General features: G+C 74.6%; 56 protein-coding genes and 1 pseudogene (2 of these 57 cut by a window edge). 36 read left to right on the forward strand and 21 right to left on the reverse strand.

The features are described 5' to 3' along the window. The 4 genes in view from ACTWM8_RS13235 to ACTWM8_RS13250 are tightly spaced (each overlapping or abutting the next) and all read left to right on the forward strand, a layout consistent with a single transcriptional unit that may run on beyond the window. Positions 1-28 carry the final stretch of a TauD/TfdA family dioxygenase gene (locus ACTWM8_RS13235; protein WP_446214075.1) on the forward strand. It extends 926 nt beyond the left edge of the window, so 28 of the gene's 954 nt are visible here — the last part of the coding sequence; its start codon lies off the left edge, out of view; its stop codon occupies positions 26-28. Continuing rightward, positions 28-216: an MbtH family protein gene (locus ACTWM8_RS13240; protein WP_357617261.1), complete on the forward strand. Its 189-nt coding sequence runs from the start codon at positions 28-30 to the stop codon at positions 214-216. The genes ACTWM8_RS13235 and ACTWM8_RS13240 overlap by 1 nt, the downstream gene beginning before the upstream one ends. Then, positions 213-3,332, forward strand: a complete 3,120-nt coding sequence (locus ACTWM8_RS13245; protein WP_446214076.1) for a non-ribosomal peptide synthetase — start codon at positions 213-215, stop codon at positions 3,330-3,332. Before ACTWM8_RS13240 ends, ACTWM8_RS13245 begins: the two co-directional genes overlap by 4 nt. Next, positions 3,329-8,881, forward strand: coding sequence for an amino acid adenylation domain-containing protein (locus ACTWM8_RS13250; protein ID WP_446214077.1), 5,553 nt, complete (start codon positions 3,329-3,331; stop codon positions 8,879-8,881). Before ACTWM8_RS13245 ends, ACTWM8_RS13250 begins: the two co-directional genes overlap by 4 nt. Positions 8,882-8,941: 60 nt before the next feature. Here the strand turns inward: ACTWM8_RS13250 and ACTWM8_RS13255 are convergent, their stop codons facing one another. The 3 genes and pseudogenes from ACTWM8_RS13255 to ACTWM8_RS13265 form a co-directional block, all read right to left on the reverse strand. Continuing rightward, a complete protein-coding gene (locus tag ACTWM8_RS13255; RefSeq protein ID WP_446214078.1) occupies positions 8,942-10,177 on the reverse strand; it encodes a hypothetical protein in 1,236 nt (411 codons plus the stop codon). A gap of 40 nt (positions 10,178-10,217) precedes the next feature. Then, positions 10,218-10,733, reverse strand: coding sequence for an NUDIX hydrolase (locus ACTWM8_RS13260; protein ID WP_446214079.1), 516 nt, complete (start codon positions 10,731-10,733; stop codon positions 10,218-10,220). A gap of 190 nt (positions 10,734-10,923) precedes the next feature. After that, a pseudogene (locus ACTWM8_RS13265) lies at positions 10,924-11,254 on the reverse strand (DUF4291 family protein); the annotation flags it as partial. Positions 11,255-11,349: 95 nt separating this feature from the next. Between ACTWM8_RS13265 and ACTWM8_RS13270 the strand changes: the two are divergent. The 3 genes from ACTWM8_RS13270 to ACTWM8_RS13280 all read left to right on the forward strand — a co-directional run bounded on the left by ACTWM8_RS13270 (position 11,350) and on the right by ACTWM8_RS13280 (position 12,751). Then, positions 11,350-11,844, forward strand: coding sequence for a type II toxin-antitoxin system PemK/MazF family toxin (locus tag ACTWM8_RS13270; RefSeq protein WP_446214080.1), 495 nt, complete (start codon positions 11,350-11,352; stop codon positions 11,842-11,844). A gap of 102 nt (positions 11,845-11,946) precedes the next feature. Then, positions 11,947-12,294 carry an ArsR/SmtB family transcription factor gene (locus ACTWM8_RS13275; protein WP_179804495.1) on the forward strand — a complete coding sequence of 116 codons (348 nt, stop codon included), beginning with the start codon at positions 11,947-11,949 and terminating at the stop codon, positions 12,292-12,294. After that, positions 12,278-12,751, forward strand: coding sequence for an SRPBCC family protein (locus tag ACTWM8_RS13280; protein WP_446214081.1), 474 nt, complete (start codon positions 12,278-12,280; stop codon positions 12,749-12,751). Before ACTWM8_RS13275 ends, ACTWM8_RS13280 begins: the two co-directional genes overlap by 17 nt. Before the next feature lie 30 nt (positions 12,752-12,781). Here the strand turns inward: ACTWM8_RS13280 and ACTWM8_RS13285 are convergent, their stop codons facing one another. After that, a complete protein-coding gene (locus ACTWM8_RS13285) occupies positions 12,782-13,432 on the reverse strand; it encodes a GGDEF domain-containing protein (protein WP_446214082.1) in 651 nt (216 codons plus the stop codon). A gap of 271 nt (positions 13,433-13,703) precedes the next feature. Between ACTWM8_RS13285 and ACTWM8_RS13290 the strand changes: the two genes are divergently transcribed. The 6 genes from ACTWM8_RS13290 (at position 13,704) to ACTWM8_RS13315 (ending at position 18,861) form a co-directional block, all read left to right on the forward strand. Continuing rightward, positions 13,704-13,946 carry a DUF397 domain-containing protein gene (locus ACTWM8_RS13290; protein WP_088962472.1) on the forward strand — a complete coding sequence of 81 codons (243 nt, stop codon included), beginning with the start codon at positions 13,704-13,706 and terminating at the stop codon, positions 13,944-13,946. Between the two features lie 128 nt (positions 13,947-14,074). After that, positions 14,075-14,962, forward strand: a complete 888-nt coding sequence (locus ACTWM8_RS13295; protein WP_446214543.1) for a helix-turn-helix domain-containing protein — start codon at positions 14,075-14,077, stop codon at positions 14,960-14,962. Between the two features lie 97 nt (positions 14,963-15,059). Then, on the forward strand, positions 15,060-15,920 hold the full coding sequence (locus tag ACTWM8_RS13300; RefSeq protein ID WP_446214083.1) for an SAM-dependent methyltransferase: 861 nt from the start codon (positions 15,060-15,062) through the stop codon (positions 15,918-15,920). A gap of 137 nt (positions 15,921-16,057) precedes the next feature. Beyond that, positions 16,058-17,095 (forward strand): LacI family DNA-binding transcriptional regulator, encoded by a 1,038-nt coding sequence (locus ACTWM8_RS13305; RefSeq protein WP_446214084.1) that lies wholly within the window; start codon positions 16,058-16,060, stop codon positions 17,093-17,095. A 2-nt stretch (positions 17,096-17,097) separates the two neighbouring features. Next, on the forward strand, positions 17,098-17,301 hold the full coding sequence (locus ACTWM8_RS13310) for a hypothetical protein (protein WP_446214085.1): 204 nt from the start codon (positions 17,098-17,100) through the stop codon (positions 17,299-17,301). A gap of 120 nt (positions 17,302-17,421) precedes the next feature. Beyond that, on the forward strand, positions 17,422-18,861 hold the full coding sequence (locus tag ACTWM8_RS13315; RefSeq protein ID WP_446214086.1) for a protein kinase domain-containing protein: 1,440 nt from the start codon (positions 17,422-17,424) through the stop codon (positions 18,859-18,861). A gap of 6 nt (positions 18,862-18,867) precedes the next feature. On the opposite strand, the gene ACTWM8_RS13320 is transcribed toward ACTWM8_RS13315, so the two are convergent. From ACTWM8_RS13320 to ACTWM8_RS13330, 3 genes are all read right to left on the reverse strand, one after another. Beyond that, entirely contained in the window at positions 18,868-19,677 is an 810-nt protein-coding gene (locus ACTWM8_RS13320) for an MOSC domain-containing protein (RefSeq protein ID WP_446214087.1), read from the reverse strand. Then, a complete protein-coding gene (locus tag ACTWM8_RS13325) occupies positions 19,674-20,318 on the reverse strand; it encodes a phosphotransferase (RefSeq protein WP_446214088.1) in 645 nt (214 codons plus the stop codon). Before ACTWM8_RS13325 ends, ACTWM8_RS13320 begins: the two co-directional genes overlap by 4 nt. A 103-nt stretch (positions 20,319-20,421) precedes the next feature. Then, positions 20,422-21,126, reverse strand: a complete 705-nt coding sequence (locus ACTWM8_RS13330) for a carbon-nitrogen hydrolase family protein (RefSeq protein ID WP_446214089.1) — start codon at positions 21,124-21,126, stop codon at positions 20,422-20,424. 97 nt (positions 21,127-21,223) lie between these two features. Between ACTWM8_RS13330 and ACTWM8_RS13335 the strand changes: the two genes are divergently transcribed. The 5 genes from ACTWM8_RS13335 (at position 21,224) to ACTWM8_RS13355 (ending at position 26,558) form a co-directional block, all read left to right on the forward strand. Then, positions 21,224-22,018, forward strand: a complete 795-nt coding sequence (locus tag ACTWM8_RS13335) for a DedA family protein (protein WP_446214090.1) — start codon at positions 21,224-21,226, stop codon at positions 22,016-22,018. Positions 22,019-22,653: 635 nt separating this feature from the next. Further along, positions 22,654-23,250 carry a hypothetical protein gene (locus tag ACTWM8_RS13340; protein ID WP_446214091.1) on the forward strand — a complete coding sequence of 199 codons (597 nt, stop codon included), beginning with the start codon at positions 22,654-22,656 and terminating at the stop codon, positions 23,248-23,250. Positions 23,251-23,791: 541 nt separating this feature from the next. Next, a complete protein-coding gene (locus tag ACTWM8_RS13345; protein WP_446214092.1) occupies positions 23,792-24,709 on the forward strand; it encodes a hypothetical protein in 918 nt (305 codons plus the stop codon). Positions 24,710-24,885: 176 nt separating this feature from the next. Next, the gene (locus ACTWM8_RS13350; protein ID WP_446214093.1) at positions 24,886-25,857 is read left to right on the forward strand and encodes a pirin family protein; all 972 of its coding nucleotides are present in this window, start codon (positions 24,886-24,888) and stop codon (positions 25,855-25,857) included. Positions 25,858-25,913: 56 nt separating this feature from the next. Next, complete coding sequence (locus tag ACTWM8_RS13355) at positions 25,914-26,558, forward strand: hypothetical protein (RefSeq protein ID WP_446214094.1); 645 nt, start codon at positions 25,914-25,916, stop codon at positions 26,556-26,558. Between the two features lie 230 nt (positions 26,559-26,788). On the opposite strand, the gene ACTWM8_RS13360 is transcribed toward ACTWM8_RS13355, so the two are convergent. Both ACTWM8_RS13360 and ACTWM8_RS13365 read right to left on the reverse strand, forming a co-directional pair. Next, positions 26,789-27,442: a DUF1345 domain-containing protein gene (locus tag ACTWM8_RS13360; RefSeq protein WP_446214095.1), complete on the reverse strand. Its 654-nt coding sequence runs from the start codon at positions 27,440-27,442 to the stop codon at positions 26,789-26,791. 49 nt (positions 27,443-27,491) lie between these two features. Further along, on the reverse strand, positions 27,492-27,761 hold the full coding sequence (locus ACTWM8_RS13365; RefSeq protein WP_446214096.1) for a DUF2795 domain-containing protein: 270 nt from the start codon (positions 27,759-27,761) through the stop codon (positions 27,492-27,494). 150 nt (positions 27,762-27,911) lie between these two features. On the opposite strand from ACTWM8_RS13365, the gene ACTWM8_RS13370 reads away from it, so the two are divergent. Continuing rightward, positions 27,912-28,325 carry a DUF2267 domain-containing protein gene (locus tag ACTWM8_RS13370; protein ID WP_446214097.1) on the forward strand — a complete coding sequence of 138 codons (414 nt, stop codon included), beginning with the start codon at positions 27,912-27,914 and terminating at the stop codon, positions 28,323-28,325. A gap of 19 nt (positions 28,326-28,344) precedes the next feature. Here the strand turns inward: ACTWM8_RS13370 and ACTWM8_RS13375 are convergent, their stop codons facing one another. Next, positions 28,345-29,511: a CaiB/BaiF CoA transferase family protein gene (locus tag ACTWM8_RS13375; RefSeq protein WP_446214098.1), complete on the reverse strand. Its 1,167-nt coding sequence runs from the start codon at positions 29,509-29,511 to the stop codon at positions 28,345-28,347. 261 nt (positions 29,512-29,772) lie between these two features. Between ACTWM8_RS13375 and ACTWM8_RS13380 the strand changes: the two genes are divergently transcribed. From ACTWM8_RS13380 to ACTWM8_RS13395, 4 genes are all read left to right on the forward strand, one after another. Further along, positions 29,773-30,792 (forward strand): TerC family protein, encoded by a 1,020-nt coding sequence (locus ACTWM8_RS13380; protein WP_446214099.1) that lies wholly within the window; start codon positions 29,773-29,775, stop codon positions 30,790-30,792. Positions 30,793-30,873: 81 nt separating this feature from the next. Further along, the gene (locus ACTWM8_RS13385; protein ID WP_446214544.1) at positions 30,874-31,464 is read left to right on the forward strand and encodes a molybdopterin-dependent oxidoreductase; all 591 of its coding nucleotides are present in this window, start codon (positions 30,874-30,876) and stop codon (positions 31,462-31,464) included. Then, on the forward strand, positions 31,461-32,195 hold the full coding sequence (locus ACTWM8_RS13390) for a ferredoxin reductase (protein ID WP_446214100.1): 735 nt from the start codon (positions 31,461-31,463) through the stop codon (positions 32,193-32,195). Before ACTWM8_RS13385 ends, ACTWM8_RS13390 begins: the two co-directional genes overlap by 4 nt. 17 nt (positions 32,196-32,212) lie before the next feature. Beyond that, positions 32,213-32,506, forward strand: a complete 294-nt coding sequence (locus ACTWM8_RS13395; RefSeq protein WP_446214101.1) for a DUF6510 family protein — start codon at positions 32,213-32,215, stop codon at positions 32,504-32,506. 70 nt (positions 32,507-32,576) lie between these two features. Here ACTWM8_RS13395 and ACTWM8_RS13400 read toward each other — a convergent pair whose 3' ends face one another. Then, positions 32,577-33,797, reverse strand: coding sequence for an MFS transporter (locus ACTWM8_RS13400; RefSeq protein WP_446214102.1), 1,221 nt, complete (start codon positions 33,795-33,797; stop codon positions 32,577-32,579). 373 nt (positions 33,798-34,170) lie between these two features. On the opposite strand from ACTWM8_RS13400, the gene ACTWM8_RS13405 reads away from it, so the two are divergent. Then, positions 34,171-34,692, forward strand: a complete 522-nt coding sequence (locus ACTWM8_RS13405) for a GNAT family N-acetyltransferase (RefSeq protein WP_446214103.1) — start codon at positions 34,171-34,173, stop codon at positions 34,690-34,692. Between the two features lie 40 nt (positions 34,693-34,732). Here the strand turns inward: ACTWM8_RS13405 and ACTWM8_RS13410 are convergent, their stop codons facing one another. Both ACTWM8_RS13410 and ACTWM8_RS13415 read right to left on the reverse strand, forming a co-directional pair. Continuing rightward, a complete protein-coding gene (locus ACTWM8_RS13410; protein ID WP_446214104.1) occupies positions 34,733-35,335 on the reverse strand; it encodes a hypothetical protein in 603 nt (200 codons plus the stop codon). A gap of 67 nt (positions 35,336-35,402) precedes the next feature. Continuing rightward, positions 35,403-36,848 (reverse strand): M20/M25/M40 family metallo-hydrolase, encoded by a 1,446-nt coding sequence (locus ACTWM8_RS13415; RefSeq protein ID WP_446214105.1) that lies wholly within the window; start codon positions 36,846-36,848, stop codon positions 35,403-35,405. 114 nt (positions 36,849-36,962) lie between these two features. On the opposite strand from ACTWM8_RS13415, the gene ACTWM8_RS13420 reads away from it, so the two are divergent. Further along, on the forward strand, positions 36,963-39,113 hold the full coding sequence (locus ACTWM8_RS13420; protein WP_446214106.1) for an amylo-alpha-1,6-glucosidase: 2,151 nt from the start codon (positions 36,963-36,965) through the stop codon (positions 39,111-39,113). A gap of 44 nt (positions 39,114-39,157) precedes the next feature. Further along, positions 39,158-40,456 (forward strand): NAD(P)/FAD-dependent oxidoreductase, encoded by a 1,299-nt coding sequence (locus ACTWM8_RS13425; RefSeq protein WP_446214107.1) that lies wholly within the window; start codon positions 39,158-39,160, stop codon positions 40,454-40,456. 40 nt (positions 40,457-40,496) lie between these two features. Here ACTWM8_RS13425 and ACTWM8_RS13430 read toward each other — a convergent pair whose 3' ends face one another. Together ACTWM8_RS13430 and ACTWM8_RS13435 are read right to left on the reverse strand one after the other, a co-directional pair. Then, a complete protein-coding gene (locus tag ACTWM8_RS13430) occupies positions 40,497-41,288 on the reverse strand; it encodes a spermidine synthase (protein WP_446214108.1) in 792 nt (263 codons plus the stop codon). Positions 41,289-41,452: 164 nt separating this feature from the next. After that, a complete protein-coding gene (locus ACTWM8_RS13435; protein WP_446214109.1) occupies positions 41,453-42,427 on the reverse strand; it encodes a DUF2267 domain-containing protein in 975 nt (324 codons plus the stop codon). Positions 42,428-42,613: 186 nt separating this feature from the next. Between ACTWM8_RS13435 and ACTWM8_RS13440 the strand changes: the two genes are divergently transcribed. Next, the gene (locus ACTWM8_RS13440) at positions 42,614-42,928 is read left to right on the forward strand and encodes a hypothetical protein (protein ID WP_446214110.1); all 315 of its coding nucleotides are present in this window, start codon (positions 42,614-42,616) and stop codon (positions 42,926-42,928) included. A 67-nt stretch (positions 42,929-42,995) separates the two neighbouring features. Here ACTWM8_RS13440 and ACTWM8_RS13445 read toward each other — a convergent pair whose 3' ends face one another. After that, positions 42,996-43,346: an STAS domain-containing protein gene (locus ACTWM8_RS13445; RefSeq protein WP_446214111.1), complete on the reverse strand. Its 351-nt coding sequence runs from the start codon at positions 43,344-43,346 to the stop codon at positions 42,996-42,998. A 44-nt stretch (positions 43,347-43,390) separates the two neighbouring features. Next, complete coding sequence (locus tag ACTWM8_RS13450) at positions 43,391-43,789, reverse strand: STAS domain-containing protein (protein ID WP_446214112.1); 399 nt, start codon at positions 43,787-43,789, stop codon at positions 43,391-43,393. 221 nt (positions 43,790-44,010) lie between these two features. Between ACTWM8_RS13450 and ACTWM8_RS13455 the strand changes: the two genes are divergently transcribed. The 5 genes from ACTWM8_RS13455 (at position 44,011) to ACTWM8_RS13475 (ending at position 48,446) form a co-directional block, all read left to right on the forward strand. Beyond that, the gene (locus ACTWM8_RS13455; RefSeq protein WP_446214113.1) at positions 44,011-45,777 is read left to right on the forward strand and encodes a SpoIIE family protein phosphatase; all 1,767 of its coding nucleotides are present in this window, start codon (positions 44,011-44,013) and stop codon (positions 45,775-45,777) included. After that, positions 45,774-46,823, forward strand: a complete 1,050-nt coding sequence (locus ACTWM8_RS13460) for a cobalamin B12-binding domain-containing protein (RefSeq protein ID WP_446214114.1) — start codon at positions 45,774-45,776, stop codon at positions 46,821-46,823. The genes ACTWM8_RS13455 and ACTWM8_RS13460 overlap by 4 nt, the downstream gene beginning before the upstream one ends. A gap of 150 nt (positions 46,824-46,973) precedes the next feature. Beyond that, on the forward strand, positions 46,974-47,249 hold the full coding sequence (locus ACTWM8_RS13465; RefSeq protein WP_446214115.1) for an STAS domain-containing protein: 276 nt from the start codon (positions 46,974-46,976) through the stop codon (positions 47,247-47,249). A 68-nt stretch (positions 47,250-47,317) separates the two neighbouring features. Further along, on the forward strand, positions 47,318-47,764 hold the full coding sequence (locus ACTWM8_RS13470) for a response regulator (RefSeq protein ID WP_446214116.1): 447 nt from the start codon (positions 47,318-47,320) through the stop codon (positions 47,762-47,764). Positions 47,765-47,897: 133 nt separating this feature from the next. After that, complete coding sequence (locus ACTWM8_RS13475; protein ID WP_446214117.1) at positions 47,898-48,446, forward strand: ATPase; 549 nt, start codon at positions 47,898-47,900, stop codon at positions 48,444-48,446. A gap of 15 nt (positions 48,447-48,461) precedes the next feature. Here the strand turns inward: ACTWM8_RS13475 and ACTWM8_RS13480 are convergent, their stop codons facing one another. After that, entirely contained in the window at positions 48,462-49,313 is an 852-nt protein-coding gene (locus ACTWM8_RS13480) for a hypothetical protein (protein WP_446214118.1), read from the reverse strand. Between the two features lie 329 nt (positions 49,314-49,642). On the opposite strand from ACTWM8_RS13480, the gene ACTWM8_RS13485 reads away from it, so the two are divergent. Next, a complete protein-coding gene (locus ACTWM8_RS13485) occupies positions 49,643-50,593 on the forward strand; it encodes an endonuclease/exonuclease/phosphatase family protein (RefSeq protein ID WP_446214119.1) in 951 nt (316 codons plus the stop codon). A gap of 1 nt (position 50,594) precedes the next feature. Here the strand turns inward: ACTWM8_RS13485 and ACTWM8_RS13490 are convergent, their stop codons facing one another. Beyond that, positions 50,595-51,017 (reverse strand): OsmC family protein, encoded by a 423-nt coding sequence (locus tag ACTWM8_RS13490; RefSeq protein WP_088962435.1) that lies wholly within the window; start codon positions 51,015-51,017, stop codon positions 50,595-50,597. 59 nt (positions 51,018-51,076) lie between these two features. Continuing rightward, a complete protein-coding gene (locus tag ACTWM8_RS13495; RefSeq protein WP_446214120.1) occupies positions 51,077-52,027 on the reverse strand; it encodes a serine/threonine-protein kinase in 951 nt (316 codons plus the stop codon). A gap of 184 nt (positions 52,028-52,211) precedes the next feature. Between ACTWM8_RS13495 and ACTWM8_RS13500 the strand changes: the two genes are divergently transcribed. Then, a complete protein-coding gene (locus tag ACTWM8_RS13500) occupies positions 52,212-52,490 on the forward strand; it encodes a hypothetical protein (protein WP_446214121.1) in 279 nt (92 codons plus the stop codon). 4 nt (positions 52,491-52,494) lie between these two features. On the opposite strand, the gene ACTWM8_RS13505 is transcribed toward ACTWM8_RS13500, so the two are convergent. Beyond that, positions 52,495-53,325: an FAD:protein FMN transferase gene (locus ACTWM8_RS13505; protein WP_446214122.1), complete on the reverse strand. Its 831-nt coding sequence runs from the start codon at positions 53,323-53,325 to the stop codon at positions 52,495-52,497. A 203-nt stretch (positions 53,326-53,528) separates the two neighbouring features. Here ACTWM8_RS13505 and ACTWM8_RS13510 point away from each other — a divergent pair, with 203 nt between their 5' ends. Both ACTWM8_RS13510 and ACTWM8_RS13515 read left to right on the forward strand, forming a co-directional pair. Then, the gene (locus ACTWM8_RS13510) at positions 53,529-54,269 is read left to right on the forward strand and encodes a response regulator transcription factor (protein ID WP_088964681.1); all 741 of its coding nucleotides are present in this window, start codon (positions 53,529-53,531) and stop codon (positions 54,267-54,269) included. Beyond that, positions 54,247-54,956, forward strand: the 5' end (the start) of a protein-coding gene (locus tag ACTWM8_RS13515) for a HAMP domain-containing sensor histidine kinase (protein WP_446214123.1). The gene runs 790 nt beyond the window's last position; only the first 710 of its 1,500 coding nucleotides appear in the window; its start codon is at positions 54,247-54,249; the stop codon falls past the right edge of the window. The genes ACTWM8_RS13510 and ACTWM8_RS13515 overlap by 23 nt, the downstream gene beginning before the upstream one ends.

The following is a 54,956-nucleotide window of genomic DNA, read 5'->3' on the forward strand; positions in this document are numbered from 1 at the left end:
CACCCCCGAGAGCGCTGGAGAGCACTGATGGCCGAATCCCGATTCCTGGTCGTCCGCAACGACGAGGAGCAGTACTCGATCTGGCCGGCCGACCGGGAGCTGCCCGCCGGGTGGCACGACGCCGGCTTCGCCGGCACCCGCGAGGAGTGCCTGTCCCACGTCGACACCGTGTGGACCGACATGCGTCCCCGCTCCGTACGGGAGGTGCCGTCATGACGCGGGAGTGGACCTTCCCGGCCTCCTTCGCCCAGGAGCGGGTGTGGATGGCCAACCAGTTGGACACCGCCTCGCCGGTCTACAACGTCTCCACCCCGTGGCGCTTCCCGGCCGGCATCGACGCCGACACCGCCGGCGAGGTCGTCGGCCGGGTCGTCGCCCGGCACGAGGCGCTCCGCACCCACCTGCGGATGGACGACGGCGCCCTGGTGCAGGTGGTGCGCGAGCACGAGCCGGTCCGGCTGCCCGCCGACGACCTGCGCGACCTGCCCGAGGCCGAGCGGGCCGCCCGGTACGCCGCCCTGCGTACCGAGCTGGCCCGCACCCCGATCCCGCTGGACGCCCCGCCGCTGTGGCGGGCCCGGCTGGTCCGCCTCGACGACGCCTGGACGCTGCTGTTCGTGGTGCACCACGCCGTCTTCGACAGCCACTCGGCGGTGCTGCTGGTGGCCGAACTGGCCGCGTTCAGCGAGGCCGCGCTGACCGGCGCGCCCGCCGCCGTGCCCGAGCTGCCCATCCAGTACGCCGACTTCGCGGTCTGGCAGCGCGACCAGCTCACCGGCGCGGAGCTGGACCGCCAGCTCGCCTTCTGGACCGGCCAGCTGGCCGGGGCGCCGGCGGTCACCGGCCTGCCGCTGGACCGCCCCCGCCCGGCTCAGCTCGGCTTCGCCGGCGACGAGGTGCGCTTCGCCCTGCCCGACGGGCTGCTCGACCGGGTCGGCCGGCTCGCCGCCGGGTCGGCGGCCACCCCGTACATGGTGCTGCTGGCCGGGTTCGCCGCCCTGCTGTCGCGGATCTCCGGCGACACCGACGTGGTGGTCGGCGTCTCCACCGCCGGCCGGGACACCGCCGAGCTGACCCCGCTGATCGGCATGTTCGTTAACCCGGTGGCGCTGCGCTGCGACGTCGGCGGCGACCCCAGCTTCACCGAGCTGCTCGGCCGGGTCCGCGCCGGCCTGGTGGACGCGATGGAGCACGGCCAGACCCCGTTCCAGCGCATCGTCGAGGCGGTCGCCCCGCAGCGCGACCCGTCCGTGCAGCCGATCTTCCAGACCGCGCTGAACTTCATCCCCGACTCCGGGCTGGACCCGGTGGAGCTGGGCACCACCAAGGACGACCTCGCCTTCGACGTCACCACCGGCGAGAGCCGCCTGGTCTACCGCACCGACCTGTTCGACCGGGGCACCGCCGAGGCGGTGGTCGCGCGGTACGTGCGGCTGCTCACCGCCGCCGTCGACGACCTGGGGCAGCCGGTCTCCGCCCTGCCGCTGCTCGACGACGCCGAGCGGGACCTCGTCCTGCGAACCTGGAACGGCGACGACGCCACCCCGGCGTTCCGCTCGGTCATCGAGCGGGTGCAGCGGCAGGCCGCCGCCACCCCGGACGCCGTCGCCCTGGTCTGCGAGGGCGTCTCGCTCACCTACGGCGAGCTGAACGCCGCCGCCAACCGGCTCGCCCGGGTGCTGGTGGCCCGGGGCGCCGCCCCGGAGGGCCGGGTGGCGCTCGCCCTGCCCCGCTCGCCCGAGTTGCTGGTCGCCGTCCTCGCCGTGCTCAAGTCCGGCGCCGCGTACGTCCCGGTGGACACCGGCTACCCGGCCGGCCGGATCGCGTACCTGCTCGCCGACGCGGAGCCGGCGCTGGTGCTGGCCCTGCCGGAGACCGCCGCGCTGGTGCCCGCCGGTGCGGTGGTGCTCGACGGGGAGGTCGGCGCCGACCAGGCCGACGGCGACCTGACCGACGCCGACCGGGCCGCCCCGCTGCGCCCCGAGCACCCGGCGTACGTGCTCTACACCTCCGGCTCCACCGGCCGGCCGAAGGGCGTGGTGGTGGAGCACCGGGCCGTGGCCGCGTACCTGGCCTGGGCCCGGGACGCCTACCCGGGGCTGGCCGGCACCGCGCTGCTGCCCTCGCCGGTCTCGTTCGACCTCACTGTGACCGGCCTGCTCGGCCCGCTCACCGCTGGCGGCACCGTCCGGCTGGCCGGGATCGACTCGCCGCACGCCCGGGCCGGTGGCCGGCCGAGCTTCCTCAAGGTCACCCCGAGCCACCTGCCGCTGCTCGACGCCGCGCTGTCGCCGACCACCGACCTGGTGATCGGCGGCGAGGCGCTCACCGGCGAGCAGCTGGCGGGCTGGCGGGCCGCCCACCCGGACGTGGCGGTCGTCAACGAGTACGGACCGACCGAGGCGACCGTCGGCTGCGTCGCCGCCCGCGTCGCGCCCGGCCGGCCGCTGGATGCCGGACCGGTGCCGATCGGTCGGCCCACCGCCGGCGCCCGGGTCTACCTGCTCGACGCCGCGCTCCAGCCGGTGCCGCCGGGCGTGGTCGGCGAGCTGTACGTCGCCGGGGACCAGGTGGCCCGGGGCTACCTGCGCCGGCCCGGCCTCACCGCCGAGCGTTTCCTGCCCTGCCCGTACGGCCCGCCCGGCCGGCGGATGTACCGCACCGGCGACCTGGCCCGCTGGCGCACCGACGGCACGCTGGACTACCTGGGCCGCCGCGACGACCAGGTCAAGGTGCGCGGCATGCGGATCGAGCTGGGCGAGATCGAGTCGGCGATGCTGGCCCACCCGCAGGTCCGCGAGGCCGCGGTGGCGGTGCGCACCGACTCGGGGGAGCCGGCCCTGGTCGGCTACCTGGTCGGCGCCGCCGACGAGGCCGCCCTCGCCGCCGAGCTGGGCCGCGAGCTGCCGGCCCACCTGGTGCCCTCCGCGTTCGTCCGGCTCGACGCGCTGCCGCTGACCCCGAACGGCAAGCTGGACCGGGCCGCGCTGCCCGCGCCGCCGGCCGCCGTGGCGCCCGACGGCTACGTCCCGCCGCGCACCGACGCCGAGACCCTGGTGGCCGAGGTGTATGCCGAGATCCTCCAGGTGGAGAAGGTCGGCGCGCTGGACGACTTCTTCGTCCTCGGCGGCAACTCGCTGCGCGGCATGCGGGCGATGGCCCGGATCCGCGCCGAGGTGGACGTCGACCTGCCGATGCGGGCGCTGTTCAGCAGCCCCGTGGTCGCCGAACTGGCCGCCCAGATCGAGCAGCGGATCGCCGCCGAGCTGGACGAGCTCTCCGAGACCGAGGTCGCCGCGCTGCTGGCGGCGGAGAAGGACACCCCCGCATGACGGACCTGAAGGATCCCGCCCGGGAGGCCGCCCGCGCGGCGCTGATCGCCCAGCGGCTGCGCCGGCGGCAGGCCTCGCCCACCGCCCGGATCACGCCGCGCCCGGAGGGCGCCGAGGTGCCGCTGTCGTACGCCCAGGAGCGGGTCTGGTTCATGGACCAGCTCGCTCCGGGCGAGGCGGCGTACCACATCGCGGTGCCGCTGCGGGTGCGCGGCCCGCTGGACGTCACGGCGCTGCGCGCCGCCCTGGCCGGGCTGACCGCCCGGCACGAGTCGCTGCGCACCCGCTTCCCGGCCGACGCCGACGGTCGCCCCACGGTCGTCGTCGCTGACTGTGTCGACGTGCCGCTGACCATCGTGGACGCCCCCGACGAGCAAGCCGCGCAGGCGCTGGTGGACGCCGCCGCGGCCGAGCCGTTCGACCTGGCGGCCGGGCCGCTGCTGCGCGCGCTGCTGATCCGGCTCGCTGACGACGATAATCCGGCCTCCGCGCCGCGAGACGGCACTCCGGACCGGATGAACGTCGCCGACGACCACGTGCTCTTCCTCGGCAAGCACCACATCGTCGGCGACGGCTGGTCGGTGGACGTGCTGCTGCGGGACCTGATCACCCTCTACCGGGGCGGCGAGCCGCCCGCCCTGCCGGTGCAGTACGGCGACTTCGCCCACTGGGAGGCCCGGGAGCTGGACGGGCCGCAGGCCCGCGGGCACCTCGACTGGTGGCAGCGGCGGCTGGCTGGCATCACCCCGCTGGAACTGCCGCTGGACCGGCCCCGCCCGGCCACCCAGACCTACCGGGGCGACTTCGTCGAGTTCCAGGTCGACCGGGCGGTCACCGACGGGCTCGCCGCGCTCACCCGCGCGTCGGGCGGCACCCTGTTCATGACCCTGCTCGCGGCGTACCAGGTGCTGCTGTCCCGGCACGCCGGGCAGGACGACTTCGCCGTCGGCGCCTCGGTCGCCGGCCGGTCCGCCCCGGAGCTGGAGGACGTCGTCGGCATGTTCATCAACATGCTGCCGATGCGCGCCGAGCTGACCGGCGACCCGACCTTCACCGAGCTGCTGGAGCGCACCCGGCGGGCCGTGCTGGACGGCTTCGAGCACGCCGAGGTGCCGTTCGCGAAGGTGGTGCACGAGCTGGGGCTGCCCCGCGACGTCAGCCGGTCGCCGGTGTTCCAGGCCATGTTCGTCCTGCAGAACTACGAGATGGGCCGCTTCTCCGGCGTCTCCGACGCCGACGAGGTGAGCTTCCGCTGGACCCCGATGGAGCTGCGGGCCACCCGGTTCGACTTCGAGCTGCACGCCGTCGAGGTGCCCGACGGCATCTGGGGCAAGCTGGTCTTCAACACCGACCTGTTCACCCGCGACACCGTCGAGCGGATGGCGCGGCGGTGGACGACCCTGCTGGCCGCGATCGTCGCCGCCCCGGACACCCCGGTCGCCGCCCTGGACCTGCTCCCGCCCGCCGAGCGGGCGCTGGTGGCGAGCTGGAACGACACCGCCGCCGACTTCCCGGCCAGCCAGACGCTGCACGGGCCGATCGAGGAACGCGCCGCCCGCACCCCCGACGCCGTCGCGGTCACCATCGAGGGCAGGTCGACCACGTACGCCGAGCTGAACGCCGCGGCCAACCGGGTCGCGCACCGGCTGCGCACCGCGGGCGTCGGCCCGGAGACCCTGGTCGGCGTCTGCGCCCAGCGGTCGGTGGAGCTGGTGACCGGCCTGCTCGGGGTGCTCAAGGCCGGCGGCGCGTACCTGCCGCTGGACCCGGAGTACCCGGCGGACCGGCTGGCCTTCATGGTCGACGACGCCGCCGCGCCGGTGGTGCTCGTGCAGGAGCACCTGCGCGACGTGCTGCCGACCACCGGCGCCACCGTGCTGGCCCTGGACGACGCCGGGAGCTGGGCCGACCAGCCCGCCGACGACCCGACGCCGGCGGCGGGCCCGGAGCACCTGGCGTACGTCATCTACACCTCCGGCTCGACCGGCCGGCCCAAGGGCGTGCCGAACACCCACCGGGGCATCGTCAACCGGCTGGACTGGATGCAGCAGACCTACCGGCTCGGCCACGACGACGCGGTGCTGCAGAAGACCCCGGCCAGCTTCGACGTCTCGGTCTGGGAGTTCTTCTGGCCGCTGCGCGAGGGCGCCCGGCTGGTGCTGGCGAAGCCCGGCGGGCACAAGGACGCCGGCTACCTGCGCGACCTGCTGGTCGCCGAGCGGGTCACCACCGCCCACTTCGTGCCGTCGATGCTCACCGTCTTCCTCGCCGAGGAGGGCGTCGAGGCGGCGACGGCGCTGCGCCGGGTGATCTGCTCCGGCGAGGAGCTGCCGCCGGCCACGGCGGTCGACTTCACCGTCCGACTGCCCGGGTGCGAGCTGCACAACCTGTACGGCCCGACCGAGGCGGCGATCGACGTCAGCGCCTGGCACTGCGACCCGGCGCTGCTGCCGGGCCTGAGCACCGTCCCGATCGGCGCACCGATCACCAACCTGCGGCTGCACGTGCTGGACCCACGCGGCAACCCCTGCCCGGTCGGGGTTGCCGGCGAGTTGCACATCGGCGGGGTGGGGCTGGCCCGCGGCTACCACCGCCGGCCCGCGCTCACCGCCGAGCGGTTCGTGCCGGACCCGTTCTCCGGTGAGCCCGGCGCCCGGCTCTACCGCACCGGCGACCTGGCCCGCTGGGTGACCGCCCCGGCGGGCGGGGTGATCGAGTTCCTGGGCCGGATCGACCACCAGGTGAAGCTGCGCGGCCTGCGGATCGAGCTGGGTGAGATCGAGAGCGCGCTGCGCGAGCAGCCGGCGGTGACCGAGGCGGTGGTGATCGTCCGCGAGGACACCCCCGGCGACAAGCGGCTCACCGCCTACCTGGTCGGCGCGGCCGAGCACGCCGCGCTGAAGGCGGCGCTGAAGGAGACCCTGCCCGAGTACATGGTGCCGGCCGCGTTCGTCACCCTGGACGGCCTGCCGCTGACCCCCAACGGCAAGCTGGACCGTCGGGCGCTGCCCGCGCCGGTGCTCACCCGCGAGGCGTCGGTCGCCCTGGTGGAGCCGCGCGACGACACCGAGCGGCTGCTCGCCGGCATCTGGTCGGAGGTGCTGGGCGTGGCCACGCTCGGCATCGACGACGACTTCTTCGACCTGGGCGGGCACTCCATGCTCGCCACCCAGGTGGTGGCGAAGATCCGCAAGGCGGAGCACGGCGGGCGCGCCGTCGGGGTGATGGACCTGTTCCAGCAGCGGACGATCCGCGAGCTGGCCGCGTTCATGTCCGGCGGCGGGGACGGCGCGGACGGGCCGCGCCGGCTGCTCTACGAGCTGACCAGGCCGATCCCGGCGGCGCAGCGGGTGCTCAGCTACGTCTGCGTCCCGTACGGCGGCGGCAGCGCCATCGTCTACCAGCCCCTCGCGGACGCGCTGCCCGCCGGCCATGCCCTGTGGTCGCTGGCCATCCCCGGCCACGACGTCGGGCTCAGCGAGGACGGCCTGCCGTTCGAGGAGCTGACCAGCCGGGTCGCCGAGGAGATCCTGGAACGCGTCGAGGGCCCGATCGCCCTCTACGGTCACTGCGGGGTGGGCAGCGCGATCGTCGCCGAGGTGGCCCGCAAGGTGGAGGCCGCCGGCCGGGACCTGGAAGCGGTCTACATCGGCGCGATGTTCCCGTTCGCCCGCCCCCGGGGCGCCTTCGCCGCCCTGCGCAACCGGCTCGAACAGCTGCGCAGCAACCGGCACTACGCCAGCTGGCTCAAGTCGATGGGGGTGGACACCGACGAGCTGGACCCGGAGCAGGCTGACCGGATCATCAGCAACATGCGGGCCGACTCACGGGCCTCCGAGGAGTACTTCACCGGCCTGCTCGACCGGGGCGCGACGAAGCTGCGCGCGCCGATCATCTCGGTGGTCGGCTCGGAGGATCCGGTGACCGACTACCACGCCGAGCGGTACGCCGAGTGGCAGTTCCTCAGCGACACACTCGGCCTGGTGGTGCTCGACCAGGCCGGGCACTTCTTCCTCAAGTACCGCGCCGAGGAGCTGGCGGAGATCGTCACCCGGGTCCACCCGGCGGTGGCCGCCGGGGACGTCGCCGCCCTCACCCCGCAGGCGCGGGGCGCCGACGCCGGCTGGGCGGTCGCCGCCCACCAGCGCGCGGGCCGGTCCGGCCGGCCCGAGCAGAGCGTGGTGAAGCCCAGCATGGCCCGGTTCGTCGCGGTCACCGCCGGGCAGCTGGTCTCCACCACCGGCTCCGCGCTGACCGCGTTCGCGCTGCCGATCTGGCTGTTCACCCGGACCGGGTCGGTGGCCGACCTGGGTCTGCTCTGGGCGCTGGCGCTGATCTGCGGCGTGCTGATGCTGCCGGTGGCCGGCGCGGTCACCGACCGGGTCAGCCGCCGCCGGATCATGATGGTCGCCAGCTGCACCGCCGGGTCGATCCAGTTGGCGCTCGCCGCGCTGCTCTGGACCGACAACCTGGTCCTCTGGCACATCTACGCCCTGGTCGCGTTGAGCCAGGTCGCGGGCTCGTTCCAGCGGATCGCGTTCCAGTCGGCGGTGCCGCAGCTGGTGCCGAAGCGCTACCTCGGGCACGCGATGGGCATCACCCAGCTCTCCAGCGGCTTCGCGATGCTTTTGATGCCCGTCTTCGCCGCCGGCCTGCTCGCCGCCATCGAACTCAAGGGCATCCTGCTCATCGACGTGGCGAGCTACCTGGTGGCGGTGCTGACCCTGGCCGTGGTGCGCTTCCCCGACCTGCTCGGCTGGCGGCCCCGGGAGCGGCTGCTGGTGGCGATCGCCAACGGGCTGCGCTACTCCTGGCAGCACCGCGGCTTCCGGCTGATGCTGGGCTACTTCGCCCTGGGCAACATCTTCCTGGCCCCGGCGCTGGTGCTCACCACGCCGCTGGTGCTCTCGTTCGGCACCGCCACCCAGGTGGCGCAGGTGGCCCTGGCCGAGGCCTGCGGCGCGGTGGCCGGCGGCGTGCTGATGTCGCTGTGGGGCGGGCCCCGGCGGCGGCGGATGGTCGGCGTGCTGATCGGCAACCTCGGCACCGCCGTCGGCTGCGTGCTGGTCGGCCTGGACGCCTCGGTGACGATGGTCTGTGTCGGCATCTTCTGGCTGGCCATGGCGATGACCACCGCGCAGTCGATCTACGCGACCATCGTGCAGGTCAAGGTGCCGCAGCGCTTCCACGGCCGGGTGTTCAGCCTCAACCAGACCATCTCCTGGTCCACACTGCCGATCGGCTTCGCGCTGCTCGCCCCGGCGGCGACCAGCCTCTTCGAGCCGATGCTCGCCCCGGGCGGGTCACTGGCCGGGTCGGTGGGCGCGGTGATCGGCACCGGGCCGGGCCGGGGCATCGGTTTCGCGTACGTCTGCTTCGGGCTGGCCCTGGTCCTGATCACCCTGGGCGGGTTCGCGATCCGGATGCTGCGCCGCTTCGACGTCGAGGTGCCCGACTCGCTGCCCGACGACCTGATCGGCGCGCAGGAGCGGCAGCGGCGGCTCGCGGAGCGGGCGGCGACGCAGGAACGGGAGCCCGTCGCGGCGTGACCCGGCGTGGGGCCCTCCCCGAGGAGGGCTCCACGCCCGGGCGTGCCCGTCCCGGCCGGATCAGAACTCCTCGGGCGGGTCCGCCAGGTCCGTCGCCGCCGGCTCCTCCGGCTCGGCCACCCAGGCGGAGAAGACCGGCACCCCGTGCCACGGCCCGCCATTGCGGTCGGTGGCCACCGCGACGACCGCGTACGGGTGGCCGAAGCGCAGCTCCGCGGTGCGGGCGACGCCCTCCGGGGCGAGGCTGGCCAGCGCGAAGGCGGCGGTCACGGCGGCCGCCTCGAAGCCGTACCGGCCGTAGCGGGCCATCGCCGCCTGCCGCGCCTCCAGCCGCGGGGCGGGTTCGCCGAGCAGCCCGCCCAGCGTGCGGACCACCGCGGGGAAGCCCAGCGCCGGGGCGGTCAGGTCGTGCTCGTCCCGCGCCGACCAGCAGGGCAGCACCGCTGTGTGCCGCTCCTCCCGGCCGTCCGGGGCGCGGGTGTGCACTCGCTTCTCCCGCACCGTCCACGCTGGACCGTCGCCGAGCGGCAGCGCGAACAGCGAGCGGCGGCCGGCCGGCTCCGCCTCGTCGACCGCCGTGGCGGCCACCTCGTACGCCGCGGCGAGCACGTCGGCCGCGGGGACCGAGGGGTCGGCGGCGACCGACACCACCACCAGGCCCGCCCCGTCGCGCTCGACGGCGGGCGCGGCGTGCACGGCGACGTCGCCGGCCGGTCCGGTCGCGGCGATCCAGGCCCGGTGGCCGCGCGTGGGGGTGCGGAGCACCCGGTCGAGCCGTCCCGCCCAGGCGCTGGCCCGGCCGAGCTGCCCGGCCGGGGCGAGGTCGAACGGGTCGGCCCAGGAGATCCGGGTGGCCAGCGCGCTGGCCAGCGCCAGCAGCACGTCCGGCGACCGGGTCAGCGGGAACCGGTCGATCAGCCCCAGGGTGTGCTCGCGGGCCCAGGCGTCCAGCCCCGGCTGGTCGGGCAGTGGCCCGGTCGCGGTGGTACGCGGCAGCGTGGCCCGCCACTCGGCCAGCCGCGCGGTGTCGTGGCCGGCCTGCTGCCAGACGGCGGTGGCGGACGGCACCAGCGGGTGGGGCCGGTCCACCAGGGCCCCGGCCAGCTCCGCCGCGGCGGACGCGCTCACGCCCAGGACGTCCTCCAGCTCGTCCCGGTCGGCGCCGGTCGCGGCCGGCGCGGCCAGCGCCAGCAGCAGCCAGGCGCCGAGCGGTGAGGCGACGTGGTGCCGGTCGCCGGCGCCGGCGTGCAGCCGGGCGGCGTAGCGGGCCAGCGGGGTGTGCAGGGTCGTCGTCATGCCCCTACTGTGCCCATCCCGGGCCCGGTCGGCACCCCGCTCAGGACCACAGCTCGAACGGCTCGTCGATCTCCTCGCCGGTGAGGAACCGGGGGAGCAGCGCGGGCAGCCGGCCCGGGTAGAAGCGTTCCGCGCTGGCGACCACCTCGTCGACCGTCCACCAGCGGAACCCGAAGTAGTCCTCCACCTCGTAGTCCAGCCGCTCCGCGCCGTCGACGTCCGGCCCGGCGGCGTCGAGCCGTACCGTCATCACCACCTCGTCCTGCAGGTGCCGGCGCTGCCGGTGGATGAAGCTGGCCCGCCGCCGCCAGGTCGGCGGGCCGAGCCGGGCGGCGGTGACCACGAAGCCGGTCTCCTCCCGCAGCTCCCGCACCGCGGTCTCGGCGTACGTCTCGCCGGGATCCGTTCCGCCGCCCGGCAGTTCCCACCAGGTGCCGAGGCGGGGATGGTCCGGGTCGCGGGTGTGGAAGAGCAGGATCCGGTCCTGCGCGTCGCGCACCACCAGCCGGACGGCGGTGCGTTCGACGACCGGCAGGTCTCCCGGCAGTTCGATCATGTCTCTCCTTCGGGCGGGTCGACCGGTGACAGGATGGCGGTCGTGGCGGAGTTCTTCGGCGAGGTGGCGGGCGACCACGACGACGCGCGGCCCGGTTACCCGCCCGCGCTCGCCGAGGCCATCCTCGCCCACCACGGCCGGGTGCCGCCCCGGCTGGTCGAGGTCGGCGCGGGCACCGGCCTGGCCACCGGGCTGCTTTCAGCTCGCGGGCCCAGGCGGCCCAGTCGGCGTGCCGGGCCGGGTCGGGGGAGCTGGGGCAGGCCCGGTCGAGCGCCCACTCGAAGCCGGCGCGGGTCAGCTCGACCGCCAGCACCCGTTCCTGGCCCGGCTTGGGCCCAGCCACAGCGGTACATCATCCACCGGAACGACGGCTTGATCCAGGTCATCCGGCCGCGCCGGAACGGCGGGCAGAACCGGCCGGCGGCCAGCGCCGCCGCCGCGATCTCCGGCGGGTACGCCTGGTAGACGGTCAGCGCCGTGTCGGTGAAGCGGGCCCGGATCTGCCGCTGGGGAACCTGCACGCTCCGATCCTCGCCACCCGGCCCGCCAGCGGTCGAGCGGAATACCCCGCCGGCGGGCCGGGCGCCGGGGCGGCGGTGGGGTTAGGCTGCCGCCCGTGGCAGGTCTGTTGAGGAACGTCGTCGCCCGGCTCAATCGGGCGACCGGGGGTGCGGCCGCGCCGGCCGGTACCGCCGGCCGGATTCCGGCCCAGGTGGCCCGTCGTCGCCAGGTCGGCGCGTTGCAGCGCCGGGAGCTGACGTACGCCCCGGAGCTGGACGGCCAGGCCGACCCGGGTGAGATCGTCTGGACCTGGGTGCCGTACGAGGACGACCCCCGGCAGGGCAAGGACCGCCCGGTGCTGGTGGTCGGCCGGCACAGCCGCACGTTGTTCGGGTTGATGCTCTCCAGCCAGAGCGAGCGCGACGGTCAGCGGCACTGGCTGGCGCTCGGCCCGGGGGAGTGGGACCGTGACCAGCGCCCGAGCTGGGTCCGCCTCGACCGGGTGCTGACCATGCGCGAGGACAGCATCCGGCGCGAGGGCGCGGTGCTGGACCGGGGTCGCTTCGACCGGATCGGCCAGGCCCTGCGCGCCGGCTACGGCTGGCGCTGACGAAGCCGGTCGGCCGAGCCGAATTTGCGCGTTCGTCCTTGACAGGGCACCCCCGACGAGTACATTCAACTTATCGGTTTATAACCCAGGTGGTTGATTACAGTGACCTCACCAGATCAGGTCGGCGCCGTCTTCGCCGCCCTCGCGGATCCGACCCGCCGGGCCATCCTGGCCCGCCTGGCCGCCGGCGAGGCGACGGTCAACGAGGTGGCCGCGCCGTTCCCGATCTCGATGCAGGCGATCTCCAAGCACCTGAACGTGCTGGAGGCGGCGGGGCTGATCGTGCGCACCCGCGAGGCGCAGTGGCGGCGGTGCCGGATCGAGCCGGCGGCGTTGCGGGTCCTCGCCGAGTGGGTCGACCAGTACCGCCGGCTCTGGGACGACCGGTACGACACGTTGGACGGTTACCTGCGAGAGCTGAAGGAGAACAACCATGAACCCGACCGGTGACCTGACCGTCGCGCTGCCCACCGACCGCGAGGTGGTGCTCACCCGGGTCCTCGACGCGCCCCTCGACATGGTCTGGGCGGCGCACACCGACCCCGCGCACCTGGCGCGGTGGTGGGGTCGGGGCAACCCGCTCGACGTCGAGATCGACTTCCAGGTGGGCGGCCGGTACCGGTTCGTCGAGCACGCGCCGGACGGCAACTCCTACGCCTTCCGCGGCGAGTTCCTCGAGATCGCGGCGCCCGAGCGGATCGTGCAGACCTTCGAGTTCGAGGGCGCGCCCGGTCACGTGGCCGTGGAGACGCTCGTCTTCACCGAGCAGGACGGCCGCACGATGGTCACCGGCACCACCCGCTTCGACACCGCCGCCGAGCGGGACGCGATGGTGGGCTCGGGCATGGAGGACGGGGCACGGCAGTCGTACCGGGCGCTGGAGGAGTACCTCGCCACCCTGGTCTGAGCGGCCCCGACGACGCCGGGCCCCGGGTGCTCAGCACTCGGCCCGGCGCGGGGTGTCCAGGAGTTGTCGGGGGGACCGGCGGGCGGTCACGCCCTTCGCCCGGTACATCGCGGCGTCGGCGGCGCAAAGCGCCTCGGCGAGCTGGGTCGGGCCGCTGACCGGCGCCAGGCCGACCGACGCGGTGACCCGTACGCTGCGCCCGCCCACCGGGATCGGCGCGGCCATCGCCTCACAGAGCCGGCGGGTGGCGTGGTCGATCCAGCGCCGGTCGACCGACGGGCTGCTCAGCAGGCCGGCGAACTCGTCACCGCCGAGCCGGGCGACCAGGTTGTCCCCGGCGAAGGCGGTGAGCCGCTGCGCGACGCTGATCAGCACCTGGTCCCCGGCGGCGTGCCCGTAGCGGTCGTTGACCTGCTTGAAGTCGTTGAGGTCGAGCACCACGGCGATCAGCGGCCGTCCACCGGCGTCGGTGAGCAGCGCGGCGGCGATCCGGTGGAAGGCGCGCCGGTTGGGCAGGCCGGTCAGCGGGTCGTGGCTGGCGGCGTGCCGCTCGGCGGCCAGCTCGGCCTGCAGGTACTCGATCTCCGCCTCCGCCCGCAGCGCCCGGCGGCGCAGCTGCCACACCGAGACGAGCGCACCCGCCGCGGAGATGCCGGACGCGACGCTCACCGGATCCGGCACGAGACCTCCCTCGCGGCGTCGGCGGACGGCCCGGGACGCCGGCCGGCGTGCGGTGCCCAGCCGTCGTTCTCCCAGGAGGCTGCCCGGGTTGGGGGTAACTGTAAGTGAACGGTCGGGTACCGCACACGTGGGTTATCATGCTCGCTGTCCAATGCAGATGCAATAGCAGATGCACGTGCAGCACGGCATGATCCGGCGTCGCCGTCCTCCCCGCCGCGACACCCTCCACCTGCGACACCGGACGGCTCATCACCGCACAGAAAGACCCCTCATGCAGCAGCCCGAGAACGGTGTACCCGTCACCCAGCTCCCCGAGCTGCGGTGGCAGAAGAGTCGGCGGAGCAACCCCAGCGGCAACTGCGTCGAGCTGGCCGAACTCCCCGGCAGGACGGGCATCGCGGTCCGCAACTCCCGCCATCCCGAGGGTCCCGCGCTGATCTACACGGTGGACGAGATCGCCGCGTTCGTCCTCGGCGCCCGCGACGGGGACTTCGACAACCTGATCGATCGATAGTCGGTCCCGCCGGCGGGACCATCTCGGCCGCGCGGAGGAGTTCGGATCACCCACCGTCCATGGCATGCTTACACGTCGGTCGATGGTGGGGCGCCCGGCCGGCGCACGGCGAGCAGGTGGAGGGCGACGTGGCGATGGTGACCGCGGAGGGGGGTCCGGCGACCGGGCCCACCGTGCTGCGCATGCTGCTCGGCGCCCAGCTGCGCCGCCTGCGCGAGGCCAGCGGCGTCACCCGCGAGGGCGCCGGCTGGGAGATCCGGGCCTCCGAATCCAAGATCAGCCGGATGGAGCTGGGCCGGGTCGGCTTCAAGGAACGCGACGTCGCCGACCTGCTCACCCTCTACGGGGTCAGCGCCGCCGACGAGCGGGAGGCGCTGCTCAAGCTCGCCCGCGACGCCAACAGCCCGGGCTGGTGGCACCGGTACGGCGACGTGCTGCCCAGCTGGTTCCAGGCGTACCTCGGCCTGGAGGCCGCCGCCTCGCTGATCCGCACCTACGAGGTGCAGTTCGTCCCCGGCCTGTTGCAGACCGCCGCGTACGCCCGCGCCGTCGTCCTGCTCGGCCACCGGCACGCCCCGGCCGAGGAGGTCGACCGGCGGGTGGAGCTGCGGCTGCGTCGACAGGAGCTGCTGCGCCGCGCCGCCCCGCCACAGGTGTGGGCGGTGGTCGACGAGGCCGCCCTGCGCCGCCCGATCGGCGGGCCGGCGGTGATGCGCGGCCAACTGGACGCCCTGATCGAGGCCACCCGGTCGCCGCACGTGCGGCTGCAGGTCATCCCGTTCGCCGCGGGCGGGCACGCCGCCGCCGGCGGGGCGTTCACCATCCTGCGGTTCGGCGACGACGACCTGCCCGACATCGTCTACATCGAGCAGCTCACCAGCGCCATCTACCTCGACAAGCGCGACGACCTCGACTACTACGCGGTGGCCATGGAGCGGCTCTGCGTCGAGGCGGCGCCGCCCGAGCGGACCCCGGAGATCCTGGCCCGGCTCCGCGACGAGCTCTACCCGGCGTGACCGTCGCCCGGGCCGACGCGGCGCCCGGGGCTGCCTCTACCATGGTCCGCGACCGGCGACAGTGGACGGAGGCCATCGCGCGCGATGGCGCAGAGTCATGGAGGCGACTGTGACCACCGAAGCCCTGGGCACCACCACGGGCTCCGCCCACCCGAGCGACCGGATCGACACCTCGGTGGCGCACCCCGCCCGGCGCTACAACTACTGGCTCGGCGGCAAGGACAACTTCCAGGCCGACCGGGAATCCGGTGACGCCATCTCGGCCCGCTTCCCGACCATCCGTACCAGCGCCCTGGAGAACCGGCGCTTCCTCCAGCGGGCGGTGCGCCACCTCACCCGCGAGGCCGGGATCCGGCAGTTCCTCGACATCGGCACCGGCATCCCGACCGCCGACAACACCCACGAGGTCGCCCAGCGGCTCGCGCCGGAGTCCCGGGTGGTCTACGTCGACAACGACCCGATCGTGCTGGCCCACGCCCGGGCGCTGCTGACCAGCTCGCCCGAGGGCGCCACCGCCTACATCGACGCCGACCTGCGCGACCCGGAGAAGATCCTGCGCCACCCGGACCTGCTGCGCACCATCGACCTGTCCCAGCCGGTGGGGCTGATGCTGGTGGCGATCCTGCACTTCGTCCCGGACGCCGACGACCCGTACGCGGTGGTGCGCCGCCTGCTGGAGGCGCTGCCGCCCGGCAGCTACCTCGCCGCGTCGCACGCCACCCACGAATACCTCCCCCCGGACGTCGCCGAGGAGGCCAGGGCGGCGGCCCGGGGCGGCGGCCCGCACGGCCTGATCAACCTGCGCACCCTCGACGAGTTCACCGGCTTCTTCGAGGGGCTGAAGCTGGTCGAGCCCGGCCTCTGCTCGGTGGCGCAGTGGCGGGCCGAGGCCGAGCCGCAGCCGCGCCCCTCGGTGGCGGAGGTCAGCATGTACGGCGGGGTCGCCCGCAAGCCCTGAGCCCGGTTTCCTGAGGAGCGGCGTCGGCTGTGGCCGGCGCCGTTCGTCGTGTGGTGTCCATTTCCCTTGACCGTTCCGAGCGGGTCCGGCTAGTCTCTGAATCGATCCAGACTGAATCGATCCAGAAGGAGGCCCGGGTGCGACCGACACTCCAGGACGTGGCCACCGCGGTCGGTGTGTCACGCAGCACCGTCTCCAACGCGTACTGCCGCCCCGACCAGCTCTCGGCGGCGCTGCGCACCCGGATCCTCGACACCGCCCGGCAGCTCGGCTACCCCGGCCCGAACCCGACGGCCCGCTCGCTGCGGCGGGGCTTCGCCGGCGCGATCGGCGTCCTGTTCACCTCGCAGCTGTCGTACGCCTTCACCGACCCGTTCGCCGTCCGGTTCCTGGCCGGTGTCGCCGAGGCGGCCGAACGGCACGGCACCAGCCTGCTGCTCGTGCCGCTGCCCACCGGGGCGACGCAGGCCAGGGCGGCCGTGGAGAACGCGGCGGTCGACGGGTTCTGCGTCTACTGCGCCGCCGACGAGGACTGGGCCCTGGACGTGATCCGCGGTCGCGGGCTGCCCTTCGTCACCACCGCGCCCCCCGCCGACCGGTACGTCGGCATCGACGAGCGGGCCGCCGCCCGGTCCGTCGCCGACCACCTCGTCGGCCTGGGGCACCGCCGGGTGGCGCTGCTCGCCGACACCGTGCTCCCCGAGGCGCCGCCGGGGCCGCTGCAGCTCGCCGGTGTCGACGCCGCACGGCACCCGACCACCCGGGGTCGCCTGGCCGGTTTCGCCGACGCCCTGGCCGCGGTCGGTGTCGACTGGCCCGACATCACGCTGCTCAACGCCACCGGCAACAGCCGCGCCGCCGGGGCCGAGGCGGTGGCCGGCTTCTTCGCCGGTGACGATCCGCCGACGGCCGTGCTGGCCGCCTCCGACGTGCTCGCGCTCGGCGCCCTGGACGCACTCGGCGAGCGGGCCGCCACGGTCTCGGTCACCGGCTTCGACGACGTCGCCGAAGCGGCCGCGGCCGGCCTCACCACCGTCCGGCAACCGGCCGAGGAGAAGGGCCGGATCGCCGCCGAACTGCTGCTCGACCCGCCGGCGGACGACGCCGCCGGGCAGCTCCTGCTCCCCACCGAGCTGGTCGTCCGCACCTCCACCCGTCCCGTACCGAGGAGTTGACCATGGAACAGCCCACCGGCTTCACCCTCGCCATCGACGCGGTCACCCGCCACGTCAACTCGGCCCGCCCGAACGCGCCGGTACGCCCCGAGCGGGCCCGCCGCCACCGCCTCGCGCCCGTCCGGCTCGCCGCCGCGCACGCACTGCGCCGGCTCGCCGACCTCACGGAGCCGGCGCCCGCGCCCGTCCCGACCTGCCGCCCCTGACCGTCGGGGTGGCCGAGGCCACCCCGTAAGCACCCGGTAGGGTGCTTTTCCGCCCAGACGAAGCGCAACCGGGCACGACGGTTGGTGTCCGACCGGGCGGGCCGGGCAGACTGGAGCATCATGTCGTCGCTCACGCCCGCCACGCGCCTGCACGATCGGTACGTCCTGCGCGCGCCCATCGGCCTCGGCGGAATGTCCGAGGTATGGCGCGCCGACGACGAGGTGCTGCACCGCCCCGTCGCGGTCAAGGCCCTCGTCGCCCAGCTCGCCGCCGACCCGCAGCTGCGGGCCACCATCCAGCGCGAGGCGCGGGCCGCCGCCCGGCTCACCCACCCGCACGTCACCCAGGTCTACGACTACGGCGAGGCGACCCTGTCCGGCGGCGTGGTCGTGCCGTACCTGGTGATGGAGCTGGTCGAGGGGCGCAGCCTCGCCGACCGGCTGACCGCCGGCCCGCTGGCCTGGCCGGACGCGGTCCGCGTCGCCGGCCAGGTGGCGGCCGCGCTCGCCGCCGCGCACCGGATCGGCGTGGTGCACCGCGACGTCAAGCCGGCCAACGTCATGCTCACCGAGACCGGCGCCAAGGTCCTCGACTTCGGCATCGCCGCCCTCGCCGGGCCCCGGCACCCGCTCGCCGGCCAGACCGGCGAGCTGATGATGGGCACCCCCGCCTACTTCGCGCCGGAACGGCTCACGCCCGGCCCGCCGGACCCGGCCAGCGACGTGTACGCCCTCGGCGCGCTGCTCTACCGCACCCTCACCGGCCGGGCTCCGCTGCCGGTGCAGACCTGGGAGGACGCCCTGGAGGTGCACGCGCGGCGCACCCCGGTGCCGCCGCTGCGGGTCCCGGGGCTGCCCGCCGACATCGCCGAGCTCACCATGGCCTGCCTGGCCGTCGACCCGGCCCGCCGGCCCACCGCCGCGCAGCTGGCCGCCCGGCTGAGCGCGGGCCGGCCGGCCGAGCCGCCCACCGCGCTGCTCCCGACGGTGCCGGCGCCCCCGCAACCCACTCTCATCGACCGGGCCGTCGCGTCGCCCCGGCCGCCCGCCACCCGTCCCGCGCCCCGGGTCGCCGCTCCGCCACGCCGCCCGAACCGGGCGCTGGGCGTCCTGGTCGCGGCCGGCGTCGCGCTGCTGCTCGGCCTGGTCGGCGTGCTCGTTCTCGATGACGGGCCGGACCACCGCACCCCGGCCGCGCCGATCACCGCCATGGAGGACGAGCCCAGCGTCGAGCCGACCCCGTCGGCGGAGCCGTCCACCGCCCCGCCGTCGCGGGACGAACGACCCACGCCACGCACGGCGGGGCAGCTCGCCGAGGAGTTCGCGGCCCTGCTCGACCGGGCGGAGGCGGCCGGCGACATCGACCCGAAGACCGCCGACGAGCTGCGCGACAAGCTCACGGAGCTGGAGGAGGGCAAGCCCAAGGACCGGCTCAAGCGGCTGCGGGAGCTGGCCGGCCGGCTCGCCGAGGCGGTCGAGAGGGACCGCATCGACGACGGCACCGCGTCCGAGCTGCGCGACCTGCTGGCCGCCTGGCCGCGCTCGCGGAGCAACGGCTGACCCGGCTCAGACCACCTCGACCGGATCGCCGACCTCGACTCGACCCGCCCGCGCCACCACCGCGTACGCCCCGACGCACGGCTGCGGCCCGAGCGCCGGCAGCGGCACCACCCGGTTGAGTCGGGCGGCCGCGCGCAACGCGTCCGGGTCGGGCGGCAGCGGTCCGTGCGCCAGGGTGGGTACCGCGCAGCGCGGGGTGGGCGCCACCACCCGCAGCACCAGCGCGGCGCCGACGCGCAGCTCCCGACCCACCCAGCCGTTCTCCGCGAAGGCCGGGCCGACATCGACGACCAGGTTCGGCCGGTACCGCACCGGGTCGACCGACCCGAGCGCGGCCAGGGTGGCCGTGGCGACCAGGTGCACCGGCGCGAAGTCGACCAGGCTGCCCGGTGGGGCCGCCCCACCCAACCGGCTCTGCGTGGTCGGCGTCACCGCCGTCACCCCGGCCGACAGCACCGCGTCCGGGTCGGCCCGTTCCAGCACGGCGTCGTCCGGCACCGCCGCGGTCAGCCGTACCGCCCGGCCGAGCAGCCCGGAGAGGACGTCGTCCGCCCGCTCGTCCGCCGTGCTCAGCACCGTGCCGTCGGGGAGGGTGAGGCGTACCGGATCGGGGGCGCCGCCGGCCGCGCGGACGGTGAGCAGGCCCCGCCACAGCCGCGGCTGCTTGGCGCTGGCCACCCGCCCGGTGGCCCGGTCCACGAGGGCGAGCCGGCGGTCCCCGGCCACGCCCCGCTCGTCGACCGTCGCGGCGGTCAGCGGCTCACCGAGCATCGACTTCACCGGGTAGCGCCAGAGCTGCCCGAGGCCGCCGGTCACCCGTGGGCCATCCGCACCCGGGCGGCGGCCTGCGCGACCCGGCGCGGGTCGAGCGGCCCCGTCCGCGCGCGCAGGCTGACCGCCGGGTCCAGCAGCCCGACCGGCCCGGTCTCCGCCAGGAACGCCGTCAGCAGGTCGCCGGCCGGCGCGACGAACGGCGAGGTCGGGTCGGTGACCACCTCTGCGACGATCAGCGCGGTCATCGCCAGATCCAGCTCCGGCGGGCCCTCGCGGGCGCTGCCCCAGTCGATGACCACCGGCCCGTCGGCGGTGACCATGACGTTCTGCGGATGCAGGTCCAGGTGCAGGATCCGGGCGGCCGGGTCGGGAGAGAGTCGCGCGCGCAGGGCGTGCAGCCGGTGGTGCAGGGTGGCCAGGATCCGGGCGCCGGACCGGATGTCGGCGACGCCGGTGATGAGCGCCTCGGCCAGCGTCGGCCCGGCCAGCCGGGTCATTTCCAGGTCGGGTCCGTCGGCCCGGAACACCTCCGGCACCGGGTAGCCCTGCGCGCGCAGGTATGCCATCAGCTCCGCCTCGGCGCGGACGTCGCCACCGTCGCGATTGCGGCGGACCACCCGGTCCGCGCCGAGGGCGTACACGTCGGCGTCCCGGCCCGAGGCGAGCGGTGTGGCGGCGAGCACCGGCCCACGGTAACCCGCGGCCCTCGCCTGCGTATGCCCCCGCCCGCGTGGCCCCGCCGGTCCGGCCGCCCGCCGCCGGCGCGAGGTCGACGGCCGACCGTGGTCAGTGGAGGGTGGCGCGGGCGACCTCGCCGGGCGCGGCGCCCGCGCGGACCACCGGCGTGCCGTCGGGCCGCCACACCCCGGAGCCGCCGGCGCTCCGCGGGTAGTGGCTGCCGGACGGCCCGGCGAAGCTGGCCATCGCCACCCACACGCCGTGCTCGGCGGCGACCCGCCGGGCCCGGGCGTCCGGCACCGCCGCGTCCGCCGGCGCCTCCAGCACCCCGGCCAGGTACGCGTCGACGCCGAGCGCCACGGTCCGCGCCGCGTGCTCCACCACCCCGGTGTCCTTGCAGACGGCCAGGCCCAGCCGCCAGCCGTCCACCTCGACCACCGCCGGCTCCCGGCCCGCGACGAACCGCGTGGCCTCCGCCCCACCCAGGAACATCTTCCGGTACGCCACCCGCGCGCCGCCCCCGTCCACGGCCAGCACGCCGATGTACGCCGCACCGGCGTCGTCGGCGACCGGCGCCCCGGCCAGCGCCAGCGTGCCCGTCGCCAGGCACGCCGCGACCAGCGGCGCCAGCCGGGGATCGGCCGGGTCGAGCGGGGGAGCGTCCAACTCGTACCCGGTCAGGGAGAGCTCGGGGAAGAGCACCACACGGGCGTCGGCGGCGCGGACCAGCGCGGCGTGCGCCGCCACGTTGGCGGCGACGTCGTACGGCACGCAGTGCGGCTGGGCCACCGCGAGGGTGAGCGGCGTACGCACGGGTCGGCTCCCTTACTGGATCGGCTCGGCTTGCTGGATCGGCTCGGCGCGGGCACCGGACGTGGTCGATGCGCGCGCCGGCTCGTAACTTTGGTCCATGATCCCTGGCTCCCTGGCGCTCCACCCGCGCGCGGTCGTGTCCACCGCCGAACCGTCCACCGAAGGGCCGGTCGGCTACGTCACCGGACTGGTGGAGCGGCTCGGCGGCCCGGGCGCCGGGCTGGCCGTGGCGCTGGAGAACCTCTTCCCGCCGATCCCGAGCGAGGTCATCCTTCCGCTGGCCGGCTTCGCCGCCGCGCAGGGAAAGATGAGCCTCGTCGGGGCGATCCTGTGGACCACGCTCGGCTCGGTGGTCGGCGCGTGGGTGCTGTACCTGATCGGCGCCGCCCTGGGGCGCGACCGGATGCGCGCCATCGCGGCCCGGCTGCCGCTGGTCAAGCTCAGCGACGTCGACCGGACCGAGGCGTGGTTCCTCAAGCACGGCGTCAAGGCCGTGTTCTTCGGGCGGATGATCCCCATCTTCCGCAGCCTCATCTCCGTGCCGGCCGGGGTGGAACGGATGCCGGTCCGCACCTTCCTGCTGTACACGACGCTGGGCAGTCTGATCTGGAACACCACCTTCGTGATGGCCGGCTACCTGCTGGGCGAGAACTGGCACGTGGTCGAGTCGTACGTCGGTTCGTTCCAGAAGCTGGTCATCGCCGCCTGCGTGGCCGCCGCGGCCTGGTTCGTCGTCACCCGCGTACGCCGTGCCCGCCAGGCCCGCGCCTCCGCCGTTTCGTCCCCCGACCCGTTCGACCCGGCGCCGCCGGCCGGGCCGGTGCAGGTCGGCGAGGTGAGCGGTCACCGGGGCACCGTCTACCGCGCCTCCTCCTGGCGCCCCGACGCCTGACCCCGGTTGTTCCTGCCTCTGTCCCCAAGGTCCGCCCCAGGTCGGTCCGTGAGGTGGCGCGCGGTTTGCGGCGTGTCGCGGGTTCCCGCGCCCAGGTCACCGCGACGCCGCAAACCGTGCAGCGGATAACAGCGGCCCTCATTGCGGAGCCCGGCGAAGGCCGGGAGGGACGACGGGCCGCCTGCACCACTCCAGCGGTCCGTGCGCGGATTGTCCGATTCAGTACGGCCGCGCCTGCCTGGCTGGCGGCTAGGTGCCCATGCACGGACTGTCCGATTCCGGGGCCGCTGGGGTGCCGTCTGATGTCCGGGTTTGGACCAGCGAGTGGCGGGTCGTCCCGTGACCGGGGGCACCCTGGCGGTGGAATGGTGGCCGGGCCGGTGTCGTTACATCACCTGGACGATCGCAGCAGCACCCCGCTGGCCTGGCCCGAACGCGTGGGTCGCCCGGGATGCGGGCCCCGGAATGATGGTGGGCCGCCGGTCGTTACACATGGACCCGGCGCCGTGAGCCCCCCCGCTCGCGAAGCCTGCCGGGCGAAGACTTTTCCCTTGATCTTTGAGCGCCGTCGTGGTGCTTGTGCCCGCTCGACCCCCATCGAGCTTGGGTGCCAACCCCCGAATGGAGCCACTCTGATGAACACCACCATTCTGCGGAAGAGCGTGCTGGGTATTGCTGGTCTGGCCTTCGCCGGTGGCGTCTTCGCCGGCCCGGTCACCGAGGCCCACGCCGCCCCCGCGGTGGACGCCAAGTCGGTTGCGGTGGTGCAGGCCGACAAGGCGGGTGTGGACGAGGGCAAGCTGATCCCGCACGGTGTGCAGGGCAAGCAGTCGCGCATCGACGTGGGCGGCGAGCAGACGAAGAACGTGAAGGCGATCATCGCGGCGACGAAGAAGTCGGGCATGGACGAGCGGGCCGCCGTCGTGGCCATCGCGACCAGCCTGCAGGAGTCGAAGCTGGAGAACCTGGGTCACCTGGGTGAGCGCAACGACTTCGACTCGCAGGGTCTGTTCCAGCAGCGTCCGTCCTCGGGTTGGGGCACGGTCGAGCAGATCACCGACCCCGAGTACTCCACGATGGCGTTTCTGAAGGGTCTGAAGCAGGTCGACGGGTGGAAGGACATGCCGCTGACCGAGGCCGCGCAGACCGTGCAGGTGTCGGCCTACCCGGACCACTACGCCCAGTGGGAGCAGCAGGCCGCCGACCTGGTCGCCAAGCACTGGAACAGCTGACCCGTGAACGACACGCTGGCCGGCACCCCCGAACGGGGTGCCGGCCAGCGGCGTTTCCGCCCGGGAACCAACCCCCGTCCGACCGGATCTTGGACACTTGCCGTTCCGTCGGAACGACAACTGTCCAAGATCGCCCCGGGCCAGACCTGACCGGACGCGTTGGTCATGAGGTTGGCAGTGGTGGAGGAGATCAACCCCGCCGCTAACCTCACGATCAACGAGGAGGGGGTGGGGGATCGGGGCCGGGAGGGCCGGGCGGAGGCTGCCCACGGCGGGGGTGTGGCCCGCCGTGCCCGGCGCAGGGATCAAGCCTGACCGCCCGGAGCCGGGCACGGCGGGCCACACCCCACCCACCCACCAGCGCAACCCCCGCCCGCCACCGGCAGCGAGAGAAACCGGCATCCACAAGCGACCTGACGAGCCCCGAGGAACGAACGCCAAGCACCCGGCCAGCAGAAAGAGCAAGCTCCCACCCCCGCAGCAGTGATCCGTTCCGACCCGGGTTACGTACTGCCAGGCGGGGACCGTGAAAGGGGAGCACATGGCGGAGCCGGATCGGGACGACCATCCGACGACAGAGGTCACGGGGGAGGGCCGGGAGCCGGTCGTCGTGGTGACCGGTGAGCCGCCGCCGGACGATCCGTCCTGGCCGCGCGGCGCCCGCCTGCTGACCGCCGCGGCGATCGTGGTACTGGCGCTCGGCGCGCTCGCGGTGACCGTCACCCTGGCCAACCCGGACCGGCTCGGCGTGGCCTTCTCAGGTGGACGGGCTGCGCCGTCCGTCACCGTCGCCGCCGAGCCGGGCGGCGCGGGGGCGGCCGAGGCCGCACAGGCGGCGCAGGCGGCCGCCGAGGAGAGCCTGACCGCGCCGGTGGCCGGCCGCCGCCGGGCGACGTTCGAGCTGGTCGACGGGGTGAGCGCGTTCCGGCTGCGTACCGCGGAACTGGGCGACGAGCTCTACCGGATCAGCAGCCCCGGTGACTCCGGGGTAGTGCCGCGGCCCGAGGTGCTCGGGGACCGGGTGCGGTTGCGCCTGGCCGCCAGCGGTCGGTCCGGGGCGGGCTCGGTCGACGTGGTGCTCAACTCGCGGCTGGTGTGGCGGCTCCGCCTGGTGGGCGGGGTCAGCGCACACCAGCTCGACCTGGGGGAGGCCCGGCTGGCCGGGGTGGACCTGGTCGGCGGGGCGTCGCGCATCGACCTGAGCCTGCCGCCCACCGTCGGCACCCTGACGGTGCGGATGACCGGCGGCGTCAGCCAGTTCACGATCCGGGCGCCGGGCACCCCGCCGGTACGGGTCCGCGCCGCCTCCGGCGCCGGCGGCGTCACCGTGTACGACGATCGGCACGACGACCTCGCCGTCGGAGAGACGGTCAACTCACCGAACTGGGACCACTCGGTCGACCGGATCTACGTCGACCTGGTGGGTGGCGCCAACCGGGTCACGATCGGCGCCGAGTAGGGACGCGGCAGTGCAACCTAGTCGGGAGCGTCGCAGCCGGCGATGATGCGCGCGGACCGGGCCACCGCACGGCCGGGCGAGCCGGGACCACGGCCACACGGCAGCGACAGCGGTGGTGGACCACTGGAACCGGCCACCCTCGGTGCGCGAGCCCACCGTCGGCATAGAGTCGGGCGGTGGACCGTACCGAATCGTTGCCGGCACAGACCCGACCGCCCGGCGTGGCCCCGGTCGATCCGGGCAGCGTGCTGCTGCCCGGCCACGACGTGCCGCTGGGGCGTTACACGACCGTGCGGCGGCTGCTGCCGCAGCGCCAGCGCCGGATGGTCGGCGCGTGGTGCTTCGTCGACCACTTCGGCCCGGACGACGTCGCCGAGCGGCCCGGAATGGAGGTGCCGCCGCACCCGCACACCGGCCTGCAGACGGTTACCTGGCTGCTGGAGGGCGAGATCGTGCACCGGGACAGCCTCGGCAGCGTCCAGCCGATCCGGCCCGGCCAGCTCAACGTGATGACCTCGGGCCACGGCATCGCCCATTCCGAGCGGTCGCCCGCCACGCACCCGCCGGTGATGCACGGCGTGCAGCTGTGGGTGGCGCTGCCGGACCCGGCGCGGGCCGGCGCCGCCGACTTCGCCCACCACGCCGAGCTGCCCCGCTGGCGCGACGGCGAGCTCGACCTCACCCTGCTTGTCGGCGAGCTGTGCGGCGAACGTTCGCCGGCCGTGGTGCACACCCCGCTGCTCGGCGTCGAGGTCGAGGCCCGCGACGCGGCGACGGCGACGCTGGCGCTGCGACCCGATTTCGAGTACGGCCTGTTGGCGATGTCCGGCGCGGCGCAGGTCGACGGCCTGGACCTCGCCCCCGGCGCGCTGCTCTACCTGGGTGCCGGCCGGGACCGGCTGGACCTGCGGGCCGCCGCCGGCAGCCGGCTGATGCTGCTCGGCGGTGCGCCGTTCGACGAGCCCCTGGTCATGTGGTGGAACTTCGTCGGCCGGTCGCACGAGGAGGTGGCTGCCGCCCGGGAGGACTGGATGGCCGGCCGGCGGTTCGGGGTCGTCGCCGACGACGCCGCCCCGCCGCTGCCCGCCCCGGAGATGCCGACCACCCGGCTCAAGGCGCGCGACCGGCGCGGCGACGTACGGGGCTGACCGAGAGGCGTGTCCGCCGTCGGGGCGGGTAGTCGCGGGGCATGACCCGCAGTGTGATGACCGAGGACAGGAAGCGGCTGGTACGTCGGCTCGCCGGCGAGGGCCGTGGCTTCGCCGAGCAGTACGGCTTCCGGGTGACCAACAACCCGTCGAGCCTGTTCCAGCTGCTCTGCCTGGCCGTGCTGCTGGCCCGCCGGGGTGACTTCCGGCGTGCCGTGGACAGCGCCCACGCCCTGCCCGCCAACGGCTGGGACAGCGCCGCCCGGCTGGCCCGCTCGCTGCACGCCGACCGGACCCGCGTGCTGCGCGAGGCCGGTCAGCGCGGCGACGTCGACGAGCTGGCCAACCTCCTGGGCGACCTGGCCCGTACCGTCGTCGAGCGGTACCGGGGCGACCTGCGCCGGTTGCGCGCGTCGGCCGGGCACGACCCGGGCCGGGAGCGGGCGCTGCTCATGGAACTGCCCGGAGTGGACGACACGGTCGTCGACCTGTTCCTGCGCGAGACGCAGGCGCTGTGGCGGGAGGTCGCGCCGGTGGCGGACAAGCGGGCGTTGACCGCTGCTCGCCGGCTGGGGCTCGGGCGCTCCGCCGACGACCTGGCCGAGCTGGCCGGCAGCGGCGAGTCGGAGCGGTTGGCGTGGCTGGTCGGCGCGCTGGCCCGGGTCGACCTGGAGCATCGGTATGCCGAGGTGACCCGCTGAGCCACGGGTGCCGTGGCCCACAGTCTTGGCAAAATCAGCCGTACGGGTGATGTCGTATCGTATGATGATCGTGGCAGCGATGCCCGCCCGGTTCGGGCGAACATCCACCGCTTGGCGGTACGCGACCCGGTTCGGGCGTGGACCCGCCGGGGACAGGTGCGCGTGGCGCCCCAGGTCGCGGTTCGTGACCCGGGGCGCCCGCCTGTTTCCCTCGCCGGGCCCTGCTGAGTTCACCGGGCCAACGCGGCCAGCAGGTTCACCGTCGCCGCGATGATGATCGCCCCGAACAGGTACGACAGCATCGCGTGCCCCAGCACCGTCCGGCGCATCTCGTGGCTGGTCAGGTTGGTGTCGGAGACCTGGAACGTGGCCCCGATGGTGAATGCCACGTACGCGAAGTCGAGATAGCAGGGCTTGCCGGGCTGGTTGAAGTTCACCCCGCCGTCCGGGCCGGTGTAGTAGATCCGCGCGTACCGGGCGGTGTAGACGGTGTGCACCACGCACCAGGACAGCAGCACGCTGACCATGGCCAGCGCGCCGGAGGCGTCCCGGTGCATGCCCGGCGGCGCGCTACGCGCGCTGGTCAGCACCAGCGCGACCGCCAGCAGACTGGCCAGGCAGGCGGTCAGCAGCAGGACGTCCCGGACGGCCCGGTTGGGATCCTCGTACACGGCCAGCTCGGCGGTGCGCCCGGCGTCCAGCGGCCAGAGCGTCCGCCAGACCAGCAGCAGCCAACACAACGCCGCGGCGTCCCAGCCGACCAGCGGAGCCAGGCCGGGGGAGACCAGCGCGGCGAACAGCCCGCCGGCGCACAACCCGACCACGCCCATCACGGTGAGTTGGAGGGCGGCCGGGGTGTGCCCGTGCGGCATCCGACGGATCACGGGTGGTACCTCGGCGGCCCGGTGGCTGCCCGCACCGCGTGCCGGCGGTTCAGATGCGGCGCAGGTGCTGCGAGACCCGCGTGTGCCGCTCCCGGGCCTGCGCGGCCCGCTGCGACGGGCTCAGCTCCGGGGCGGCGTCGATGGCGGCGGAACGGGCCACCTCGTTGCCGTTGGCGTAGTCCACCGGCGGCAGCGCCCGCAACGCCTTGAGCACCTCCGGCGGGGCGCCCTCCCGTTCCGCCTCGCGCACCACGTCGGCCTTCTCCGCCGGGTAGTCCAGGCTGGACAGGTACTGCAGGACGTCGGTGTAACTCGCCATGGCGTGAGCTCCCTCGCCGCCTCGATCCGGTCACGACCGGCGGCGGTTACCCGTCCCGCCCCGGGTCACGCACCGACCGGCCAGGAAATCGGCGCCGTTTCCGACGCCCCGGGCCGGGTACGCGACCCCTCCGACCCCGAAGGGAGCCCGATGAACTACGACACCTTCGTCGACCAGGTCGCCCGGCGGACCCACTGCGGCTCCGAGCGGGCCGTGCAGCTGACCCACGCGACGCTGGAGACCCTCGCCGAGCGGCTGACCGGCGGGGAGGTGCTCGACCTCGCCAGCCAGTTGCCCGCGCCGTTGCAGCTGGTCCTCAAGCCCGGTCCGAGCATCGAGGCGGCCCAGCGGTTCGGCGCCGGTGAGTTCGTCGCCCGGGTCGCGCAGCGGGCCGGGATCGACGAGACCGCCGCCCGGGAGGCCGTCCGGGCGGTCTTCATCACGCTGCGGGAGGCGCTCAGCGGCGGCGAGTTCGACGACGTGGTGACCCAGCTGCCGCGCGACTACCGGCAGATGGTGGAGCCGGCGCTCACCCCCGGCGCGAGCGTGCTGCGCCGCGCCTGAACCGGGGGGACGGGCCGGCTCAGGCCACCGCGCCGGCGGCCCGCAGGGCGGCGATCCGCTCGGCGTCGAAGCCGGCCTCGGCCAGCAGCTCGTCGGTGTGCTCACCGGGTCGGGGCGGGGGCCGGCGGACGGACGTCGGGGTCGCGGAGAACCGGGGCGCCGGTGCCGGCTGGGTGACCCCGGCGTGTTCCACGAACGTGCCCCGCGCCCGCAGGTGCGGGTGCTCGGGCGCCTCGCGCCAGTCCAGCACCGGCGCCGCGCAGGCGTCCGAGGCGGCCAGCAGCTCGGCCCACTCGTCGCGGGTACGGGTGCGGAACAGCCGCGCCCACGCCTCGCGCAGCGCCGGCCAGTTGGCCGGGTCGTGCCGGTCGAGGGCCTCGTCGCCGGGGAGCGGGAAGCCGGTGAGCCGGACCAGCTCGTCGTAGAAGCGCGGCTCCAGGGCCCCGACGGCGAGGTGGCGCCCGTCGGCGCACTCGTACGTGTCGTAGAACGGCGCGCCGCCGTCGAGCAGGTTGACCCCGCGCGGGTCCTGCCACATGCCGAGCTGGCGCAGCGCGTGGACCTGGGTGCTGAGCACCGACACGCCGTCCACGATGGCGGCGTCGACCACCTGGCCGGGGGCGCCGGCCCGGACGGCGTAGAGGGCGGCGACGATGCCGAGGGCCAGCATCATCCCGCCGCCGCCGAAGTCGCCGAGCAGGTTCATCGGCGGCACCGGGCGCTCCCCGGCCCGGCCGATGCCGTGCAGCGCCCCGGTCAGCGCCAGGTAGTCGATGTCGTGGCCGGCGGTGTGCGCGTACGGGCCGTCCTGGCCCCAGCCGGTCATCCGCCCGTACACCAGGCGGGGGTTGACCGCCAGGCACTCCCGCGGGCCCAGGCCCAGGCGTTCGGTCACCCCGGGCCGGTACCCCTCGATCAGGGCGTCCGCGCCGCGCACCAGGGCCAGCACCACCTCGCGCCCGGCGTCGGACTTGAGGTCCACCGCCACCGAGCGGCGGTTGCGGTTGAGCAGGTCCTCCGGGGGGCTGAGGAGGTCGGGCGGGGTGGTGCGGTCGACCCGGACCACGTCGGCGCCGAGGTCGGCGAGCATCATCGCGGTGAACGGGCCGGGGCCGATGCCGGCCAGCTCGACCACGCGTACGCCGGTGAGGGGGCCGACCGGAGCGGTGGGGGCGTCGTCGGTCATCGCGTCACCATAGGCCCACCGGGCTCCCCACGTCCCACCCCGACCCCGCCGACCGGCCGGCATCCAGCGGTTGACCAGGGCAACCAGGGCCCGCCGGACTTGGCGTACGCAGTGAGCCGGGCCTAACCTTGACGCACGAGGGGAGTACTTCCCACGAACCATTCCGGTCAGTACGGCGGCCCCGGGCTCGCCTCGGGTGGTTGCCCGTGAAAGCGCGGGTGAAGGAGACCTCGAACATGGCACCGTGTTCGAGGAGGCCCCATGACCGGATCGTCGTACCTGTCCGCCGCCGAGTTGTCGTCGGTGGGCTCGCCCACCCTCTGGGCGGTCACCATCGTCGGCGTGGTCGCCCTGCTGGTGCTGGACTTCCTGGTCACCCGGCGCCCGCACGAGGTGTCCATGCGGGAGGCGCTGGGCTGGTCGGCGTTCTACATCGCGCTGCCGCTGGCCTTCGGCGCCTGGCTCTGGTCGCGGTTCGGCTCCCAGCAGGGCGTGGAGTACCTGACCGGTTACCTGGTCGAGAAGTCCCTCTCGGTCGACAACCTGTTCGTCTTCATGCTGCTGCTGGCCGCGTTCGCGGTGCCCGCGGTGCTCGCCCAGCGGGTGCTGCTCTACGGCATCGCCGGCGCGCTGGTGCTGCGCGCGGTCTTCATCGCCCTCGGCGCCGCCGCCCTGCAGACCCTGGACTTCGCCTTCCTGCTCTTCGCCGTCATCCTGATCGTCACCGCGATCAAGCTGCTGCGCGACGCCCTCTCCGGGCACGAGCAGGAGGTCGACATCAACAAGATGCGGTCGGTCCGGCTGCTGCGCAAGGTGATGCCGGTGGTCGACGACTACCACGGCACCCGGATGACCATCCGGCAGCAGGGCCGCCGGGCGCTCACCCCGTTCGCCCTGGTCGTGGTCGCGGTGCTGGCCACCGACATCGTCTTCGCCGTCGACTCGGTGCCGGCCGTCTACGGCATCACCGAGGACCCGTACCTGGTCTTCGCCACCAACGCCTTCGCCCTGCTCGGCCTGCGCGCGCTCTACTTCGTCCTGCACGCCGCGTTGAGCCGGCTGGTGCACCTCAGCTACGGCCTGGCGATCATCCTCGCCTTCATCGGCGTGAAGCTCGGTCTGCACTGGGCGCACGGCATCTGGTCCGGCGTACCGGAGATCCCGACGCTGGCCTCCCTCGGCGTGATCATCGGCGTGCTGATCGTCGTGACCATCACCAGCCTGCGCGCCACCCGCGACCAGGTCTCCGGCGAGCCCGAGGTCGTCTCCGAGCGGCACTGACGCCGCCCGGGCCGGGACGGGGGTACGGCCGAACGCCCCCGTCGGGGGCGCCGCCAGTGGTACGACTGACGGGTGGGAATCGTGTCACCGGGCTTCCAGGGCCGGCGCCGCTCGAGCGGGCCGGCCCTGCCGCCCGGGCAGTACCTGACGGAGGACTTCCCGGTGCTGTCGGCGGGTCCGACGCCGCGGGTGCCGTTGGACACCTGGGAGTTCGTGCTCACCACCGAGGCCGGCACCGAGTTCCGCTGGACCTGGGACGAGATGGCCGGCCTGCCGCAGGAGAGCCCGACCGTCGACATCCACTGCGTCACCCATTGGACCAAGCTCGGCACCAGCTGGCAGGGCGTCTCGCTGGACACCCTGCTCGAGGGCGTCGACACCACCGCCCGGTACGCGCTGGCGCACTCCTACGGCGGCTACACCACCAACCTGCCCCTGGACGACCTGCGCGGCGGGCGGGCCTGGGTGGTGCACACGTACGAGGGCGGGCCGCTGCCGGCCGAGCACGGCGGCCCGGCCCGGCTGCTCGTGCCGCACCTGTATCTCTGGAAGTCGGCGAAGTGGGTGCGCGGCATCCGGCTGCTGGTCGACGACCACCCCGGCTTCTGGGAGACCGCCGGGTACCACGACTACGGCGACCCGTGGCGCGAACAGCGCTACGCCGGCGATTGAGCGCGCCGCTGGCCTGGCGGGTGGCTCGGCTGGTGGAGCGCCGGGTCGAGACGCCGTCCGCGCACACCCTGGTCCTGGAGTCGCCGGGCTGGCCGGCGCACGTGGCCGGGCAGCACGTCGACATCCGGCTGACCGCCGAGGACGGCTACCAGGCGGCCCGGTCGTACTCGCTGGCGGCGCCGGCCGACGGCGACCGGATCGCGCTGACGGTGCAGCGGGTGGACGACGGCGAGGTGTCGCCGTACCTGCTCGACACCTACGCCGAGGGCGACCCGATCGAGGTGCGCGGCCCGCTGGGCGGGTACTTCGTGTGGCGGCCCGACGAGACCGCGCCGGTGCTGCTGGTCGGCGGGGGCTCCGGGGTGGTGCCGCTGATGGCCATGGTCCGGGCCCGGCGCGCCGCCGGCAGCCGGACGCCGTTCCGGTTGATCTACTCCGTCCGTACCCCGGCCGACGTCATCTACGCCGACGAGCTGCGCACCCGGGCCCGCGACGACCAGGGCCTGGACGTGGCGTACGTCTACACCCGGGAGGCGCCCGACGGGTGGCGGGGTGCGCCGCACCGGATCGGCCTGGTCGACGTGAACACCCACGGCTGGCCGCCCGACCTCGAACCGCTCTGCTACGTCTGCGGGCCCACCGGCTTCGTGGAGACCGTGGCGGACCTGCTGGTGGGGCTGGGTCACCAGAGCCGGCGGGTACGCACCGAACGGTTCGGCCCCACCGCGTGAACGCCCGAGGAGACCCGATGACCGACATGTCCTACGTGGACGGCAACATGCTCGACGGTCCGCTGCGCGAGTTGTTCGCCGTCGACCTGAGCACCGCGACCTCACGCTGCCAGTCGTGCGGGTCGCTCGGCCCGCTGGCCGGGCTGCACGTCTTCTCCCACGCGCCCGGGCTGGTCGCCCGCTGCCCGGTCTGCTCCGAGGTGATCCTGCGGCTGGTCCGGGCGCCCGACCGGGCCTGGCTGGACCTGCGGGGCGCCACCTTCCTCGAGGTGCCGATGCCGGCCGAGCCCACCTACCACCGCCCGGGCTGAGTTCCAGGACGTCACGGTCGGTTGACGCCGGAGCCCGGCCGCCGTGCGACGGCGGCCGGGCCCCGATCGGTCAGCCGGCGGCGGCCAGCCTCCGCCAGACGGCGACGGTGAGCACGGTCAGCGCCCCGGCCGCCATCCAGAAGGGTGCGGTGATCGCCCCGGTGGCCTGGGCGAGCAGCCCACCGAGCGCCGTGCCGACGGCCGCCCCGCCCAGGTCGGCCAGCGCGTAGACGCTGTTCACCCGGCCGCGCAGCCGGTCCGGGACCAGCCGCTGCCGCAGCGAGACCACCAGCACGCCCCAGACCATCGCGTGTCCGCCCCAGACCGCGAGTGCCGCGCCGGCGATCCAGGGTTGCCGGGTGGTGGCGAGCACGAGTTGGAGCGCGACCTCCACCAGCAGCCCCACCCGCAGCAGGGCGGGGGCGCCGAACCGGGGCTTCAGTCGGCCGGCCAGAGCGGTGCCGGCCAGCCCGCCGACGGCGGACGCGGTCAGCAGGAGGCCGTAGCCGACGTCGCCCAGCCCGAGCCGCTGCCGGGCGTAGAGCACGAAGGCGGCGAACGCGGCGCAGAACGCCACGTTCATCACGGCGATGCAGACCGCGAGGGACCGCAGCACCGGCACCGACCACAGCGCGCGCAGCCCGGCGGCGACGTCGGCGCGCAGCGCGTGCCGCGCCCCGCCGTCGGGCGCTGGCCCGGCCGGTGGCGTCGGCCGCCAGCGCAGCAGCGCCACCAGTAGCGCGGCCAGGCCGAAGCTCGCGGCGTCGACCGCGAACGGCAGCGCCGCACCGAGGCCGAACAGGTACGCCCCGAGCGGCTTCGCGGCGAACTGGTTGCCCAGCACGAAGGTGGCGAAGAGTCGGCTGTTGGCGCGTTCCAGCTGGTCCGCCGGCACCAGCGCCGGCAGCAGCGCCCCGGAGGCGGTGTCGGCCAGGGTCTCGCCGACCCCGGTCAGGAAGAAGGCCAGGCAGATCAGCGGGACGGTGGCCGCCCCGGCGAGGACCGCGACGGCCAGCGCGGCGAGCACCGCGCCCCGGGCCAGGTTGACCGTGACGACCAGCCAGCGCCGGTCGAAGCGGTCCACCAGCGCCCCGCTGACCAGGGCGAAGAGCAACCAGGGCAGCTGCGGGGCGAGCGCCGCCGCGGCGACCGCCGCCGGGTCGTCGCTGATCGAGGCGACCAGGAGCGGACCGGCGATCATGGTCATTCCGTCGCCGAGGTTGGAGACGGCGTTGGCGGTCCAGAGTCGGGCGAAGTCCGGGCCGAGCCGGTGTGAGCTGACGGCGGTCATCGGGACCGCCCGGGCAGGTGACGACGTGCGGGCACGCGGAGGCGCCCGCACGGGAACTGCGGAAACACGAGGACTCCCTCGGAAGCGATGTGGTGGCGTGGTCACGCCAGGACGAAGGACCCGCGCGGACGGCGGGTCACCTCATCGCTTCGCGACGGGCGAGGCGGGGTGCGGGAACCCGGAACGGACCGGGGGTCAGGCGAGCCGGGTCGCCCGCGACGAAGCGGAGGCCAGCATCGTGCCGAGAGCAGCCGTACCCATGATCAGCCTCCGATCGTCGGTGGTCCGGCCCACCCTACGGGCCGGTACGTCCCGTTCGCGACCCCGGATTCCGGTTGGACAAGGCCCGGCGCCGGGACCAGAGTGGTCGCGCGTGAGATACCTGCGCAGCGCCGGCCCGGTCGGCATCCGACGCCCGCGTCCCGCCGACGAGGCCGAGTTCGTCGCCGCCGCCCGCCGCAGCCGCGACCTGCACCACCCCTGGCTGACCGCCCCCGACACCGCCGAGAAGTTCACCGCGTACCTGGCCAAGGCGCGTCGCCGCGACCAGCAGAGCTTCCTCATCTGCGACCGGCCCAGCGGCGGGATCGCCGGCTACGTCAACATCAGCGGCATCATCATGGGTCCGCTGCGCGGCGGCTTCATGGGCTACGCCGCGTTCCTGCCCTACCGCGGCACCGGGCACGCCTCGGCCGGTATCGGGCTGGTGCTGGCGCACGCCTTCGACACGTTGGGCCTGCACCGGGTCGAGGCGAACATCCAGCCGGGCAACGAGCCGTCCCGGCGGGTGGCCCGCAAGCTGGGCTTCCGGCTGGAGGGCTTCTCACCGGACTACCTCTTCATCGACGGGGCGTGGCGCGACCACGAGCGCTGGGCGGTCACCGCCCCGGCCTGACCGGTGCCCGCCGTGGGCGGCGGGCACCGGTGAGCCGCGCTCAGATCCGCGAGGTGAAGGCGACCAGCACGTCGTGCGGCGTCGGCACCCCGGCGTTGTCGAAGCAGATCACGTCCACCGGCGCGTCCAGCGCGTACGACCAGGGCTGGGTCAGGTGGCAGTAGTGCGAGCCGGCGCCCTGCGCGGTCACCTGCGCGTGCGTCTCCTTCTGCCCGAGCTGCTTGAAGGTGACCAGGTAGCGGCCCGCCGGCGCGAGCGGGGCGATGGTGTTGGCGCCCACGCCGGGAATGGAGTTGTCGTTGGTCGGGCCACCGGCGGCGCTGGCCAGGTGCCCGAAGTACATCGGCGGGGCGAGTGACCCGACCACCGACCGGCCCCGGTGGTACGACAGCGTGAAGTCGGTGTCGACCGGCGCGCCCGCCTGGTCGAAGCAGAACACGTACACCACCACGTCGGTGCCGGCGGGTGCCCACCGGTAGACCTTGCACCGGCGTGGCCCGGCGTTCGGCTGGATCGCGGTGACCTGCACGTTGCCGGCGAGCACCCCGGCCAGCCCGACGCCCGGCAGCTTCACCGACCACTGGCCGACCCCGAACGGGGCCAGCGACACCCCCGCGCCGGTGGAGTTGTAGGACTGGACCACGCCGCTCACCCCGCGCCCGCGGGACCGGCGCGCCGAACGCCGGCCCCGCGAAGCGCGACGGGACCGGTCAGCTCCCCGGCCGGGGGAACGCCACCGGGCTGCGGTGGCCGTCCCGGTCGACGGCCCGTACGCCGAAGAAGACGTTGTCCTTGGACAGGTCCACGGTCACCTCGGTGACGGCGCCGACCGGGATCACCCGCTGCCACTCGGCGGCGGTGGTCTCCCGCCACACCACCTCGTACCCGGCCAGGTCCGGCTCGTCGCCGCGCTGCCAGCGCAGGGTGGTGTCGTTGGTGAGGTTGGTCGTCACGATCGTGGCGCCCTTCGGGGTGCCCGGCGCCTGGGCGAGCGACCAGAGCACCGCGCCGTTGACCAGGGCGACCCGGGTGATGTAGTCGAAGTCGCAGAACTCCGGCAGGTCGCCGTACTGCACCCCGTCGACCAGCCGGACGTCCTGGTGCTGGTGGGCGAAGTCCTCGTTGGGCTCGGTGAACCGGCCGGCCGGCCAGCCCTCGCGCAGGAACGAGATGTGGTCGCTGCCGCGCAGGTAGCGGTCCCGCCGGTAGATCACCCGCACCCGCATCCCGGTGGCGCCGTTCTCGGCGACGTCGCTGACGAACCGGGCGAGCTGGCGCGACGGGGAGTCGTTCTCCCCGCCGACCGACTGCCGGGTGCTCGCCTCCGCCGGAGTCTCCGCGGTCGGCACCCCTTCGGCGAAGAGCCGGACGGCCCGCGGGTCGCGGGTGCCGTCGTCGGCCGTGCTGGATCCGATGATGTCGTTGCTGAACATCCCCTGCACGTCGACGCCGGCGGCCTTGAGCTGCTTCGCCAGGTACGCCGAGCCGTAGAGGCCCTGCTCCTCGCCGGCGACGGCGGCCAGGACGATGGTCGCCTCGCTGCGCCGGGTGGCCAGCACCCGGGCCAGCTCCATCAGCACCGCCACGCCGGAGGCGTCGTCGTCCGCGCCCGGGGCGTCGCTGACCGCGTCCATGACGTCGGTCGCGCGCGAGTCGTAGTGACCGGTCACGACGTAGACCCGGTTGGGGCTGACGTCGCCGCGCAGGGTCGCGACGACGTTGGTGATCCGGGTGGCGACCGGGATGCGCGAGGCCGGCTCCTGCACGTAGGACTGGAGTTCCACGGTCATCCGGCCGCCGGAGGCGGCGGCGTACCCGGAGAGCTGCTCGAAGATCCAGTCGCGGGCGGCCCCGATGCCCCGGGCCGGGTCGTCCTGGCGGGAGAGGGTGTGCCGGGTGCCGAAGGCGGCGAGCCGGCGGACGATGGCCTCGATCCGGTCGCGGTCCACCTCCCGCAGCAGGGCCCGCAGCTCGCGGTCCGGGGTCTGGGGTCGGGCCGGGTGGCCGGGCCCGGCGGGCCGGGCGGCCTGCGCCGCGGTCGGCCCGGTGGTCAGCGGTACGGCGACGGTGGCGGCGGTCGCGACGGCGGAGGCGGACAGGAAGGTGCGGCGGGTGGACCTCGTGGGCCCCTCGCCGGTGCTCTCGTTTGCTCCCATTAGGGCATCCTCGCCACCAGTTGGGGAATCTGTCCATATCCAAGGTGGTGGATCAAAGAAAATCACCCGGAGCGGATGAGGTCGGGTGGTGAGCGCCGTTCCTAGGGTGGGCCCATGGCAGTTGTGCGTCCCACACCCGCCGACCCGACACCTGGCCTGCGGACGGCACCGGAGAGTGGTGACCAACGGGCCATGCCGCCCGAACTCGGCCCGGATTCGATCGCCGTGCTCAGCGGTCCCACCTTCATGTACTCCGACCAGGCGGGGGACGTGCCGCCGGGCAGCATCGGCGGCCTGGTGCACCTGGACACCCGGCTGCTCAGCGGATGGGTGCTGACCGTCAACGGCGGCCGGATGCTGGTGCTGCGCGCGCAGACCATGCAGCACTACTCGGCGCAGTTCGTGCTGACCAATCCGGATCTGCCCGGCCTCCCGCCGGACAGCCTGGGGGTCCGGCGGATGCGCTACATCGGCGACGGCTTCCGGGAACGTGTCGAGCTGCTCTCGTTCCGCACCGAGCCGGTGCGGCTGGAGATCCGGCTCGCCGTCGCGGCCGACTTCGCCGACCTGTTCGAGGTGAAGTCCGGGGTCCGGGACCGCTCTGGGCAGATCTCCCGGACCCACAACACCGGCGGCACGGCGCTGACCTTCTCCTACGCCAACGGGGACTTCACCGCGCAGACGCCCGTCCGGACCTCGCCGCCGGCCAACCGGATCGAGGGCGACGACCTGGTGTGGGAGCTCGACCTGTTGCCCCGTCAGATCTGGCAGCTCGATCTGCACGTCCCGTTGCCGCCCGGCCTGGGGGTGGTGGAACCGGTCAAGGGCGACATCTCCGAGGTGATCCACGGTCGGGTGGACGACCCGCTGCGCCGCTGGATGAGCGATCGCGCTGTGGTGCGCAGCGACAACCAGGTGCTGGAGCGGGTCCTCGGGCAGTCGCGCGCGGATCTCGGGGCGTTGCGGTTGGATCTGGAGATCAAGGGCCAGCGGGTGATGTTGCCCGGCGCCGGCCTGCCCTGGTTCCTCAGCGTCTTCGGGCGCGACACGCTGATCACCGCCTACCAGACCCTGGTCGCCGGCCCGCTGCTGGCCCGCGGTGCGGTGCTCGCGCTGGCCCGGTTGCAGGGCACCCGGTGCGACGACTTCACCGACGAGGAGCCGGGGAAGATCCTGCACGAGTTCCGCAGCGGCGAGCTGACCCGCACCGGCGTCAAACCGTACAACCCGAACTACGGCACGGCCGACGCCACCCAGCTGTGGCTGATCCTGCTCAGCGAGTACTGGCGGTGGACCCGCGACGACCACACCGTGCGGTACCTTCGGGACAACGCGCTGGCCGCGCTGCACTGGATCGACTCCTACGGCGACCGGGACGGCGACGGCTACGTCGAGTACGCCACCAGGTCGCCGGAGGGGCTGGGCAACCAGTGCTGGCGGGACTCGCCGGACGGGGTGTGCTTCGCCGACGGCCGGATCCCGGTGCTGCCGATCGCCACCTCCGACCTGCAGGGCTACACCTACGACGCCAAGCTGCGGCTGGCCGAGCTGGCCGACGGCCCGCTCGCCGACCCGGCGCTGGCCCAGCGGCTGCGCGCCGAGGCCGCCGCCCTGTACGAGCGGTTCAACCGGGACTTCTGGATCAGCGAGCGGGGCGGCTACTACGCGGTCGGTCTCGATGGCGACAAGAACCAGATCAACTCGAAGACATCGAACATGGGTCACCTGCTGTGGAGCGGCATCGTCCCGAAGGACCGGGCCGAGCAGGTGGTGTGCCAGCTCATGTCGCCGGACATGTTCTCGGGCTGGGGGATCCGTACCCTGTCCACCGAGGAGCGCCGCTACAACGCCCTCGGCTACCACCTGGGGACCGTCTGGCCGCACGACAACTCGCTGGCCGCGCTCGGCATGGTCCGGTACGGCTTCCGCGACGAGGCGAACCGGATCAGCCTGGCCATGTTCGAGGCGGCCGAGCAGTTCGGCTACCGGCTCCCGGAGGCGTTGAGCGGCTACGCGAGGGACCTGATGATGTTCGCGGTGCCCTACCCCACGGCGTGCAGTCCGCAGGCGTGGGCCGCTGCCGCCCCACTGGCGCTGATCCGGGCGATGCTGAATCTCAACCCGGTCGACGGCCGGCTCGTCATCGACCCGGACCTCCCGCCGGAGTTCGGCCGGATGACCGCCGAACGGGTGCGCGCCTTCGGCCACTGCTGGGAGATCGAGGCGGTCGCCCGGACCGGATACGTACGACTGGAGGCGGGCTGACCGGACCACGTTTGTCGGGCGGGTCGACGGGAACGGGAGCGGGCATGACGAAACCTCGTGTGGTGATCGTGGGGGCCGGGTTCGCCGGTTACCACGCGGCGAAGACCCTGAGCCGGATCGCGCGCGACCGGGCCGAGATCGTGCTGCTCAACTCCACCGACTACTTCCTCTACCTGCCGCTGCTGCCCGAGGTGGCGGCCGGGGTCGTGGAGCCGAGGCGGATCTCGGTACCGCTCACCGGCACCCTCCGCGGCGTGCGGGTCGTCGTCGGCGAGGCCGACCGGGTCGACCTGCAGAACCGCTGGGTCGGCTTCACCCAGCCCGAGGGCGACCAGGGCAAGATCGCGTACGACCGGCTGGTGCTCGCCGTGGGCAGCGTCAACAAGCTGCTGCCGATCCCCGGGGTGACCGAGTACGCGCACGGCTTCCGCGGCCTGCCCGAGGCGGTCTACCTGCACGACCACGTGATCCGCCAGATCGAGCTGGCCGAGCAGGCCGAGGACCCGGCCGAACAACGGGCCCGGTCGACGTTCGTGGTGGTCGGCGCCGGCTACACCGGCACGGAGGTCGCCGCCCACGGGCAGCTCTTCACCGACGCGCTGCGCCGCCAGCGGCCCCGGCTCAACGTCCGGCCCCGCTGGATGCTGCTCGACGTGGCGCCCCGGGTGCTGCCCGAGCTGGACAAGCGGATGTCCGACACCGCTGACCGGGTGCTGCGCCGGCGCGGCGTCGACGTGCGGATGGGCACCTCGGTCGCCGAAGCCACCGCCGACGGGGTGAAGCTCACCGACGGCGAGTACGTGCCGACCTGCACGCTCGTCTGGTGCGTCGGGGTACGCCCCGACCCGTTCGTCGCCGAGCTGGGGCTGCGCACCGAGCGGGGCCGGCTCGTGGTCGACGAGTACCTCAGCGTCCCCGGATTCCCCGAGGTGTACGCCTGCGGCGACGCCGCCGCCGTGCCGGACCTGACCCGGCCGGGGCAGATCTGTGCGATGACCGCGCAGCACGCGCAGCGGCAGGGCAAGCTCGCCGCGCTGAACATCGCCGCCTCGTACGGTCACGGCAGGCGCAAGCCGTACAAGCACTACGACCTCGGCTGGGTGGTCGACCTGGGTGGCAAGGACGCCGCGGCGAACCCGCTGAAGGTGTCCCTGTCCGGGCTGCCGGCCAAGGCGGTCACCCGCGGCTACCACCTGCTGGCGATGCCCGGCAACCGGACGCGGGTCGGGGCGGACTGGGTGCTCGACGCCGCGCTGCCCCGCTCGGCCACCCAGCTCGGGCTGGTGCCGGCGCACGCCGTACCGCTGGAGAGTTCTTCGCCTGAGGTGCCGGTCCGCCGGTGACCCGCCCCCGCCCGGCCGACCTCAGGCTCGGCCCAAAGGGTCAGGCGACCCCGAGGCTGGCGTCGGTGGCCGGATGGGCCCCGCCGACGAACGCGTCGAGGTCCGGCCCGTGCAGCACCCCGCCGGGCACCGGGTCGGCGGCCACCCGGGTGGCGAGCCGGCGCACCGGGAGCCGGCCGGGTCGGTCCGCGGCGGCCAGCACCACGTTGCCGTACCGGCGGCCGCGCAGCATCCGTCGGTCGGCGACCAGGCAGACGTCGGCGAAGACCGTGCGCAGGGTGGCCACCTGCACCCGGGTGAAGACCAGTGGCGGCAGATCCGTGACGTTGACCAGGTAGACGCCGTCGGGACGCAGCGTCCGGGCGACCTCGGCGACGAACTCGACGCCGGCCACGTGCCCCGGCATCCGCGCCGCCCGGTAGATGTCGGCCAGCACCAGGTCGTACGCGTCCGCCGCCGACGCGGTGACCGCGTCCCGCGCGTCGGCGACCTCGACCACCACCTCCGGGACCGGCGGCAGCTCCTCGTCGACCAGCCGTACCACCGCGGCGTCGCGTTCGACGACCCGTTGCGCGGACCCGGGGCGGGTGGCCGCCACGTACCGGGGCAGGGTCAGCGCGCCACCGCCCAGGTGCAGGACGGCACGGGGCAGCCCCGGCGGCGCGGCCAGGTCGACCAGGGTCGCCATCCGCCGGACGTACTCGAAGTGCAGGTGGCGGGGGTCGGCGACGTCCACGTACGACTGGGCGACGCCCCCGGCGAGCAGCGTGCGCCCGGTCCGGCGCGCCGGGTCGACGACCAGCTCCGGCCGGTCGTCCGCCTCGCTGTCCATGCCGGCACGCTAGCTGTGGTGGTGGGGTGGTCCATGATCGGGTGAGGTTTTCCGTCACTCGCGACGGCGTGTCGTGTTGGCTTCTGCTACCCGACTATTGACGACCTGCGTCCATGTGCCGGGGCCGGCGGGCGCACCGCCCACCGGCCCGGCCTTCGGTCGGCTCAGCCGCTCGCCATGCCCGCGCCGACCTCCTCGATCGCGTCGTCGACCCGGTGGGCCAGGTCCACGTCGGCGGCGGTCACCGCGTCGGCGCTACGGCTGCGGACGGTCAGCACCGCGTTGTCCGGATCGGGGCGACCGATCTGCGGTCCGCGGCCGGTGTCCACCCGGAGCTGGTCGAGCCGGTCGAGCACCCGGTCCAGGTTGCCCGGGGGCAGCTCGATGGTCCGCACCAGCGACTGGCGGTCACTGGACCAGTAGGGCAGGTCCGCCAGGGCGGCCCGCAGCTCCGCCTCGGTCAGCGGTGCGGCGGCGCGGCGCGCGCCGACCAGGCCGCCGCCGGGTTCCGGCGGCGTGAGCAGGTCCCGCAGCCCGTCCGGCACGTCCAGCGACTCGATCAGGTCGCCATCGTGGTCGGCCAGCGCGGCCAGGGTCGCCTCCGCCTGGTAGCGGGCCTGTTCCGGGGTGAGCCGACTGAGCCGACCCACCTCCGCCAGGAAGCCCGGCAGGTCCTGGTGCCGTTCGATGCCGTCGACCGGCACCACGTCGTGCAACTTCACCGGGACGGCCTGGAGCAGCCGTTGCCGCTCGGCCTCGTCCAGCGCCCAGGCCAGCGTCAGCACCGTGGCCTCGGCGCCCACCTTCGCGGTGGCGAAGTCGACCCCGGCCCGCCGGCCGACGTCGTCGACCAGCTCGCGGTAGCCCATCGGCTGCACGCGGCTGTCCTGCCCCGAGTCGGGCAGGGGCCGGGTCGCGGTGGCCACCGCCGTCGGCGGCGGCGCCGGCCCGCCCCGGGTCGTGTCCGGCTTGTGCCGGCCGGCCGGCGGGGGACCGGACCGTCGACCCCGGTCCAGGCTGGTGAGCTGCTTCGACGCGCTCAGGCTGGTGCCGGTCTCGCTCGGCCGTCGACCCTGCTCACGCGCGTCGCGGGCCAGGGCCCGGCGGCGCTGGTTGTCGCCCTCCATCTGCTTGCGCATGGTGGCACCTCGCTCCTGCTCGGGGTTCACCTCATCCGCCGTCGCGTTCCCACCGCCAGGCGGTAGGTAACGGGCCGACACCGGTCGGCGGGTTCACTCGCCGGGGGTGAGGGACGCTCACCCGTCCCGCCCGCAGGATCGGGGCGGACCGGAGGTCTTCCGAGGAACGCGGAAGGGAAGGTCGTCATGAAGAGGATCGTCGAGATCGTCCCCGCCCGACCTGGCTGGTACTCCCGGTGGCAGGTCGGCCCGGAGGCCACCCGGTGCTACCCGGTGAGCCTGTGGGCACTGGTCGAGGAGACCGACGGTTCCGGCCGCGAGGTGGTGGGCATGGACTGCGCCGGCCAGTGGCCCGGATCGGACGTCAACGAGGTCGGTGCGAACTTCGTCCGGTACCTGTTCCAGACGCCCGATTCCGGTCTGCCGGAGGACGTCGAACCACCGTCGCCGACCGACCTGCGCGAGGACGGGCCACGCCTGCAACCGGCCGTGGCCACCTAGACCATCCTCCCGGCCCCCGACCCCTGGTCCCAGGGTCGGGGGCCACCCCGACTCCGGGGCGGCTCCCTCAGCCCGCCTCGCGCACCTCGTCGCCGACGGCGGGCGGCTGCTCCACCGCCAGCAGTTCGGCGAGCCCGGTGCGGTCCAGCAGGTGCTGAAGCTGCGGGTTGACGCCGGTCAGCCGGACCGGCCCGGCCCCGCCGCGGCCGACCACCACGAAGGCGCTGAGCCCGGACGAGTCGCAGAGGGCGACGCCGGCGACGTCGATCAGCAGCTCCCGGTGGCCGTCGGCGCGGGCCTGGGCGGCCGCGGCGATCAGCTCCGGCGCGCTGTCGAAGTCCAGGTCACCGGTCAGCCGTAGCCGGGCGCTCCCGGCGTCGAGCCGGGTCACCTCGATGGACAACAGCTGGCTGGGCATGCACCCATGTTCCCAGCTTCGTGCGACCGGGAAACGCCCGGGGCTCAGGCGGAGGCGCTCCGGCCGGGCAGATCGGCCGCGGCGGCCTCGGTCCGGGCGGTGGGCAACGGCCGGGCCAGCAGACCGCTGACGCCGGTCATGTCGAGGATGGTGTCCAGGAAACGCGGGGTGGCGCGCAGCCGGATGGCCGTGCCGACCTGCTGCCCCTCGCGCCACGCGTGGACGATCACGGACAGCCCGGTGCTGTCGATGAAGAGCAGATCGGCGAAGTCCAGCACGAGGACCGGGGGACGCTCGGCGAGGGCCCGGTCGACCTCGGCGCGCAACGGCCCCGACGTGGTGAAGGCGAGGTCGCCGCCGACGGAGATCACGGGAGCCGCCGGGTCGGAGTGGTCGACGGCGATGCTCAGCGGGGTGGCCTCGGGTTTCCTCCCGTGGGGCACTCGATCACGCCTTTCCGCAAGGGCTGCCGGTCGGGCAGGTGCTTCTGCCGGATCGTAACAACACCCGTCCGGCTCCGCCCGCAGGTGCGGATCGGGGTCGCGCCCCCGGGCCGTGGGGTGGCGGTACCGGCGCACCCGCGTAGGGTGAGGCGCAGAGATTGGAACATACCCGCCGTTTCCGCTGGACCGTGGGTGTCGACACGAGGAGTGGGGCTCAGCTGGTGACTGCTGCCGACGTCAGGGGCTCGGACCCGGGCGACGGACGGATCCCCACGCCGAGTGCCGCACCGGCTCCGGCGCGGTCGTCCGAGTTCGCCGGCCGACCCGGGTCGGCGCTGCCGCCGCTCTCGCCCGACCGCGGCCAACCCGAGCCGGACTGGTCGGAGGTGATCGAGCACTTCCGCGAGGGTCTGATCGTCTGCGACGCCGACGGCGTGGTGCGGCATCTCAGTCCCGTCGCCGAGCGGCTGCTGCCCGAGGTGGTCCCCGGCCGGGCGCTGGCCGCCGCCGGCGTGGCCGCGCTCACCACCGGCGACGCCGGCGAGTTCGGCCACCGCGGCCGCCGGCTGCGGGTCCGCCAGGTGCCGCTCTCCGGGGCCCGCAGCTGTCACTACGTCGAGGACGTCACCGACAGCGTCAGCCGTGCCGACGCCCTGCTCGCCGAGCGGGCCCGCTCCGCGTTCCTGGCGGTCGTCGGCGAGAAGCTCGGCAATCCGTTGCATCCCGACCGGGCCGCCGCCGCCGTGGTGCGGCTGACCGTGCCCACCCTGGCCGAGGTCGCCGTCCTGGTGCTCGCGCCCCGGGCCGGTCGGGCCCGCTGGTGGCGGGCGACGCGGGGCGAGGACGAGTCGGCGGCCGTGGACAGCGGCATGTTGTCCGCCACCGCCCTGCCCACGGCGATCGCCGAAGGGCTCTGCGGCGCCGAGCCGCACGCGGTCGACTGGCTGGTCGAGCAGGCGGTGGAGGCCGGCTGGCTGCCGGGGCTGGAGGCCCGCGAGGTGGCCGCCCGGGTGGTCCCGCTGCCCGGCCGGGACGCGCCGGCCGGTGTGCTGCTGGTCGCCCGCCGCGCCACCCGCTGGTACGACGAGGACGACCTCGAGCTGGTCCGCGCCTTCGCCGCCCGGGCCGGCGCCGCGCTGACCACGGCGGTGCTCTACCGCGACCAGGCCGAGGTGGCCGACACGCTCCAGGCCAGCCTGTTGCCGGTCGAGCCGGTGACCGTCGCCGGGGTGCAGTGGGGCACGGCGTACCGGCCGGCGCAGGCGAGCCTGCGCATCGGCGGTGACTTCTACGGCTCGCACCGGCTCCCCGACGGCGGCTCCGTGTTCTTCCTCGGCGACGTCTCGGGCAAGGGCGTGGAGGCGGCCGTCTTCACCGGCCAGCTGCGCCAGTGCCTGCAGGCGCTGCACCGGGTCGAGTCGCACCCCGGCCGGTTGCTGAAGCTGCTCAACGACGCGCTGCTGGAAACCACCCAGGCGCACGGCCAGGGGCGGTTCGCCACCATGGTGCTCGGCGTCGTCCGCCCGCACCGCGACGGCGGCCTCACCCTGACCATGGCGGGTGGCGGCCACCTGCCGCCGCTGGTGCTGCGCGCCTGCGGTGAGGTCGAGACGGTGCCGCTGAGCGGCATGCTCATCGGCGTGGTGCCGGACCCGCGCATCGGCGAGGTGACCGTCCGGCTCGCCCCGGGCGAGACCTGCCTGCTCTACAGCGACGGGGTGACCGAGGCGCGCGGCGGCCTGCGCGGCGACGAGCAGTTCGGCCAGGACCGGCTGGTGACCGCGGTGACCGGCTGCCACCGGGTGCCGGCGCCGGCGCTGGCCGAGCGGGTCGAGCAGGTGACCTGCGACTGGCTGGCCCAGGGCGACCACGACGACATCGCGGTGCTGGCGCTGCGCGCCACCGGCCCCGGCGGACGCCCGCCGCGGCACCTGCACGCCGTACCCGAGGTGGGCCGGCCCGACGAGGAGAAGGAGACCCGTTCGTGACCGCCCCCACCACCCAGGCCGATCCGGCGCAGGCGTACCGCGAGTTCCTGGAGGCGCTGGAGGAGGCGGACGAGTACGCCGCCATCGACGTGGCCGTCCGGCTGCTCGACGCCGGGGTGCCGGCCGAGCGGGTGCTGCTCGACCTGGTCGCGCCCGCGCAGTCCGAGGTGGGCGAGCGGTGGGCGCGCAACGAGTGGAGCGTCGCCCAGGAGCACGCGGCGACCCACATCAGCGAGCGGGTGGTGGCCGCCGTGGCGGCACACGTCAACCCGCGCCCGACCCGGGGTCGGGTGGTGGTGGCCTGCATGGACGGCGAGTGGCACGCCCTGCCGCCCCGGGTGGTGGCGGAGGTGCTGCGGCTGCGCGGCTGGCAGGTGACCTTCCTCGGGGCGAGCGTGCCCGCCGCGCACCTGGTGTCGTACCTGCACCGGCACGACGCGCACGCGGTCGCCCTGGCCTGCGCGCTGCCGATGCGGCTGCCGTACGCGCACCGGATGATCGAGGCCTGCCGCCGGTCGGACGTACCGGTGGTGGTGGGCGGGCGCGGCTTCGGCGACGACGGCCGGTGGGCCCGCACCCTCGGTGTCGCCTGGGCGCCGGACGCGCCGAGCGCGGCCGACCTGGTCGCCGACGAGCGGGCGCTGCGCCGGGTCCGCCCGGCCGAGCTGCCGCACCTCGCCGACGACGAGTACGCCAGCCTGGTGAAGCGGCGCGGCGAGCTGATCGACTCCGCGCTGGCCGATCTGCGCGAGCGGGTGCCGTCGGTCCGCGACTACACCCCCGCCCAGCTCGACTCCACGATCAGCGACCTCGGGTACATCGTGGATTTCCTGGCCGCGGCGCTGTACGTCGACGACAGCTCGCTCTTCACCGACTTCGTCGGCTGGCTGGTGGAGATCCTGACCAGCCGTGGGGTGCCGGCCGCCGCGGTCGGGCTGACCCTCGGCCACTACCATCGGCAGCTGCACGACTTTCCCCGGGCGGCGCGGTTCCTGGCGCTGGGCGAGACGGTCCTCTCCGCGCCCGGCGACCCCACCCGGCGCTGATCGCGGCGATGCCGGGCACCCTGCGTATACTTGCTCCACTGCAAGGGTCGGCCTGCGGTGCGAGCGAGAGGGACGACGTTGACGTTCACCGTCACGCACAGCCCGCGGGCTGGTGGTGGTGTGTGCCTGCGGCTCGTCGGTGAGCTGGATATGAGCACCGTCGGTCAGCTCAACGAGACGATCGACCGGCTGGCCGCCGACGGCGCCCGTCAACTGCTGCTCGACCTCGCGGAGCTGACCTTCTGCGACTCCACCGGCATCGCCGCGTTCGTCCGGGGGGACAATCGGGCCGCCGCCGACGGCGGGTGGCTGCGGCTGACCGGAGCCACCGGCCGGGTGGACCGGGTGCTCCAGGTCACCGGGCTCGCGGACGTGTTGGCGTACCAACCGGACATGGCGGACCCGGCGTCGCAGGACGCCCTCTGATCGACTAGATTTCTCCGCCAGCGGGTGACCGTGCGGTCCCCATCGCCCGAGATGAGACAGGTAACACCATGGGCCAAGGCGCCGCGAACCCCGTCCGCATCCTCGTCGTGGACGACGACCCGGGTGACGTCCTGATGATCGAGGAGGCCCTGGAGGACTCCGAGATCGAGAAGGTCATCGACGTGGTCAGCGACGGCCAGGAGGCGATGGAGTTCCTCCGCCGCGAGGGTCGGCACACCGGGGCCCGCCGGCCGGACGTGATCCTGCTCGACCTGAACATGCCCCGGATGGACGGCCGGCAGGTGCTCGGCGAGGTCAAGCAGGACGAGGACCTGCGGACCATCCCGATCGTGGTGCTCACCACCTCGAACGCGGACACCGACATCGTCGGCAGCTACACGCTGCAGGCCAACGCGTACGTGACCAAGCCGATCGACCTGGACGACTTCAACGACGTGGTCCGCCGCATCGACGAGTTCTTCGGTCGGGTGGTCGTGCTCCCCAAGCGTTCCTGACCCGCCCGGTGGCCCCCGCCCCGGGGCCGGCGCTCAGTTGCTGAACATTTTTCCCGAACATCCTCGGCGCCGAGCGGCACCCGCGAGGATCGAACCTGGGGAAAGACGTATGAGCTGCCTGGGGGGCGACAGTATGAGGTTCTCCGTCGTTGAGACCGGCTACGACCAGCGGCAGGTCGATTCCTGCCTCGACGAGCTGGGAGTCCGGTTGACCCGGCTCGCGGCGCGGGCGGAGGTCGCCGTCGGCGCGGGTCGGGAGTGGGACCAGATCCGGCAGGAGGCGACCCTGCTGCGCGGCCTGGTCGACCGCCAGGGTTCGCCGACGGACGACGCCGCGGCGGCGGCCCGCCGCGCCGCCTCGGCGGTCGAGCGGGAGGCCGCCGACATCCTGGCACAGGCCCGCGGCGAGCTCGACGCTGCGCGCGAGGAGGCCCGGCAGCTCCGCGAGCGGGTGTACGCCGAGGCGGTGCAGGCCCGCCGCGAGTTCGAGGCGGCGCTGCACGAGCGGCGGCGTCGGGAGGCCCGGGTGGACCAGCTCCTCGCCGGGATGGCGGGCGACGCGGTGCCGGCCGACACGCCCACCGCCGCCGCGTCCACGGGTGGTGTCCCGGCGACCCGGGCCGCCGCCGGCGCGCCCGAGGTGTCGGCGCAACGGCCCGAGCCGGGCACCCGGGTGGCCTGAGCGCGCCGACTCAGCTCAGGTCAGCGCCGCCACCACGGTGGTCGCCCGCTGCTCGTGCGGGGCGTACGCGTCGGGGAACGCCGAGACCTGTACGGCCTGGGCCGCGGCGGTCACGCTCATCTCCTGCCAGCCGGGCACCTCGGCCAGCGCCGTGTAGAACGCCCGGGCCGCGTACGCGGGCCGCATCAGCTGGGCCACCGTGCCCCACCCGCTGCTGGGGCGCTGCTGGAACAGCCCGACCGAGTCGTGGTCGGAGCCACTGCCCTGGTGCGGATAGTCGTACGACTCGGGCAGCACGTCGCTGGCCAGGTTGTAGAGGTTGCTCTCCTGCATCGCGGTGGCGATGGCGACGACCAGGCCGCGCCGGGGCACCTTCAGCTGCACGCCGACGTCCACGATCACCTTGGCGTTGTCCATCTGCGCCTGGGTGAGGCCGGCGACCGGCCGGGGCCGCCGGGGCTTGACCGGCTTCTTCGGCTTCGGGGTCGGCTGCCGGGTGACCGACGGGCTGGGGCTGGCCGTGGGGATCGGCGTGACCGGGACGGCGACGGGTGAGGCGCCCCGGTCCAGCGAGCGGGAGGCACGGTCGGCGGCCTCGGCCCGGTCCGCCAGCACCTCGCTGACCGGGGTCCCGCGCGGGCCGGGGTCGTGCGCGCCGGCGAACGCCACCAGCCCGAGGCAGCAGGTCACGCCGCCGGCCAGGGCCACCCGGGCAGGGGTGGAGGCCAGTACGGCCCGCGCCCCACGTCGCGGTGGCTCCGGAGCGCGGTGTCGGCCGGTCCTCCGTTCGCCCGATGCGGCATCGACCGTACGGGTATGCGGTCGGGTCTCGGGCGGCTGCTGCTGGGGGGAGTCGTCGGCAAGCACCCGCCGAGGCTAGAGAGCCCACCGCCGCTTGCCATCGGGGTCATTGGTGGCATGCGCCACAATTTGCGATGATCCGACCGGGCATTACCGGCGCTCGGCCAGTAACGGCACCGACCTCGCCAGTCCTACTTATCCTTGATGTCGGAAACAACCGGATGAATCCGGCGCACTGCGACCTCCCGGGCTCGGGCGACGGCCCTCCTCCGTTCGGGCGACCGCCACCCGCCGTACCGCCGACCCGCCGGCCCACCGCGCGGCGGAAGCCCAGGTCACCGGCGAGCGAGGTGTTGGCGCCGCCGCCACGGCGGCGGCTCGGTACGATTCGGACGGTGACCGACAGCATGATCGACGAGCCCGTCCGCGGTGCCGAGCACCGCCCCGGTGACCGGCGCGGACTCGTCCTGGTGCTGCTCGCCGTGCTGCTGGCGGCGGTGCTGGCCGGCCACCGCGCGGTGCCGAACGTGCACGGTCTGGGCAGCCTGCTCGACAGCGCGACGCCGCTGCTGGGTCTCGGGGTGCCGGTGCTGGCCCTGGCCGCGCTGCTGCGCCGCTCCCGGCGGGCGTTGGTGGCCGTCGCACTCCCGGCGGCCGTCTGGGCGCTGATGTACGCCGGCGTCTGGCTGCCCCCGGCCGCCGGCAGCGGTCCGGCCGGCATCCGGGTGGCCAGCCAGAACCTGCGCGCGGGCAATCCCGACCCCGCCGGCACGGTGGCCCCGCTCGCCGAGGCCGGCGTCGACCTCATCGCGCTGCAGGAGGTCGACGACGCCGGCCGGCTCAACGCCGACCTGCGGCAGCGCTACCCGCACCGCGCGTCGGTCTCCACCGTCGCGCTGTGGAGCCGCTACCCTATTCGGGACTCCGCCGGAGTGGACACCGGACTGGGCTGGACCCGCGCGCTGCGGGCGGTCGTCGCCACCCCGCGGGGTGACCTGACGGTCTACGTGGTGCACCTCGGATCGGCCCGGGCCGGCGACACCGCCACCCGGGACGAGACCGTCCGCACCCTGGCCGGGGCGGTGCGCTCCGACCGCGCCGACCGGCTGCTGGTGCTCGGGGACCTGAACACCGCCACCACCGACCGGGTCTTCACCCCGCTGACCCGCCTGCTCCGCGACGCCCAGGCCGACGCCGGCCAGGGCTTCGGCTTCACCTGGCCCTCGTCGGTGCCGGTCACCCGGCCCGACCACGTGCTCTACCGCGGCCTCACGCCCACCACGGCTGACGTGCTGCGCACGCCGGACTCCGATCACCGGGCGGTGACCGCCGGCTTCCGCTGGTGACTCAGCGCCGCCCGTCGGCGGGCGTCACGGTCAACCGGTGCCGGCTGGCGTCGCCGCTGGAGAAGGGCCAGATCCGGTCGGCGTACTCGACCAGGTCGGCCAACTGCTCGCGGGTCAGGCCCACCGACGAGATGGAGGCGTGCACGTCCGCCCGGTAGCGGCCGTCGTCGTCGCGGCCCAGCTTCGCCTCGGCGGTCACCTGCACGGTGTGCGCCTCGTCGGTGATCTCGCCGGCCGCCTCCACCGCCGCGTGATGCAGGCAGGACGCGAACGCGGCGGCCAGCAGCTGCTCCGGGGTCAGGCCCGTGCAGTGCGGCGCGAGCGGGGACGCCAGCGCCGTGGACCAGCCGCCGTCGTCGGTGCGTACGTGACCGCCCGAGGCGGTCGCGGTGGCCTCGTTCAGCCAGGAACTGGGATCCGGCATCGCGTTCCTCCCGTCAGTCACCGGCCCGGGTTCCCGGACTCGATCGGGTGAAACGCCGGTCAGGCCGGTCCGGTGCGGGACCAGTCGTCGAGGGCGACCGCCTCGGTCGCCTCCGTCGCGGCGCGCTCGGTCCACTCGGAGACCGAGGCGGGACGGGGCCGGGGCACTGACGCCAGCATCGGCACGTACACCCGGGCGTCCACCACCTCGGCCAGCAGCAGCGCGGCCATCAGGCTGGTCGGCCGGCGGGTCGGGTCGTCGGCGAGGCACTGGCGGCACAGCTCGGCCACCTCCGGCGGCAGCCCCTCGATCGGGGGCAGCGGCTCGGCCGCCACCCGTCGCCGGGCCCCGACCAGCTGGGTGGCGGTCGTCCCCGCCGCGTACGGCAGGCGGCCGGTGAGGCAGTAGTAGAGGAGCACGCCGAGGGCGTACATGTCGGCCGCCGGGGTTGCCGGCTTCCGGTCGAACTGCTCCGGGGCCAGGTACGCCGGGGTGCCCACCACCATGCCGTCCGGGCTGTGGTCGGGCGCGCCGGCCGGGGTGGCGATGCCGAAGTCGAGGACCTTCACCCCGGACGGGGTGAGCATGACGTTGGCCGGCTTCACGTCGCGGTGCACGATGCCGTGCGCGTGCGCGGCGGCCAGCGCGGCCGCCACCTCCGCGCAGACCCGGACCGCGATCCGCCAGTCCAGCGGCCCGGCGCGCAGGTGCGCGGCGAGCGTCTCGCCCTCGGCCAGTTCCATCACGATGTACGGCGCCTCGCGGCCGGGCAGCGTGGTCGAGGTGCCGAAGTCATGCACGCTCGCCACGTTGGGGTGCACCAGCCGGGCGGCGTTGCGCGCCTCGGTGCGGATCCGCTCGACCGAGGTCTCTTCGCCCTGCTGCTCAGGGGACATCAGCTTCACCGCGACCGGCCGGTCCAGCACCAGGTCGTGCGCGCGCCATACCTCGGACATGCCGCCCAGGCCGATGCGCTGTGCGAGCTGGTACCGCCCGGCCAGCGTCCTCATCAAACCCGCTCCTGTCTGTTTCGTGCTGGGTGCCCGGTGTGGCTGCGCCCCTTCCGGAGCCGGTACCCGCGCTCCGAGCAGGGCAAACCCGTGGGCGGGTCGGCCCGGAGCGGGCTCGGGGCCACCGCCGGTGCGGTAGCTTGCCAGCCAGGGGGTCCGGCGTCCGGCGTACCGGCCGCGACGCATGCTCGGCACCGACCCGGTGCGCTGGCGGACGGAGGGGACGCGGATGGGCGAGGTGACCGTGCGCTTCGTCGGCGGGCCGGCCCACGACGTGGTCCGGGTGGTGCCGGCCGATCCGGGCGGCGAGCCGCCGGAGCGCTGGATCATGCGGCACCCCGACGCCGACCCGCCGCCGGGTGGCGGCGGTCCGGACCACCTCTACACGCGGGACCGGCCCGACGGCAGCGGGGTCTGGACGATGCGGTTCGTGCGCACCTATCCGATCGGGGCGAGCGAGTGACCGCTCACCGGCGTGCCGGGCGGTCGTCGACCACCGGGGCCGGTGCGCGGGGCGTGGGCCAGACCGCGACGCCCTGACCCGCCAGCCAGTCCGGCCCGGCGGATCCCCGCACCAGCGCGGCGATCGCGAGCATCGCCGCCCGGGTCGCGTCCGGCGCGGCGACGGTCACCGCCCGCCACGGCGAGGCCGGCGGGCCGCCGGTCCGCGGGTCGAGCACCCCGCCGCCGTCGGGCCGCCACCCGTCGGCGGTCACCAGCGCACCGCTCATCAGCCACAGCACCCGGCCCTCGGCCGCCACCGGCCAGCCGCCGGCCGGTGCGGGGCCCGCCACGGCGGTCCGGGTGCCGAGCTCCACCAGCGCCCCGACGCCCGTCCGGGCCGTGATCCGCTCCGCCGTGCGCTGCACCAGGTACGCGGTGGCGGTGCCGGCCAGGGCCAGCGGCAGCGTGGCCGGTACGGCCAGCAGGTCGCCGCGTAGCCGCACCGCTCGCCAGTTCCCCGTCGGCCCCACCGGGCCCACCGACGCCCCGCAGACCGGCCACCGGCCCCGGGCGTACCCGCGGCGCAGCCGGGCCGCCCCGACGGTCGGGTCCACGTCGCCCCCGGTGGCCTCGGCGGCGCCGAGCGCCACCGCGACCAGGTCCCGCAGCAGCGGGGCGACCGGCACCGGCCGCCCCGCCGCCCGGTGCGCCCGGGCCAGCTCGTCCTCGGCGCGGCGCAGCCCGGCCAGCGACCGGACCAGCGTGCGCCGCGCCTGGGGCAGCGCGGCCCGGTCGGTCACCGCGACCCGCGCCGCCCGCCCCCGGTACGCCCAGCGCACCTCCTCGACATTCATGGTCCGAGCCTGCGGTCGGAGCCTGGACCCGACGTGGGTCGGGCCTGTGCCCGCGCTGTGCGGGCCGACCGGCGGTCCGCTTATCCCGGCGTGACGTCGCCCGGCCCGGTACGGTCGAGCCGACCCGTGTCGGCGCGCACAGCCGGCGCACAGGATGCGCACAGGGCAGCGCCAGGCACGGCGCCCACGATGGGGGCATGGTGATGGACGGGCAGGCAGCGCAGCAGCGGATCGAACTCCGTCGCCCCGACGGCGAACCGGTCCGGGTCCTGGTGGTCGACGACGAGCCGACCCTGACCGACCTGCTGTCGATGGCGCTGCGCTACGAGGGCTGGCAGGTGCGCAGCGCCGGCAACGGGATGGCCGCGCTGAGCACGGCCCGGCAGTTCCAGCCGGACGCCGTGGTCCTCGACGTGATGCTGCCCGACCTGGACGGCTTCCAGGTGCTGCGCCGGCTGCGCGAGCAGACCCCGACCGTGCCGGTGCTCTTCCTGACCGCCCGCGACGCCGTCGAGGAGCGGATCGCCGGGCTGACCGTCGGCGGCGACGACTACGTCACCAAGCCGTTCAGCCTGGAGGAGGTCATCGCCCGGCTGCGCGCGCTGCTGCGCCGCTCCGGCTTCGCCGTGGCCGCCCGCGAGGACGCCGTGCTCACCGTCGGCGATCTCAGCCTCGACGAGGACAGCCACGAGGTGCGCCGGGGCGGCGAGCTGATCACCCTCACCGCCACCGAGTTCGAGCTGCTGCGCTACCTGATGCGCAACCCGCGTCGGGTGCTGAGCAAGGCGCAGATCCTGGACCGGGTCTGGAACTACGACTTCGGCGGGCAGGCCAACGTCGTGGAGCTGTACATCTCGTACCTGCGGAAGAAGATCGACGCCGGTCGGGCGCCGATGATCCACACGCTGCGCGGCGCGGGGTATGTCCTCAAGCCCGCGGAGTGACCCCAGCGGCCGAGTGCGCTCCTGGCTGGCCGGGCGGTCCCTGCGGACCCGCCTGGTCGCCGCGGTGGTGGCGCTGCTCGCCCTGGTCAGCATCGCCATCGGCGGCCTGACCACGGTGGCGCTGCGGCACTTCCTGATCGTCCAGGTCGACAACCAGATCACCGCCGACGACCGCCGGCAGCAGGAGTCCCCGCCCTGGTACCGGCAGTTCGCCGAGCGGCAGCGGGCGGACGACCAGCGGGCGCCCGAGCCGCCGCCCGGCTTCCCACCCGACTCGATCGCGGTCAAGGTCGTCGACGGTGCTGTCGCGTCCGCGCGGATCCGCAGCAGCTCCGGGCCGACGGAGGCCCTGCCGGCCGCCGACGTGTCGGCGCTGACCCGGATCCCGACCGACGGGCGGCCGCGCACCGTCGACCTGGGCGGGCGGGGCGACTACCGGGCGGTCGCCCGGCAGGCGCCCGACGGTGTGCTGGTCTTCGCCATCCCGCTGGCCGGGGTGCAGGAGACCGTCTGGTGGATGATCGCCGCCCAGGCGGGCGTCGCCGCGGCCGGCCTGCTGGTCGCCGGTGCCCTGGGCGCGTTGATCGTGCGGGCCACGCTGCGCCCGCTGAACCGGGTCGCCGCCACCGCCGCCCGGGTCACCGAGCTGCCGCTGGACCGCGGTGAGGTGGCCCTGTCGGTGCGGGT

This window comes from Micromonospora sp. IBSANI012 (assembly GCF_052814045.1).

What these genes read in the sequence shown, in the direction of transcription:
- ACTWM8_RS13490 (WP_088962435.1), bottom strand. Translation starts at nt 51,017, where the DNA reads ATGCCGGATCCCAGTTCCTGGCTGAACGAGGCCACCGCGACCGCCTCG.
- ACTWM8_RS13415 (WP_446214105.1), bottom strand. Translation starts at nt 36,848, where the DNA reads ATGGGAGCAAACGAGAGCACCGGCGAGGGGCCCACGAGGTCCACCCGC.
- ACTWM8_RS13340 (WP_446214091.1), top strand. Translation starts at nt 22,654, where the DNA reads ATGAACACCACCATTCTGCGGAAGAGCGTGCTGGGTATTGCTGGTCTG.
- ACTWM8_RS13280 (WP_446214081.1), top strand. Translation starts at nt 12,278, where the DNA reads ATGAACCCGACCGGTGACCTGACCGTCGCGCTGCCCACCGACCGCGAG.
- ACTWM8_RS13365 (WP_446214096.1), bottom strand. Translation starts at nt 27,761, where the DNA reads ATGGCGAGTTACACCGACGTCCTGCAGTACCTGTCCAGCCTGGACTAC.
- ACTWM8_RS13430 (WP_446214108.1), bottom strand. Translation starts at nt 41,288, where the DNA reads ATGGACAGCGAGGCGGACGACCGGCCGGAGCTGGTCGTCGACCCGGCG.
- ACTWM8_RS13505 (WP_446214122.1), bottom strand. Translation starts at nt 53,325, where the DNA reads ATGAATGTCGAGGAGGTGCGCTGGGCGTACCGGGGGCGGGCGGCGCGG.
- ACTWM8_RS13420 (WP_446214106.1), top strand. Translation starts at nt 36,963, where the DNA reads ATGGCAGTTGTGCGTCCCACACCCGCCGACCCGACACCTGGCCTGCGG.
- ACTWM8_RS13260 (WP_446214079.1), bottom strand. Translation starts at nt 10,733, where the DNA reads ATGATCGAACTGCCGGGAGACCTGCCGGTCGTCGAACGCACCGCCGTC.
- ACTWM8_RS13440 (WP_446214110.1), top strand. Translation starts at nt 42,614, where the DNA reads ATGAAGAGGATCGTCGAGATCGTCCCCGCCCGACCTGGCTGGTACTCC.
- ACTWM8_RS13345 (WP_446214092.1), top strand. Translation starts at nt 23,792, where the DNA reads ATGGCGGAGCCGGATCGGGACGACCATCCGACGACAGAGGTCACGGGG.
- ACTWM8_RS13375 (WP_446214098.1), bottom strand. Translation starts at nt 29,511, where the DNA reads ATGACCGACGACGCCCCCACCGCTCCGGTCGGCCCCCTCACCGGCGTA.
- ACTWM8_RS13425 (WP_446214107.1), top strand. Translation starts at nt 39,158, where the DNA reads ATGACGAAACCTCGTGTGGTGATCGTGGGGGCCGGGTTCGCCGGTTAC.
- ACTWM8_RS13255 (WP_446214078.1), bottom strand. Translation starts at nt 10,177, where the DNA reads ATGACGACGACCCTGCACACCCCGCTGGCCCGCTACGCCGCCCGGCTG.
- ACTWM8_RS13290 (WP_088962472.1), top strand. Translation starts at nt 13,704, where the DNA reads ATGCAGCAGCCCGAGAACGGTGTACCCGTCACCCAGCTCCCCGAGCTG.
- ACTWM8_RS13370 (WP_446214097.1), top strand. Translation starts at nt 27,912, where the DNA reads ATGAACTACGACACCTTCGTCGACCAGGTCGCCCGGCGGACCCACTGC.
- ACTWM8_RS13400 (WP_446214102.1), bottom strand. Translation starts at nt 33,797, where the DNA reads ATGACCGCCGTCAGCTCACACCGGCTCGGCCCGGACTTCGCCCGACTC.
- ACTWM8_RS13445 (WP_446214111.1), bottom strand. Translation starts at nt 43,346, where the DNA reads ATGCCCAGCCAGCTGTTGTCCATCGAGGTGACCCGGCTCGACGCCGGG.
- ACTWM8_RS13495 (WP_446214120.1), bottom strand. Translation starts at nt 52,027, where the DNA reads ATGAGGACGCTGGCCGGGCGGTACCAGCTCGCACAGCGCATCGGCCTG.
- ACTWM8_RS13335 (WP_446214090.1), top strand. Translation starts at nt 21,224, where the DNA reads ATGATCCCTGGCTCCCTGGCGCTCCACCCGCGCGCGGTCGTGTCCACC.
- ACTWM8_RS13245 (WP_446214076.1), top strand. Translation starts at nt 213, where the DNA reads ATGACGCGGGAGTGGACCTTCCCGGCCTCCTTCGCCCAGGAGCGGGTG.
- ACTWM8_RS13465 (WP_446214115.1), top strand. Translation starts at nt 46,974, where the DNA reads ATGAGCACCGTCGGTCAGCTCAACGAGACGATCGACCGGCTGGCCGCC.
- ACTWM8_RS13475 (WP_446214117.1), top strand. Translation starts at nt 47,898, where the DNA reads ATGAGGTTCTCCGTCGTTGAGACCGGCTACGACCAGCGGCAGGTCGAT.
- ACTWM8_RS13355 (WP_446214094.1), top strand. Translation starts at nt 25,914, where the DNA reads ATGACCGAGGACAGGAAGCGGCTGGTACGTCGGCTCGCCGGCGAGGGC.
- ACTWM8_RS13500 (WP_446214121.1), top strand. Translation starts at nt 52,212, where the DNA reads ATGCTCGGCACCGACCCGGTGCGCTGGCGGACGGAGGGGACGCGGATG.
- ACTWM8_RS13470 (WP_446214116.1), top strand. Translation starts at nt 47,318, where the DNA reads ATGGGCCAAGGCGCCGCGAACCCCGTCCGCATCCTCGTCGTGGACGAC.
- ACTWM8_RS13310 (WP_446214085.1), top strand. Translation starts at nt 17,098, where the DNA reads ATGGAACAGCCCACCGGCTTCACCCTCGCCATCGACGCGGTCACCCGC.
- ACTWM8_RS13380 (WP_446214099.1), top strand. Translation starts at nt 29,773, where the DNA reads ATGACCGGATCGTCGTACCTGTCCGCCGCCGAGTTGTCGTCGGTGGGC.
- ACTWM8_RS13250 (WP_446214077.1), top strand. Translation starts at nt 3,329, where the DNA reads ATGACGGACCTGAAGGATCCCGCCCGGGAGGCCGCCCGCGCGGCGCTG.
- ACTWM8_RS13510 (WP_088964681.1), top strand. Translation starts at nt 53,529, where the DNA reads ATGGACGGGCAGGCAGCGCAGCAGCGGATCGAACTCCGTCGCCCCGAC.
- ACTWM8_RS13240 (WP_357617261.1), top strand. Translation starts at nt 28, where the DNA reads ATGGCCGAATCCCGATTCCTGGTCGTCCGCAACGACGAGGAGCAGTAC.
- ACTWM8_RS13300 (WP_446214083.1), top strand. Translation starts at nt 15,060, where the DNA reads ATGGAGGCGACTGTGACCACCGAAGCCCTGGGCACCACCACGGGCTCC.
- ACTWM8_RS13315 (WP_446214086.1), top strand. Translation starts at nt 17,422, where the DNA reads ATGTCGTCGCTCACGCCCGCCACGCGCCTGCACGATCGGTACGTCCTG.
- ACTWM8_RS13435 (WP_446214109.1), bottom strand. Translation starts at nt 42,427, where the DNA reads ATGCGCAAGCAGATGGAGGGCGACAACCAGCGCCGCCGGGCCCTGGCC.
- ACTWM8_RS13395 (WP_446214101.1), top strand. Translation starts at nt 32,213, where the DNA reads ATGACCGACATGTCCTACGTGGACGGCAACATGCTCGACGGTCCGCTG.